43 protein-coding genes and 1 pseudogene (1 of these 44 running past the window's edge) are annotated in these 57,671 nt (G+C 66.9%); 19 read left to right on the top strand and 25 right to left on the bottom strand.

Going from position 1 to position 57,671, the window contains the following annotated elements:
- A protein-coding gene (locus IEW15_RS11010; RefSeq protein WP_188577765.1) for an acyltransferase family protein crosses the window boundary here: on the top strand, positions 1 to 1,205 show its 3' portion. The gene continues 808 nt to the left of window position 1, outside the view; the window shows 1,205 of its 2,013 coding nt (coding positions 809-2,013); its start codon lies beyond the left edge, outside the window; the stop codon is at positions 1,203 to 1,205.
- Positions 1,206 to 1,424: 219 nt separating this feature from the next.
- Positions 1,425 to 2,312: a 2OG-Fe dioxygenase family protein gene (locus IEW15_RS11005; RefSeq protein ID WP_188577763.1), complete on the top strand. Its 888-nt coding sequence runs from the start codon at positions 1,425 to 1,427 to the stop codon at positions 2,310 to 2,312.
- Here the strand turns inward: IEW15_RS11005 and IEW15_RS11000 are convergent.
- The 4 genes from IEW15_RS11000 to IEW15_RS10985 all read right to left on the bottom strand — a co-directional run bounded on the left by IEW15_RS11000 (position 2,230) and on the right by IEW15_RS10985 (position 8,607).
- The gene (locus IEW15_RS11000) at positions 2,230 to 3,195 is read right to left on the bottom strand and encodes an alpha/beta hydrolase (protein WP_229708014.1); all 966 of its coding nucleotides are present in this window, start codon (positions 3,193 to 3,195) and stop codon (positions 2,230 to 2,232) included. The two genes, IEW15_RS11005 and IEW15_RS11000, sit on opposite strands and share 83 nt — an antisense overlap.
- 140 nt (positions 3,196 to 3,335) lie before the next feature.
- Positions 3,336 to 4,464 (bottom strand): peptide chain release factor 2 gene (prfB, locus tag IEW15_RS10995; protein WP_188577759.1). Its coding sequence is split into 2 segments (ribosomal slippage): positions 3,336 to 4,394 and positions 4,396 to 4,464, totalling 1,128 coding nucleotides; the frame shifts between segments, so codons are not numbered across the junction.
- A gap of 98 nt (positions 4,465 to 4,562) precedes the next feature.
- Positions 4,563 to 7,094 carry a penicillin-binding protein 1A gene (locus tag IEW15_RS10990; protein WP_188577757.1) on the bottom strand — a complete coding sequence of 844 codons (2,532 nt, stop codon included), beginning with the start codon at positions 7,092 to 7,094 and terminating at the stop codon, positions 4,563 to 4,565.
- Between the two features lie 235 nt (positions 7,095 to 7,329).
- Entirely contained in the window at positions 7,330 to 8,607 is a 1,278-nt protein-coding gene (locus IEW15_RS10985; RefSeq protein WP_229708013.1) for an N-acetylmuramoyl-L-alanine amidase, read from the bottom strand.
- Between the two features lie 1,083 nt (positions 8,608 to 9,690).
- Between IEW15_RS10985 and IEW15_RS10980 the strand changes: the two genes are divergently transcribed.
- Complete coding sequence (locus tag IEW15_RS10980) at positions 9,691 to 13,206, top strand: Rne/Rng family ribonuclease (protein ID WP_229708012.1); 3,516 nt, start codon at positions 9,691 to 9,693, stop codon at positions 13,204 to 13,206.
- A 115-nt stretch (positions 13,207 to 13,321) separates the two neighbouring features.
- Here the strand turns inward: IEW15_RS10980 and IEW15_RS10975 are convergent, their stop codons facing one another.
- Together IEW15_RS10975 and IEW15_RS10970 are read right to left on the bottom strand one after the other, a co-directional pair.
- Complete coding sequence (locus IEW15_RS10975; RefSeq protein ID WP_188577753.1) at positions 13,322 to 14,491, bottom strand: pyridoxal phosphate-dependent aminotransferase; 1,170 nt, start codon at positions 14,489 to 14,491, stop codon at positions 13,322 to 13,324.
- A gap of 179 nt (positions 14,492 to 14,670) precedes the next feature.
- Positions 14,671 to 15,957, bottom strand: a complete 1,287-nt coding sequence (locus tag IEW15_RS10970) for a gamma-glutamyltransferase (protein ID WP_229708011.1) — start codon at positions 15,955 to 15,957, stop codon at positions 14,671 to 14,673.
- 163 nt (positions 15,958 to 16,120) lie between these two features.
- On the opposite strand from IEW15_RS10970, the gene IEW15_RS10965 reads away from it, so the two are divergent.
- Both IEW15_RS10965 and IEW15_RS10960 read left to right on the top strand, forming a co-directional pair.
- On the top strand, positions 16,121 to 17,440 hold the full coding sequence (locus tag IEW15_RS10965; protein ID WP_229708010.1) for a M48 family metalloprotease: 1,320 nt from the start codon (positions 16,121 to 16,123) through the stop codon (positions 17,438 to 17,440).
- Between the two features lie 59 nt (positions 17,441 to 17,499).
- Entirely contained in the window at positions 17,500 to 18,258 is a 759-nt protein-coding gene (locus IEW15_RS10960; protein ID WP_188577745.1) for a DsbA family protein, read from the top strand.
- Positions 18,259 to 18,263: 5 nt separating this feature from the next.
- Here the strand turns inward: IEW15_RS10960 and IEW15_RS10955 are convergent, their stop codons facing one another.
- Both IEW15_RS10955 and IEW15_RS10950 read right to left on the bottom strand, forming a co-directional pair.
- The gene (locus IEW15_RS10955) at positions 18,264 to 18,974 is read right to left on the bottom strand and encodes an HAD hydrolase-like protein (protein ID WP_188577742.1); all 711 of its coding nucleotides are present in this window, start codon (positions 18,972 to 18,974) and stop codon (positions 18,264 to 18,266) included.
- Between the two features lie 103 nt (positions 18,975 to 19,077).
- On the bottom strand, positions 19,078 to 19,914 hold the full coding sequence (locus IEW15_RS10950) for an SDR family oxidoreductase (protein WP_188577740.1): 837 nt from the start codon (positions 19,912 to 19,914) through the stop codon (positions 19,078 to 19,080).
- A 172-nt stretch (positions 19,915 to 20,086) separates the two neighbouring features.
- Here IEW15_RS10950 and IEW15_RS10945 point away from each other — a divergent pair.
- Both IEW15_RS10945 and IEW15_RS10940 read left to right on the top strand, forming a co-directional pair.
- A pseudogene (locus tag IEW15_RS10945) lies at positions 20,087 to 20,951 on the top strand (LysR family transcriptional regulator).
- Positions 20,952 to 21,006: 55 nt separating this feature from the next.
- Positions 21,007 to 21,531, top strand: coding sequence for a DUF2867 domain-containing protein (locus IEW15_RS10940; RefSeq protein ID WP_188577738.1), 525 nt, complete (start codon positions 21,007 to 21,009; stop codon positions 21,529 to 21,531).
- Positions 21,532 to 21,584: 53 nt separating this feature from the next.
- Here the strand turns inward: IEW15_RS10940 and IEW15_RS10935 are convergent, their stop codons facing one another.
- Positions 21,585 to 22,169, bottom strand: a complete 585-nt coding sequence (locus IEW15_RS10935; RefSeq protein ID WP_188577736.1) for a TetR/AcrR family transcriptional regulator — start codon at positions 22,167 to 22,169, stop codon at positions 21,585 to 21,587.
- A gap of 98 nt (positions 22,170 to 22,267) precedes the next feature.
- Between IEW15_RS10935 and IEW15_RS10930 the strand changes: the two genes are divergently transcribed.
- Positions 22,268 to 23,068 (top strand): MipA/OmpV family protein, encoded by an 801-nt coding sequence (locus IEW15_RS10930; protein ID WP_229708009.1) that lies wholly within the window; start codon positions 22,268 to 22,270, stop codon positions 23,066 to 23,068.
- Positions 23,069 to 23,179: 111 nt separating this feature from the next.
- On the opposite strand, the gene IEW15_RS10925 is transcribed toward IEW15_RS10930, so the two are convergent.
- Genes IEW15_RS10925 through hppD form a run of 3 tightly spaced genes read right to left on the bottom strand, consistent with a single transcriptional unit; the run spans position 23,180 to position 26,425 of the window.
- Entirely contained in the window at positions 23,180 to 24,163 is a 984-nt protein-coding gene (locus IEW15_RS10925; protein WP_188577734.1) for a fumarylacetoacetate hydrolase family protein, read from the bottom strand.
- The gene (locus IEW15_RS10920; protein WP_188577731.1) at positions 24,163 to 25,314 is read right to left on the bottom strand and encodes a homogentisate 1,2-dioxygenase; all 1,152 of its coding nucleotides are present in this window, start codon (positions 25,312 to 25,314) and stop codon (positions 24,163 to 24,165) included. Before IEW15_RS10920 ends, IEW15_RS10925 begins: the two co-directional genes overlap by 1 nt.
- Positions 25,307 to 26,425: a 4-hydroxyphenylpyruvate dioxygenase gene (gene hppD / locus IEW15_RS10915; RefSeq protein ID WP_229708008.1), complete on the bottom strand. Its 1,119-nt coding sequence runs from the start codon at positions 26,423 to 26,425 to the stop codon at positions 25,307 to 25,309. The genes IEW15_RS10920 and hppD overlap by 8 nt, the downstream gene beginning before the upstream one ends.
- A gap of 203 nt (positions 26,426 to 26,628) precedes the next feature.
- On the opposite strand from hppD, the gene IEW15_RS10910 reads away from it, so the two are divergent.
- From IEW15_RS10910 to IEW15_RS10900, 3 genes are all read left to right on the top strand, one after another.
- A complete protein-coding gene (locus IEW15_RS10910; protein ID WP_229708007.1) occupies positions 26,629 to 27,225 on the top strand; it encodes a MarR family winged helix-turn-helix transcriptional regulator in 597 nt (198 codons plus the stop codon).
- Between the two features lie 319 nt (positions 27,226 to 27,544).
- Positions 27,545 to 28,612, top strand: coding sequence for a methyl-accepting chemotaxis protein (locus IEW15_RS26340; protein WP_306432607.1), 1,068 nt, complete (start codon positions 27,545 to 27,547; stop codon positions 28,610 to 28,612).
- Positions 28,613 to 28,796: 184 nt separating this feature from the next.
- Entirely contained in the window at positions 28,797 to 30,503 is a 1,707-nt protein-coding gene (locus IEW15_RS10900; RefSeq protein WP_188577730.1) for an adenylate/guanylate cyclase domain-containing protein, read from the top strand.
- 23 nt (positions 30,504 to 30,526) lie between these two features.
- On the opposite strand, the gene IEW15_RS10895 is transcribed toward IEW15_RS10900, so the two are convergent.
- The 10 genes from IEW15_RS10895 to thiS form a co-directional block, all read right to left on the bottom strand.
- Positions 30,527 to 31,831 carry an ATP-grasp domain-containing protein gene (locus tag IEW15_RS10895; protein WP_188577728.1) on the bottom strand — a complete coding sequence of 435 codons (1,305 nt, stop codon included), beginning with the start codon at positions 31,829 to 31,831 and terminating at the stop codon, positions 30,527 to 30,529.
- Positions 31,828 to 32,850 (bottom strand): hypothetical protein, encoded by a 1,023-nt coding sequence (locus tag IEW15_RS10890; RefSeq protein WP_188577726.1) that lies wholly within the window; start codon positions 32,848 to 32,850, stop codon positions 31,828 to 31,830. Before IEW15_RS10890 ends, IEW15_RS10895 begins: the two co-directional genes overlap by 4 nt.
- Before the next feature lie 7 nt (positions 32,851 to 32,857).
- Positions 32,858 to 33,865 (bottom strand): fatty acid desaturase family protein, encoded by a 1,008-nt coding sequence (locus tag IEW15_RS10885; RefSeq protein WP_229708006.1) that lies wholly within the window; start codon positions 33,863 to 33,865, stop codon positions 32,858 to 32,860.
- On the bottom strand, positions 33,862 to 34,734 hold the full coding sequence (locus IEW15_RS10880; RefSeq protein WP_188577724.1) for a HalD/BesD family halogenase: 873 nt from the start codon (positions 34,732 to 34,734) through the stop codon (positions 33,862 to 33,864). Before IEW15_RS10880 ends, IEW15_RS10885 begins: the two co-directional genes overlap by 4 nt.
- 43 nt (positions 34,735 to 34,777) lie before the next feature.
- A complete protein-coding gene (locus IEW15_RS10875) occupies positions 34,778 to 35,761 on the bottom strand; it encodes an aldo/keto reductase (protein ID WP_188577722.1) in 984 nt (327 codons plus the stop codon).
- Between the two features lie 43 nt (positions 35,762 to 35,804).
- Entirely contained in the window at positions 35,805 to 39,557 is a 3,753-nt protein-coding gene (locus tag IEW15_RS10870; RefSeq protein ID WP_229708005.1) for an amino acid adenylation domain-containing protein, read from the bottom strand.
- A 202-nt stretch (positions 39,558 to 39,759) separates the two neighbouring features.
- Positions 39,760 to 40,719 (bottom strand): glutathione synthase, encoded by a 960-nt coding sequence (gene gshB / locus IEW15_RS10865; protein WP_188577720.1) that lies wholly within the window; start codon positions 40,717 to 40,719, stop codon positions 39,760 to 39,762.
- Between the two features lie 158 nt (positions 40,720 to 40,877).
- A complete protein-coding gene (locus IEW15_RS10860; RefSeq protein WP_188577718.1) occupies positions 40,878 to 42,206 on the bottom strand; it encodes an SGNH/GDSL hydrolase family protein in 1,329 nt (442 codons plus the stop codon).
- 113 nt (positions 42,207 to 42,319) lie between these two features.
- Positions 42,320 to 43,054: a glutathione S-transferase gene (locus IEW15_RS10855; RefSeq protein WP_188577716.1), complete on the bottom strand. Its 735-nt coding sequence runs from the start codon at positions 43,052 to 43,054 to the stop codon at positions 42,320 to 42,322.
- Positions 43,055 to 43,131: 77 nt separating this feature from the next.
- Positions 43,132 to 44,133 (bottom strand): sulfur carrier protein ThiS, encoded by a 1,002-nt coding sequence (gene thiS, locus IEW15_RS10850; RefSeq protein ID WP_188577714.1) that lies wholly within the window; start codon positions 44,131 to 44,133, stop codon positions 43,132 to 43,134.
- A 256-nt stretch (positions 44,134 to 44,389) separates the two neighbouring features.
- On the opposite strand from thiS, the gene aroQ reads away from it, so the two are divergent.
- From aroQ to aat, 7 genes are all read left to right on the top strand, one after another.
- Complete coding sequence (gene aroQ / locus IEW15_RS10845; RefSeq protein ID WP_188577712.1) at positions 44,390 to 44,869, top strand: type II 3-dehydroquinate dehydratase; 480 nt, start codon at positions 44,390 to 44,392, stop codon at positions 44,867 to 44,869.
- Positions 44,862 to 45,329, top strand: coding sequence for an acetyl-CoA carboxylase biotin carboxyl carrier protein (gene accB, locus IEW15_RS10840; RefSeq protein WP_188577710.1), 468 nt, complete (start codon positions 44,862 to 44,864; stop codon positions 45,327 to 45,329). Before aroQ ends, accB begins: the two co-directional genes overlap by 8 nt.
- 20 nt (positions 45,330 to 45,349) lie before the next feature.
- Positions 45,350 to 46,693, top strand: coding sequence for an acetyl-CoA carboxylase biotin carboxylase subunit (accC, locus tag IEW15_RS10835; RefSeq protein ID WP_188577708.1), 1,344 nt, complete (start codon positions 45,350 to 45,352; stop codon positions 46,691 to 46,693).
- 95 nt (positions 46,694 to 46,788) lie between these two features.
- Entirely contained in the window at positions 46,789 to 47,922 is a 1,134-nt protein-coding gene (locus IEW15_RS10830; protein ID WP_188577706.1) for an alanine racemase, read from the top strand.
- Positions 47,923 to 48,055: 133 nt separating this feature from the next.
- Entirely contained in the window at positions 48,056 to 49,507 is a 1,452-nt protein-coding gene (locus IEW15_RS10825; RefSeq protein WP_188577704.1) for a YcjX family GTP-binding protein, read from the top strand.
- Positions 49,504 to 50,592, top strand: a complete 1,089-nt coding sequence (locus IEW15_RS10820) for a TIGR01620 family protein (protein WP_188577702.1) — start codon at positions 49,504 to 49,506, stop codon at positions 50,590 to 50,592. Before IEW15_RS10825 ends, IEW15_RS10820 begins: the two co-directional genes overlap by 4 nt.
- A 129-nt stretch (positions 50,593 to 50,721) precedes the next feature.
- Positions 50,722 to 51,441, top strand: a complete 720-nt coding sequence (gene aat, locus IEW15_RS10815) for a leucyl/phenylalanyl-tRNA--protein transferase (protein ID WP_188577700.1) — start codon at positions 50,722 to 50,724, stop codon at positions 51,439 to 51,441.
- Positions 51,442 to 51,456: 15 nt separating this feature from the next.
- On the opposite strand, the gene IEW15_RS10810 is transcribed toward aat, so the two are convergent.
- Genes IEW15_RS10810 through IEW15_RS10800 form a run of 3 tightly spaced genes read right to left on the bottom strand, consistent with a single transcriptional unit; the run spans position 51,457 to position 52,839 of the window.
- Positions 51,457 to 51,909: a DUF2155 domain-containing protein gene (locus IEW15_RS10810; protein ID WP_188577698.1), complete on the bottom strand. Its 453-nt coding sequence runs from the start codon at positions 51,907 to 51,909 to the stop codon at positions 51,457 to 51,459.
- Entirely contained in the window at positions 51,906 to 52,439 is a 534-nt protein-coding gene (gene mlaD / locus IEW15_RS10805) for an outer membrane lipid asymmetry maintenance protein MlaD (RefSeq protein ID WP_188577696.1), read from the bottom strand. The genes IEW15_RS10810 and mlaD overlap by 4 nt, the downstream gene beginning before the upstream one ends.
- Positions 52,440 to 52,491: 52 nt before the next feature.
- Positions 52,492 to 52,839: an NADH:ubiquinone oxidoreductase subunit NDUFA12 gene (locus tag IEW15_RS10800; RefSeq protein WP_188577694.1), complete on the bottom strand. Its 348-nt coding sequence runs from the start codon at positions 52,837 to 52,839 to the stop codon at positions 52,492 to 52,494.
- Between the two features lie 756 nt (positions 52,840 to 53,595).
- On the opposite strand from IEW15_RS10800, the gene IEW15_RS10795 reads away from it, so the two are divergent.
- Positions 53,596 to 57,276, top strand: a complete 3,681-nt coding sequence (locus IEW15_RS10795; RefSeq protein WP_188577692.1) for a vitamin B12-dependent ribonucleotide reductase — start codon at positions 53,596 to 53,598, stop codon at positions 57,274 to 57,276.
- Positions 57,277 to 57,671: the final 395 nt, after the last annotated feature.

Here is a 57,671-nt window from a genome sequence, read left to right as displayed (position 1 = left end):
CGCTCCTGATCGCGGGAACGGCAGAGCGACCGCCATTGGTAAGCCGGCTGCTCTCGCTTCGACCATTTGTGTGGCTAGGCCTCGTATCCTACGGCTTCTATCTCTGGCACTGGCCGCTGCTCGTCCTCCAGAAGCAGTTCACGGCCGATCCCTTCTCCGTGCTGCTGACGGCCGACCTATCGGTTCTTGAGCGTATCGGCGCAGCGCTCGCTGCGCTCGTACTGGCCTGGGGCAGCTATCGCTATGTGGAGCAGCCGATCCGCCGGCAGATCCTGCTGCCCCGCCCCCACGCACTGGTCGCGATGTTTGTGATTGCGGCCACCGGCATCTTCGGCTATGGGCTTGCGGCGGAAGCGGGCCTCCTGCGTCGGTTCCCAAAGGCAGAGGATGCCTTTCTGGCCCAGGAAGCCGTATCGGCCCATCGCTGCGGACACTGGCTCAATGGGATGATACCGGGCGACTTCTGTCGGGTCGCAGATGGCCGCCCCGGTCGCGGCGGGGTGCTGTTGCTGGGCGACAGCCACGCCGGCGTCTTGTCATTGCCGCTAGCCGACTCAGTCCGCCGATTCGGGCTGTCGCTTGACGTCAACCGAGTCAAATGCCCAATCGTCAGCGTGCCGATTCCGGCGTCCTGCGCACCCGATGATCACGTGCTGACCAAAGAGATCAGACGGCACGATATCCGCCTGGTGGTTCTAGCTGAACGGTGGGATCGGATGGTGGAGGGGCTTGAGCCCAATGGGGTCGATGCGGTCTGGGGAAGATTGCCCTTTACCGAAGAGGAGCGCCAAAGGCGGGGCGACCTGCTCGAAGCTGCGCTTGTCGAGGCGTTCGACCGATTACGGCGGATGGGTATCCAGGTCGCAGTGATGAAACAGGTACCGCAGATGCCCTTCCTACCAACCCGCCATCTGGCCCAGCGCATCAGGCTGGGGTTGCCGGTCAGAGAGACGGGCAAGATGCTCAGCGATCATCGTGCCTTCAACCGCCACGTGGAGGCTGCCATCAACCGCGCAGCCACAGGACGTGCGATCATCCTTGATCCGAGTCCCCTGCTCTGTGATTCGGATGGTCTCTGCCGGCCTGCCACCCCCTCGGGCACCAGTCGGTATATTGACGAAGATCATCTCTCTCCCATTGGAAGCGCCATGTTGACGCCGATGTTCGATGCGCTGTTGGCGGGACTGCTGGAGGAGAACAGGTGAATGCGGCGCCAGGCTGGATCTGCTCACCATGCGGCGAGTGCTGACTGACCAGCCAGTCTACACCACCGGCCAGACGCAAGAGAGGCCGACGCAAGGCGGACCCGATGGAAGATTAACCCGACAAAAGGCCAGCGGACTGCATAGGGTATTCGATTTACCATAACATTCATGGTTGTTTTTTATATAATAATCATCGTCATTGGTGGATGCCTTACCCCGATGGAGACAACGCCCCTGAACAGCCCCCACCAAATTGGCTCTGATCCGCCGGCCCACCTGGTTCCGCATCCAAGTTCCGACACGATCCTGGCGCCACGCCTGGCATTGTCGCTGCACGATGGCGCCCTTGCCGGGCTTGCCCGCGATTTTCTGGTCAGCGGCAGCCTGAAGCACGCGCTCGACCACCCCCGCTATCTGGAGGGCGAGGCCTGGGCACACTTGCGTGAGAGCTGCGACGACCTGCCGCTCGACGTCTATATGCGCGATGGTGGCCGCTACCGGCGGCGGCGGCTGTCGCGCTTCCAGTTCGACGTGACCGGCAATGTGCTGAGGGCAGCACCGCCCCGCGCCTATAATCAATCCTCGGCGATCAACTACCTGAACGGCGATATCGATCGCCATTACGAGCCCCTGGTGCCGGCGGTCTATCACAACCCACTGCTCGACGCGCTGCTCCGGGCCTTCGGCCGGGCACTGGCGGTCGTCGACGGGGTCGATCGCTGGCAGGTGAACGTCCATCAGGCACGGATCACCGCCACGCCGCACGACATCGGCAAGCCGGTGCCCGAAGGCGTGCATCGCGACGGCACCCGCTATTCACTGCTGCTGATGCTGAACCGGATCAATGTCGATGGCGGCCACAGCATCGTTCACGACAACGACAAGCGGCCGGTTTTTGAGCGCACCATGACCGATCCGGGCGATTTCATCATCCTGCTGGATCCGCTGACCTATCACGACGTCACCCCCATCACCCCGGCTGACGGCGTGAATGCGGCCTTCCGCGATATGCTGGTGGTGGAATTCAACCATTTGGACGGTCCGCAGGATGGCGCGGGCCGGCTGCCGGGGGCACCCCACCAGCCGCACGCGGCACCACCGCGCTGACAAAATCAGCGATCAGCCCAGCCACGCGCGGGTCCGGCCGGACACCCGGCGCGGTATAGGCGGCAATATTGGCCGCACGGTCGACCGGTGCCGGCTTGAAGACGTGGTTGAGCCCGCCCAGGATCTGGACCCGGGTTCCCTGCGGCCGGGCGCCCGCCAGCCGGCGGGCATCGGCCACGGTCACCTGAAGGTCGCGGTCGCCCTGAAGGATCAGCACCGGGCCGCGCAGGCTCTCGATGATCGCCGCCGGGTCGACGCCCAGCCACGAGATCAGATAGGGTTGCACGCTGGCCCGGAACAGCGGCGCCAGATCCAGCGGCACCCCGTCAACCTGCCGCCCGGCGATCAGTTCGGCCAGAATCCGGCGGGCGCGGCTGCGCGTGGCGTCATCCATCGGCGCCTGATCGATCTGCCGCGCCAGCGTGCGCCCGGCAGGCTCTCCGGCCGTCGCCGCCAGGATCACGCCATCGGCTGCCACGCGGCGGGCAGCCAGCAGGGCCAGCAGGCCGCCTTCGCTGTGGCCCATGGTCACGACAGCGGCACCCGCCGCCAGCCTGCGCGCCGCCCGTGTCCAGCGCGCGGCATCGCCCGCCAGCATGTCGAGCGTCATCGCCGCCTCATCCGGGGCGGCGGCAGCGCTGGCGCCCACGCCCCGCTTGTCCACGCGCAAACTGGCGATGCCACGGCCCGCCAGATCCTCGGCCAGCGCGCGCTGCATGTCGGTGCGAAATCCCGGCTGGTTGCCGTCGCGGTCCGTGGGCCCCGACCCGGCCAGCATCAGCACCACGGGCAGGGCGGCGTCGGCACTGGCGGCACAGGGAAATGCAAAGCTGCCAAACAGCTCCGGCGCGTCGGGCGCGGGAGACGCGGTGATCGCAATCACGCGTTCACACATGTCCGCCGCCAGGACGGGGGATGCGTCCTGCGCGCGGCCATGGCCCGAAAACAGCACGGCCGTGGCAGCAAGCGCCGCCACGGCCGTGATGACCGGAAGACCTGCCAGCCTGAGGGGCCGGCACCGCATCAGTCCAGATCACCGACATCGCCGGAACGACCCTCGACGCGGGCGGACAATGCCGCCTGCATGAAGGCATCCAGGTCACCATCCAGCACCGCCTGGGTGTTGCCGGTTTCAACCCCGGTGCGCAGATCCTTCACCATCTGATAGGGATGCAGCACATAGGAGCGGATCTGGTGACCCCAGCCGATATCGCTCTTGGCATCCGCTTCCGCCTGGGCCTTTTCCTCGCGCATGCGGATTTCGCGCTCGTACAGCCGCGCCTTCAGCATGCCCATCGCGGTCGCACGGTTCTTGTGCTGCGACCGGTCCTGCTGGCACTGCACCACGATGCCGGTCGGGACATGGGTGATGCGGATCGCGCTGTCGGTCCGGTTGACGTGCTGGCCACCAGCGCCCGATGCCCGATAGGTATCGATGCGCAGATCCTTGTCGAGGATCTCGATATTGATGGTGTCGTCGATCACCGGATAGACATGCACGGCGGCAAAGCTCGTCTGACGACGGGCCTGGCTGTCGAATGGCGAAATCCGCACCAGACGATGCACGCCGGTCTCGGTCTTCGACCAGCCGAAGGCGTTCTGGCCCTTGATCTGAAGCGTCGCCGACTTGATGCCCGCCTCTTCTCCGTCGGTTTCTTCAACGATCTCGGTCTTGTAGCCATGGCCTTCCGCCCAGCGCGTATACATGCGCAACAGCATCAGGGCCCAATCCTGGCTTTCGGTGCCGCCGGCGCCGGCATGCACCTCCAGATAGGCGTCGTTGCCGTCGACCTCGCCCGAGAGCAGGCTTTCGACCTTCAGGGTCAGAAGATCCTGATGCAGCCGGGCAAGCGAAGCCTGCGCTTCGTCGACCACACTGTCATCTTCTTCCATCTCGCCCAGTTCGGCGAGTTCCAGATCATCGCGGAACGCCTGATCCAGCTTGCGATAGCGCTCCACCGCGCCATCCAGCTGGGTGCGTTCGCGCATCACCTTCTGCGCGCGCGCCGGGTCATCCCAGAGCTTGGGGTCTTCCGAGAGAGCGTTCAGCTCTTCGAGCCGAATAAGCGCGTTCTCCCAGTCAAAGATACCTCCTCAGCAGCCCGAAGGTCTGCTCGATCTCGTCGGCCAGCGACTTGATCTCGGCGCGCATGTGCACGTCCTCCTGTTGATGGGGCAGGCCACGGCCGGAGCCAGGCCGTCAAGATGTTCACGCCATGTCCATGATGCGGTCAGGGCAACCGGCGCCGCTCAGTACAAACCGCCCGGGCCCGGGACGTTGGCACCGCCATAGGGGCTGGGCGGGCGACCGGTCGACGATCCATCGCCGCCAGGTGCCACATCGTTCAGATAGTCATCATAGGCCGCCTCGCCGGCAACCGTGGTCGGCTCGGTGCCGGGTTTGAACGCCTCGGTGATCACCGAGGCGGTGCCGGGACCGGGCAGCAGACCGGTTTTGGCATCGATGCGGACCAGCCTGATACCGCTCGGCGTGCGGAATGGTGTGGCCGGCGCGTTGCTGAGCGCGCCCTTCATGAACTCGATCCAGATCGGCAGTGCCGCAGATGCGCCCTGCTCCTTGTCGCCGAGCGACCGTGGCGTGTCGAAACCGACATAGACGCCCACCACGAGATCGGGGCTGAAGCCCATAAACCAGGCATCGAAGCTGTCATTGGTGGTACCGGTCTTGCCCGCCAGCGGCTTGCCGATCGATGCAGCGCGCCGGCCGGTGCCGCGCTGGATGACGCCTTCCATCACATGCACAAGCTGATAGGCATCGCGCGGGTCCAGCACCTGCTCACGCGCATCGGGCAGGCGCGGTGCCTGCAATCCAGGCTGCCAGGCTGCTACAGAACAAGCCTCGCAAGGACGCTGATCGCGGCGATAGATCGTCTTGCCCTCGCGATCCTGAACCCGTTCGATCAGCGCCGGTTCCACGCGCCTGCCGCCATTCACCACCATGGCATAGGCGGTCGACAGCCGCATCAGCGTGGTCTCGCCGGCGCCGAGCGCCGTCGATAGATAGGCCGGCCAGTCGCCGATGTTCAACCGCCGCGACAGATCGGCGATGGTATCGGCGCCAAGCTCGCGCGCCAGACGCACCGTCATCAGATTGCGCGACTGTTCAACGCCCACCCGCAGGGTCGAGGGTCCATAGAAACGGCCGCTGTAATTCTTCGGCCGCCAGGTCTCTAGCCCTGCCCCCTGCTCCAGCGCCAGGGGCGCGTCCTGCACGATCGATGCCGGCGTCCAGCCATGCTCGAAGGCCGACAGATACACGAACGGCTTGAACGACGATCCCGGCTGGCGCTGCGCCTGGGTCACGCGGTTGAACTCGCTGGCGGCGAAATTGAAGCCGCCGGTCATCGCCAGCACCCGTCCGGTATGCGGGTCCATGGCGACGATCCCGCCTGAGACATCAGGCACCTGGACCAGCTTCAGGGCGGTGGCGGCGGGCTTCGGTGCCGGCGCCTCGCCGTCTTCGGCACGACGTTCGGCTTCGGCCGCGATCTCGGTCGGGTCGTTGGCTGGCGCCACAGCGACGACATCGCCCACCGATACCACCTCGTCGACCGCCCGGACCGCCGGTCCACGCCGGTCGACCGACACGTATTTCCGCGCCCATTTCACCGCGTCGAGATCCAGCGTGCCGGCGGAACCATCGGCGAAAGCCAGCCGCGCGGTGCTTTTCGACGCCTCAACCACCGCCGCATAGCGCCAACCTGGTACCAGCGGGTGGTCGCGGCCCAGATCGGTCAGCTTTTTGGTCATCGCCTCCGCATCGGTGGCATCGACGGTCGACACAGCCCCCCGATAGCCATGACGGCGGTCATAGGACACCAGACCGTCACGCAGCGATTTGTCGGCCAGCGCCTGCATCTTGGGGTCGACCGTGGTCAGAACGCTGAGCCCACCTTCATAGAGCGCATCCGTGCCGAAGCGGTTGGCAAGATCGCGGCGGACCTCTTCGACAAAATAATCGGCGCGTGCCAGATCCTCGCCGCCACGCGGCCGGGTGACCAGCGGCGTGGCCCGGGCAGTCTCGGCATCCTGTGGCGTCAGATAGCCATCCTCGGCCATGCGACCCAGAACCCAGTCCCGCCGGGCCTTGGCGGCGTCGGCGCGGCGGATGGGATGATAATTGTTCGGCGCCTTGGGCAGTGCCGCCAGATAGGCGGCTTCCTCAGGCGTCAACTCGTCCAGCGACTTGTCGAAATATTCCAGCGCAGCAGCGCCCACGCCATAGGCGCCATAGCCCAGATAGATCTCGTTCAGATACAGCTCAAGGATGTGATCCTTACTGAAGGCACGCTCGATCCTGAGCGAGAGCAGCGCCTCCTTGACCTTGCGCTCGATCGAGACCTCGTTGGTCAGCAGGAAATTCTTGGCCACCTGCTGGGTGATCGTCGAGGCGCCGATCGGCCGGCGATCGCTGGCGATGTTATCGATATTGGTGACCGCCGCCCGGAGAATGGCGACCACGTCGATACCGGGGTGCTGATAGAAATTCTGATCCTCGGCGGCGATGAAGGCATTCTTCACCACCTCGGGGATCGCCTCGATCGGCACGAAAACCCGCTTCTCGCGCGCATATTCATCCAGCAACCGGCCATCACCGGCATAGACCCGGGTCACGGTCGCGGGCTGGTAATCGGCCAGTTGGTCGAAATTCGGCAGGTCGCCATCATACATCGTCACGCCGTAATACAGCGCAGCGCCGCCCGCGACCAGAAGCAGGATAAAAGCGGTCAGAAGAACACCGAACAGGCGGATCAGGCTCATGAGCTGCGCATGTCCGCAGGCTTCAGCCGGCGGCTCCCAGATGATTGACGGTCACTGCCGACCGATGATGAACGGCCGGCATGACGATTGGCCGGGAGTGTGGCGACGATGCGCGCCCGCGTCAATCGCAGGCCTGTGTGCCGTGCATTGCAAGGATCGCAGGCATGGCGTCGTCCAGCCGATGCGTGGGTCGCCCTCCGGCCATCTGGCCCCTGACCGCCGCGGGCGCCGCAGATCAGAGCCGGCTCCAGGTCTGCTCGGCCGCGAAGAACTGATCGACGGCAGACACCATGCCGCGCACCAGTCGCGACCGGTGCGACGGATCCTGAAGCACCTTTTCATCCTGCCGGTTCGACAGGAAGCCGGTTTCGATCAGCACCGACGGCATGTCGGGCGCCTTCAGCACCGCAAACCCGGCCGACCGGACCGGCTTGCGCAGCAATTCCGTATGCGGTTGAACCTGACCGATGATATGGCCGGCAAAGCGGGCGGAGAGGTTCATGGTCTCACGCCGCGCAAGATCGATCAGGATCGATGTCACCTCGGCGCTTTCCGTCGACAGGTCGACGCCGGCGATCAGATCGGCCTTGTTCTCGCTGTCGGCCAGTTCGGCGGCAACGCCGTCCGAGGCGCGTTCGGACAGGGTATAGATCGAGAGCCCCCGGGTGCGGGGATTGCCCACCGAGTCCGCATGGATCGAGATGAACAGCTCGGCATCGGCGGCCCGTGCGATCGACACCCGGTCGCGCAGGCGGATGAAAATATCGCGGTCACGTGTCAGTACCGGCTTGTAGCGGCCGGTCTTTTCCAGTTCCACGGCCAGTGCCTTGGCGAAGGCGAGCGTGATCGACTTTTCCTGAACGCCGGAAATGCCGATCGCACCCGGATCGATGCCGCCATGGCCGGCGTCGATGGCGACCACCCGACGGCCGTCGGCGCGCTGACGCGGCTTCACCGCATCGGGCAGCGCCGGCGCGGCGCTCAAGGTCTGCGACGCGGCCGAGGGTGAGGCCGCGGCAACCTTGGTGCCGTCGAAGCGGTCCTCGGGCTCGCCCTTCAGCGTCGCTTTCGCGAAGGCCTGGGGCGTGGTGCGTGACAGGTCGACCACGAAGCGCGGCGGCATGCCGTCCTGGGCCGGCAATACGAACATGGCGTCGATCTGTGACGGCTGGGTCAGATCCAGCACCATGCGATAGACACCGGGCTCGAACAATCCCACCCGATATCGCGCGATCAGGCCTGCGCCGTCATTCTCGCCGCGGTCCAGGATCTGCCAGTCGAGGCCACGGAAATCGATCACCACCCGGTCGGGACCGGAGAGGGTGAAGGCCCGGAAATCCACCCGCCGGTCCAGATCGATCGCCAGGCGGGTCTTATCCGGGTGCAGGCCGAAGCGCAGGCCCGTCGCTCGTGCCACATCGGCGGCACCGGCCTCGGCCACGCCGGTACCCGGCAGGATGACCCCGCTCAGGCACAGCAGCGACAACAGAACCAGCGACATCAGCCTGCGCACGATCCGGCCCATATCCGCGCCGCCACGGCCGGCACAAGGCGGCCGCGCCGGAGAGGCTGCGGGGCGAAGGAGGTGTGTGCAGACGGCAGGCGACGACATGTGACGGCTCCACGAGGCGTCCGGCGGCATATCACGGACCGGCGCAAAAGCCGCCCGCGGACGGGCGATCCGAATGGGCGGCAGCGCGGGTGACTCATTTGCTTATAGGCGCAACTCGCTCAATCTTTCAATGTGTTTATCTGCGTTGTTGGCACTTGGCATTAAGTATGTGGCTGGCGTGTTACGCAGCATCCGGTCACCGGCCAGGCCGGCTGAACGGGGCCGCCGCATCACATGACCGTCGACATGCGCTTGCCCTGTCGCCTGATTGCAACAGCGCGATTGTGGAAGGGCTGCGACCTGTTCTATAGTGCGCGCGCCTGGAACGGTCTGGTGATCGACGGGCTCCGCGCTTTTGTGTGGAGCCCAGGTTGTGACCCGGGGCGGTGCAGGACGGAATTCCGTATGGCTGGTGGATGAGGACCGGGTCACGTCCAATGGGCGATCCCCAAGGCCTCCCAGGCTCTGGATGAGCGCCCCGGCCGACGGTTGAACCCGCCGCAAGGCCAGGATGACGGCAACCGCTGACGTGCCCGCCCGCAACTTCGGACGGCACAGCCGGCCGGGATCCACGACTTCCTGACGAGGTGGCGGAGGACCGTGGTGAACCGCAATTTGGCGGTGGGCCCGGCCCGACGACTAAGGAACGGTCATGAACGACGCGCGCGATTTCGCGCACAGCGTCGGCCGCGCGGACCACGAGGCGTCCCCCGATGCCACATCTGTCTGAGCGCCCGTCGTCCAGCCCCCGAGGGCTTGCCTGCTGCCGATTTTTCGGCGGTACGGATATCGTCGTCCTGATGCCGTTTCCCATCCTCACGACACCGGTCCTGACCGTGCCGCCTGCCGCCGCTGCCGATACCGGCATCCGGGCCGCAGACGGCCGCTGGCCTGCGCGTCGTTCCTCCACATCCTGCCCGACGGATCGGCGCCGCCTCAGACCGGCCGGCGCCCGTCGTGGTCATATCCGGAGTTCCACGCTCGATGACGAAGCGTATGCTGATCGACGCGAACCACCCCGAAGAGATGCGGGTGGTCGTCACAAACGGCAATCGGCTTGAAGAATTCGATTTCGAAACGTCGACCAAGAAGCAGCTGAAGGGGAATATCTATCTCGCCAAGGTGACCCGCGTCGAACCCTCGCTTCAGGCAGCGTTCGTCGATTATGGCGGAAACCGCAACGGGTTCCTGGCATTCAGCGAAATCCATCCCGATTATTTCCAGATCCCGGTCGCCGACCGCGAGGCGCTGGTGCGCGAGGTTGAAAAGGCTGCGCGCGAGGACGCCGAGCGCGACGCCAAGGCCGATGCCGCCGAGGGGCCCGAGATCGAGGAAGTCGGCGGATCGGATGTCGACGACATCGCCGCCGGCGGCGCGAGCCGCCGCCGCATGCAGCCGCATCGCCAGTACAAGATCCAGGAAGTCATCAAGAAGCGGCAGCTGATCCTGGTCCAGGTAGCCAAGGAAGAGCGCGGCACCAAGGGAGCCGCCCTCACCAGCTATATCTCGCTGGCCGGGCGCTATTGCGTGCTGATGCCGAACACCGCCAATGGCGGCGGCATCTCGCGCAAGATTTCCGACGCCCGCACCCGCAAGAAGCTGCGCGAGACCCTGGCCGAGCTGGGTGCGCCGTCGGGCATGAGCGTGGTGCTGCGCACCGCCGGCGCCGAGCGCACCAAAACCGAGATCAAGCGCGACTATGAATATCTGTCGCGGCTGTGGGATGACATCCGCGAGCGCACTTTGTCGTCGCGCGCGCCGGCCCTGATTTATGAAGAGGCCGACATCATCAAGCGGTCGATCCGCGATATCTATACCAACGACATCGACGAACTGATGGTCGAGGGTACGGAAGGCTATCGCGCCGCCAAGGAATTCATGCGGATGCTGATGCCCAGCCGGGCGCGGCTGGTGAAGCTGTACAGCGACCGGATTCCGCTGTTCCACCGCTTCCAGATCGAAACCCAGCTGGCATCGATGCACAGCGCGATCGTCCGGCTGCCGGCAGGCGGCTACGTGGTGATCAACCAGACGGAAGCGCTGGTCGCGATCGACGTCAATTCGGGCCGCTCCACGCGTGAGCGCAACATCGAAGAGACCGCGCTGAAGACCAATCTGGAGGCCGCCGAAGAGGTGGCCCGCCAGTTGCGCCTGCGCGATCTGGCCGGCCTGATCGTCATCGACTTCATCGACATGGACGACCGCAAGAACAACCGTGCGGTCGAACGGCGCCTGAAGGATGCGATGAAGGCCGATCGTGCCCGCATCCAGCTTGGCCGGATCAGCGGCTTCGGTCTGCTGGAACTGTCGCGCCAGCGCCTGCGGCCGTCGCTGATCGAGGCCAGCACCATGCAGTGCCCGCATTGCGGCGGCACCGGCCTGGTCCGCTCGGTCGAAAGCACCGCCCTCGCCGCTCTGCGTGCGGTCGAGGAGGAAGGCATCCGCGAGCGCACCGACGAGCTGGTGCTGCGCGTGCCGACCGAGGTGGCTCTGTACATCTTCAATCATAAGCGCGAGATGCTGGCGGATATCGAGGACCGCTATCTGTTCCGCGTGCTGGTGGAAGCCGCCGACAACCTGACCCCGCCGACGCCGTATGAACTGGAGCGCACGAAACAGCGCAAGGAAGGCGAAATCCCCGAGCGCGCCGAGCGGCCCGACCGGCCGCTGACCGCCCAGTCGTCTGCCGCCGCCGCCGATGCCGCGCGTATCGCCGCCGAGGATGCCGAGGACGAGGCCGCCGCGGCCGCACTGGAAGAGATCGAGGCCGCGGAGGCCGCGGCCGAGGCCGCAGCGGAAGCCGCAGCCGCGGCACCGGCCGAAAGCCGCGCGCCCGTCGAGGCAGAGCCCGAGGCTGAGGCCGATACCAATGGCGACGACGAGCGGGCGCGCCGCAAGCGCCGTCGCCGGTCGCGCCGGCGGAAGCGCCGTGACGACGAGACCGGCAGCAGTGAGTCCGCCGATACCGGCGCCGATGATGACGACGAGGACGAGGACGACGACCGCGCCGACATCGACGTCGACGTCGAGACCGAGACCGCCGAAAGCAGCGGAACCAGTGCTGCCGACGATGAGACCGCCGACGAGCGCGCACAGCGCGGCGAGGACGAGGGTAACCGCCGTCGTCGTCGGCGCCGGCGGCGGCGCCCCACAAATGGTGAGGCCCGTGCGACCGATACCGGCGAGGATGCCGGAGACGACGCCGACGAGGCTGACACCGCCGTGACGCCGGCCGTCGCTGATGCGGAAGCCGAGGTCGCGGTCGCCGAGACCGCCGTGGCCGAGGCGCCGGTCGCCAGCACCGAGGCGATGGATGCCGCCGCGCCGGATGGCCCGGCTGGTGAGCCGGATCGTGCCGCGGAGGAGGCCCACGCTGAGGAGGCCTATGCCGAGGAGGGGCGCGCCGAAGAAGGCCGCAACCGCCGTCGCCGTCGTCGGCGGCGTCCGCTCGGCACCGATGCGGTGACTGATGCGGAAGCCGAGGTGGTGGGTGCCGTGGCCGCCACCGGGCGCCCGACGGGCGTGACGGTGATCGAGGTGCCCATGCCGGAGATGCCGACACCGGAGGCATCGACGCCGGCGGAGGCCGCCGTCGCCGATGAGGCGCCTGCGGTCGAGGCGCCGGCTGCCGAGATACCGGCAACCGAGGCACCTGTCGCCGAGGCGGCGGTCTCCGAGGACGCCGCCGAGGCGGTGAGCGAGGCGCTGGCGCCGGACGTGGTTGACGCCGAAGCGGTTGAAGCCGCGCCGGTTGAAGCCGAAGCGGTTGAAGCGGAGACGGTCGCCGAGGCCGCGCCGGCAAAGCCGCGTCGGCGCCGCAAGGTCGCGGAGCCGGCTGCCGCCGAGGCCACGGAGGCCACGCCGGCACCGCGCCGTCGCCGCAAGGCAACGGAGGCTGCGGAAACCGCCGAGGCTGAAGCGCCTGCCGCCGCCCCGAAGCGGAAGCGGGCCACGAAGGCCGATGCCACCAAGACCGCGGCGAAGGCCACCACCAAACCGGCTGCCACCCGCCGCCGCACCAAGGCCACCGAAACTGCCGAGCTCGTCGCCACCGACGACGCCACGGCAGCCAGGCCGCGCCGTCGGCGCAAGGTCGCCGATGCCGCAGTGGTCGGGGCCCTGCCCGCCGAAATGACGGTGATCAGTGGTCCCGATGCCGCAGTGCCGGCGGTCGAGGCGCCCGAAGGTGCCGCCCCGGTGATCGATGGTCCGCTGGCGCATGCGCCGGCCGACAGCCAGATCACCGAGGCTGCGTCTGGCGATGTGGCGACTGGCGAGGGGGCGTCTGGCGAGGGGGCATCCGCCGAGGTGTCGCCTGATCAGTCCGCCACCGAAGGCGACCGCGATGCCGCCGAAGCTGACGATGCGCAGGCGCCAGCCCCGCATCCGGCCGGCGACGCGCCGGTGGCCGAGGCGGCGGTTGTGCCGCCGGCCGACACCGCGGCCAAGACGGCGGCGCGCCCGCGCCGCGGCTGGTGGGCGGCCCGCGACCGCGGCTGATGCCGCGATCCTGACCGTTGCACGCAACGAACAAGGGGCTGCCGGATCACGCCGGCAGCCCCTTTTCCTATCCTGACGCCGGGGTGCGTGAACGCACCCGGCATAGCCTGATCGGTCAGGCAACCTTGCCGACGCCGAAGCTGCGGCGCATCCAGCCGTCCAGCCGGTCAACCACCTGCACCATGTCGTCAGTGCTGCCGGCAAAGGCCATGCGCAGATAGTGATGGCCCTTGAATGGATCGAAATCGATGCCCGGCGTGGCGGCAATGCCGGCTTCATGCAGCATCCGGCGGCAGAAGGCGGTGCTGTCCATGCTGTAATCCGAAATGTCGGCCCAGACATAGAAGGCGCCGTCGATGGGTGCGATGCGCGTGAAACCCACGCCCGGCAGCCCCTCCAGCAGCACGCGCCGGTTCTCGGCATAGCGCTTCACCGCGATCTCGGCCTCGTCATAGCCATCGAAGGCCGCAGTCGCCGCGATCTGAGAGAGAGCCGAGGGCGACAGGAAGAAATTCTGGGCCAGTTTCTCGGCGGTGCGCGCCATGTCGTCCGGCAACACCATCCAGCCCATGCGCCATCCGGTCATGGCGAAATATTTCGAGAAGCTGTTCACCACGATCGGCGCCTGTGAGTAATTCAGCGCCGAACGGGTGGCCGCGCCATAAGTGAGGCCGTGATAGATTTCATCGGAGATCAGGGTGATACCCTTGGCCTCGCAATAGCGGACCAGAGTTTCCAGTTCCTCGGGCTTCAGGGTGGTGCTGGTCGGGTTGGACGGGCTGGCGACGATCAGGCCGTCGATCGGCTTGTCCAGCGCCTCCAGATGGGCGACCGTCGGCTGAAACCGGCTCTCGGGCCCGGTCTCGATCGACACCACCTCGATATTCAGCGCCTTCAGGACATTGCGGTATGACGTATAGCCCGGCTCCGCCATCGCCACCCGCGCGCCGGCATCGAAGGCCGCAAGGAAGGCGATGGTGAAACAGCCGGAGGCACCATGGGTGATGACGATCCGCTCGATCGGCAGATCGACCCCATACCACGCGCGGTAATGATCGGCGATCCGCCGCCGCAGCGCCGGCTGACCGGCACCTTCGGTATAGCCGAAGGCCGGCCCGTCGAGGGCGCGACGGGCGGCTTCCAGGGCCGGGCGCGGCGCACCGGTCGATGGTTGCCCCACCTCCATATGGATGATGTGGCGACCCTGGGCTTCCAGCGCATTTGCCTCCGCCAGAACTTCGAGGGCGTGGAATGGCGGGATCTGCGACCGGCGCGAGACGGGCATTTGTCGGTTGTCCTTGGACTGCGGCACGACATCCGGCCCGCCTGCCGGGCATCGATGGCAGGCTGACCGGGCGGATGCATCGGGATGGTGTCCGCGATGATAGGAAACAGGTGCTCCCGCATCAAACAAAACCACAGGTTATATCTGATGCGGGAAACATGGCCCCTCAGGGCAGGCGATCAGCGGATGGCGAGGCCCGGCGAGGCCGGCGACACCAGCGCATTGCAGCGCTGATCGCTCGACGGGATGCCGTTGGCGCAGGCCGCGGCGCTGACATCGGCACCCGCGCTGCCAGCGGCGGCAACTGCCTGATCCAGCGCCTCGCCGCCATAGAAGTTACCGACCAGCTTTGACATCGCCGGCACGGCACCTGTACCGGTAGTGGCCGCCGCCATATAGGGTTTGCGGATGTTCTCGTTGATCGCCAGCACCGCGGCACCCGATGCCAATGCACCGGCATCGGCGGGCCGGGCGGCGATGATGCCGGTGTCGTCGCCCATCCGGCCGATGCCGAAGGCGGCCCCTTGCGTGAAGGTGCAGGCAACGGCGACACCGACGCGATCCACCACGACGACCCCGGATTGAACGGCATCACCGCCCCCGGCGACCGGCGTCACACCGGTGCGCACCCCGGCCACCCCGTCCAGTGCCGCGGCACCACCGGTCCCCGCAATGGTCACCAGATCGAAATTGCCATAGGGCCGCGACGGCGCATCGGCTGCAACCGGCTGGTACAGCCGCAGGTCATCGGCCCGCAGGGTCACACCCGCCTTGGCGAAATCGTCGATCATCCGGCGCCCGAGCGGCCCGCTATAGAGGGCGCCGGGGCCTTCGGTGCGGATCGAGCCAAGCGACGCCGCCAGATCCGGCCGATGCATCTGGTTGCCCTGCGCCAGACTGCCGAAGGTGCGGGCCAGCGCCGGCGAGGCGCCGATGATCTCGCGATAGGCGGCAAGATCGGCGGCGAAAGCCGTCGACACCGGCGCACCGAACCGCGCCAGTTGCTCGCCGGGCGATACCAGCTGCGGCCAGCGGAGCGTGCCGTACTGTGCCTGCATGGCATACAGTCCACGAGCGAAACCGGGCACGGCGACGGTCTCGCCCGCCACCGCCGCCCGCGGCATGAAGTCGAAGGACTGCGCCGTCTGTGGCTGTTTGGTCCGCGGCGGCTGCGCCTTATAAACCACGCAGGCACCGCCGCCGCCAAGACCGACCCGGCTTGGCAGGGTCACCGTCTGGGCGATGGCGATGGCCACGGCCGCATCGACGGCGCTGCCACCGGCCGACAGAATGTCGCGTCCGACCAGCGCCGATCGCGGTTCGTCGGTCGCGACCAGACCAATGAAACCGGTGACCGCGTCCACCCGGCCGACTTCGACACGCGGACTGCAGCCGGCCGCCAGCGCCGCGGCGCCGATCGCCACCAATGCCGAGGACCGGGTAATCGTGAAGGGCCGGGCAACCACGAAGAACCGGTCCGGGCCGGCTGCGTCGCGGAATTGCCACCGATGCCGAGATTGACGGGCCTGGATTGCACCCCTACGTTCGAGGGAATCATCCGGGGTCCGCATCGTGCGCTCAAGCTTCCTCCGCATCGCCGTCCTTATCTGCTTCCTGATCGTGTCGGGGATGAGTGCCGTAGGACCGGCCTCGGCGCAACGGGCGGGGCTGTCGTTCATCCGTGACGCCGAGGTGGAACATACCATCCGGCAGATAGCGACTCCACTGTTCAAGGCCGCCGATCTCGACCCGGCATCGGTCGACATCCATCTGATCCGCGACAATGCGATCAACGCCTTCGTCGGCGGCGGCATGCATCTGTTCATCTTCACCGGCCTGCTGATGGCCAGCGACAACCCGAACCAGCTTGCCGGCGTCATCGCCCATGAAACCGGCCACATCGCCGGCGGCCATCTGTCGCGCATCGGCGGTGCCGTGGAAATGGCGACCGCACAGGCCATTGCCTCGGCACTGCTGGGTCTGGCGATCGGGGTCGCCGGCGGCAGCGCCGATGCCGGCATGGCGATCGCCATGGGTGGCCAGCAGATGGCCCAGCGCGGCATGTTGAGCTTCAGCCGTGCGCAGGAGAATTCAGCCGATCAGGCCGGCATCCGCTTCCTGCACCGAGCGGGGGAATCGGCGCAGGGCATGCTGGAATTCTTCCAGAAGCTCGACAATCAGAGCCTGCTGATCGGCAGCCGCCAGAGCCCGTATCTGTCCACCCATCCCATGGCCGCCGACCGGGTGCGGGTGGTCGAGAATGTGGTGGCGCAGGAAAGCGGCGTGCGGGCGGCGGCCACGCCCGAAGAACAGATGGCCTATGACCGGATGATCGCCAAACTGAAAGGCTTTCTGGACCCGCCGGGCCGCACGCTGGCGACCTATAAGGCCGACGACCGGTCGGTGCCGGCCCGCTATGCCCGGGCCATCGCCTATTATCGTCAGGCCGATCTGGACAACGCCCTGCCCCTGATCCGCGGCCTGATCGCCGAACAGCCCGATGACCCGTATTTCCACGAGTTGGAAGGCCAGATCCTGTTCGAGAATGGCCGGGTCAGCGATGCGATCGCGCCCTATCGGCTGGCGGTCGAGACGTCGAACCATGCGCCGCTGATCTCGGTCGGGCTGGCGCAGGCGCTGATCGAGACCGGCCAGGACGCCGCCTATACGGAAGCCCAGTCGCTGCTGGAGGCGGCAACCGCCGCCGACCGCGACAACGCCACCGCCTGGCGCCTGCTGGGGATCGCCTATGGCCGCGCCGGGCGCATGCCGCAGGCGTCGCTGGCGCTGGCGGAATATAATGCCCAGGTCAATCGCTGGGAGGAAGCGGTGGTCCAGGCGACACGGGCACGCGACAACCTGCCGGTCGGCTCGCCCGGCCAGTTGCGCGCGGATGACCTGGTTGAATATGCCAAACGCCAGCGCGAAGAAGCCCGTGCCCAGCGCTGACGACGATAACAGTCCGGGCCGCCATGCCGGCCCCTCAGACGTGAAAGATGCGTAATTCCATGTCGAAATTCATCGTACCGGTCGTGGCCCTGGTCATGGGCGCCATCGGCGGTGCCGCCACGACGTTGGTGATGGACCGCGTGCTGGCGGTCGATCCGGCGGCCCAGGCCCGCGCGGGCGAGGATATGGTCCGGGATGTCCTGATCCGCGAACCCGAACTGGTCGTCGACAGCATCCGTCGCTGGCAGGCCGATCAGAAATCCGCCGAGGCCCAGGCGCAGAACACAGCAATCGCCGAAAGCCGCGATCAACTCGTGTCTGACAACCGCGATCCGGTGGTCGGCCCGGGCGATGCGCCGGTCACCGTGGTGCAGTTCTTCGACTATCGCTGCCCCTATTGCCGGCGGGCGATGGTGACGGTGGACCAGTTGATCAGCAAACGCGACGATATCCGCGTGGTCTATAAGGAATTCCCGATTCTGGGCCCGGATTCCCTGGTCGCCGCCCGCGCGGCACTGGCAGTGCAGGCGATCGCGCCGGCGCAGTACCCTGAGATCCACCAGGCGCTGATGACCGCGCAGGGCAGTCTGACCGAAGACCGGGTGCTGGCCCTGGTCAGCGATCGCGGGGTCGATGCCGACGCCGTGAAGGCTCGCATGCAGTCGCCCGAGATCGAGACCCATCTGCGCGAGACCATGGCCCTGGCCCAGCGCCTGGGCATCGGCGGCACCCCGGCCTTCGTGATCGGCGACACGCTTCTGCCCGGCGCGGTCGAACTGGACGCGCTGGAACAGGCGGTCGACAGCGCCAAAGGCTGAGCCGGTCAGTTTTGGCCTGTGACGCCATCAATGCCCTGCGGGGCGGAAACCGTGAGGCCCCGTGCCGCCAGCACCTGCGGGGCCAGACGGACAAGGTCGGTGAAGCGGGCTGCCACCAGATCGGCCCCCTCGGCCATGCGGGCGGGGCCATGGCCCCAGCCGGCGAAGATGCAGGGCAGCCCGGCGCCGCGGGCGGCGGCGACGTCGTTTGCGTGGTCGCCGACCATCACGGCGGGCGCATGGTCCAGCCCGGCGGCGGCAAGCGTCATCGTCAGATGGCGCGGGTCGGGCTTCGAGACGGCGAAGCTGTCGCCGGCGCCGATGCCGTCGAAACGATCAAGCAGGCTGAGGCCCGCCAGCATGGCGCGGGTGGCGGCCTCAGGCTTCTTGGTGCAGACCAGAACCGCCCAGCCGGCGGCGCGGAACGCGTCGAGGGTTTCGGCGACGCCGGCGAAGGCCGTGGTCAATTCGGCCGCATGGGCGGTGTAGTCGGCCAGAAACCGGTCGTGGGCCGCCTCGATCATCGGCAGCCCACGCGCGGCCAGCACCCGCTCGACCAGTTTGCGCGGTCCGTCGCCCAGATAGCCGGCGATTTCGGGGCCCGTCACCGACCGCAGGCGCAGTTCCGCCATCAGCCGGTTCATGGCTGCGGCGAAATCGGGAACGGCATCAACGACTGTGCCATCCAGATCGAGAATAAGGGCGGGGCGGGTCATCGGTCGGGCTCCGGAAAGGGCGGGGCCGCAGCATAGCAGCCCCGCCCTGCCCCGGCGAGCCGGCCACCGTCAACACGCGGCCACCGCCGACACGCCGCCGCCGTCAGCCGGCGCCAAGATCGGTCGACCGCGCCACCGCTTCCTGGGCATCCAGCGCCGCCAGCCGCCCCAGAAGCGCCGCCCGGATCTGCTCATAAGCATCGCTGCCAAGGGTAAGACGCCGTGGCGCCTCAACCGTCTCGGCCACCTCGACCATCCGCGCGACCATCCGGCCCGAATCGCCCGGCACCGGGAACGCGCCCTCGGTAAAGGCGCGACGGATGGCGCCGGCGGGCGTATCGGCATAGACCGCCGACGGCGCTGCAAGGTCGGCACCGGTGCTGCCGAAGCCGGTCGATGCGGCCCCCGGCTCGATCAGGGTCACGCCGATGCCGAAGGGCGCCACTTCCGGTGCCGCCGCCTCGAAGAAGCCCTCCATCGCCCATTTGCTGGCGTGATAGAGGCTGAGGCCGGGAAACGCCATCTGTCCGCCCATGGACGAAAGCTGCAGGAAGCGGCCGCCGCCCTGTCGGCGCAGATGCGGCACCACAGCCCGGAACAATTGCATCGAGCCCAGGACATTGGTCTCGATCTGACGGCGGATCGCCGCATCGTCGAGTTCCTCAGCCGCGCCCAGCAGGCCATAGCCGGCATTCGAGACCACCACCTCGATCCGCCCGAAATGCGCAAAGGCCGCGTCGGTCACCGCGCGCAGCCGGGCCGTGTCGGTGACGTCGAGGTCGGCCAGCCACAACCGGTCGCCATAGGCATCCGCCAGACCGGCAAGCCGCTCGGGGCGACGGAGGGTCGCGGCGACGCGGTCACCGCGCGCCAGCAGGGTTTCGGTCATGATCCGGCCGAAGCCCGAGGATGTACCGGTGATGAACCAGGTCTTGGTCATGAGAGATATCCTTCGTCGTGACCGGCCGGCGGCGGGACAAGGCGACGCCGGCCGTTGACGAGAGAATGGGGCGTGACCATTGATTGATTAATCCGGTCAATCCGGCATGCCGTGATGGAGTTTCCGCAGCAATGAGCGACCGCGCCTCGACGACCTCACCGCCTTCGTCACTGTGGCGCAGCGGCGGAGCTTCCGGCAGGCGGCGGACGATCTGGGCCTGCCACCATCGACGCTCAGCCATATCATCCGGGCTCTGGAAGACCGCATGGGCGTGCGGCTGTTCAACCGCACCACCCACCACCGAGGCGGGCGAACGGCTGCTGAACCGTCTTGAGCCGCTGCTGGGCGACCTCGATCGCGCGCTCGACACGGTCAACGCGTATCGCGCCTCGCCCGGCGGGCTGCTGCGGATCAACGCCAATGAAGCCGCCGCCCGACTGCTTCTGGAACATACCGTGCCGATCGTCCTGGACCGCCACCCTGACATGCATCTCGATCTGGTGGTCGAGGGCCGGCTGATCGACATCGTGGCCGAGGGGTTCGATGCCGGGGTCCGGCTGGGCGAGGCAGTGCCGCAGGATGCGATCGCAGTGCCGTTCGGCGGCCCGGCCCGGTTCCTGGCCGCGGCCTCGCCCGCCTATCTCGCCCGCCATGGCCGCCCGCGGACACCGGACGATCTGGCCCGCCACGACTGCATCCGCTTCCGCCTGCCCGGCGGCCGGCTGTATCGGTGGGAGTTCGAGCGCCATGGTCAGGAGATGGCGGTCGATGTGCCCGGGCGGCTGGCCCTGAACACGCCGGCCGCGATGATCGAGGCCGCCTGTGCCGGTCTGGGCATCGCCTTCGTCTCCGACAGCGTCGCCCAGCCGCATCTGGGCGCCGGCCGGCTCGACATCGTGCTTGGCGACTGGTGTCCGCCATTTGACGGCGCGGTGCTCTATTATCCCGGCCACCGCCATGTTCCCGCCGGCCTCAGAGCCTTCATCGACGTGCTGAAGGAAACCGACCCGGCCCGCAAAAGCTCTGCGGCCGGCTGACGCAGCGCCCCCTTCCCTCTGTCGGCATCAGCCCGACGCGCGCATACTGAGCGACATGGCCATCGACCAGCCATCCGCCGTGCCGCGGCCGCACGCCTCGCGTCTCCGCCCGCTCTTCGCCGGCGCGGATCTGGCGGACAGTTATGCCATCGCCCTGCCCGGCGGGCTGGGCGGTGATCCGGAGGCCATCGCCCGCGCCCTGTTCAGCCATCAGGCTGCCTGGGTCGCCTGGCTGTTGAGGCTGCGCGATCTGCTGGTCTCGCCCTTCGGCCTCAAGACCGCCCCGATGCTCGCGACACCCGACGGCCCCGACGACCGGCGGATCGGCATCTTCAAGATCTATGAAATCCATGCCGACGAGATCCTGATGGGCGAGGATGATCGCCATCTCGATTTCCGCCTGTCGGTCCGCATCACCGACGCGCAGCCCGGGGCGCAAATGGTGACACTGACCGCCCTGGTCCATTGCCACAACCTGCTGGGCCGCAGCGACATCACCATCATCGCCCCGTTGCACCGGGCGGTGGTGCGCTCGTCGCTTGCCCGGGCGGCACGCGCCGGATGGCACAGCCCGGCCTGACGCCGCCACGCCCGGAGCTGCGCGCGGCAGCCGCATGGACGCGACGCCCGCGGTCACGGCGTTGGTCGCGCCCTGACCAGCGGCAGAAAGATGCGGTCGACCCAGGCCATGCGCAGATCCGGTGGCGGCGGCGAAAACGTCATGATGGCATGATAACGGAACAGATCGGTCAACAGCGTCCTGACCGGTGGCGTGAGCTTTTCGGCGTCGATATCGCCGCGCGACACCGCCCGGTCCAGGATGCCCCCCAGCGTGTCGGGGCCGCCGGATGTCAGGGCCGCCCGCAGATCCGTCGGTGTCGATGACGTGTCGTGGAAATATTCGCTCGTAAACAGGCTGAAGGCCGCGGCGATGGCCAGGGCGCGACGCGAGGCATGCTCCAGATAGTCGAGCAGTTCGGCGCGCACCTCGCCGCGATCCTCCACATGCAGAGGCGCCTTCGCCATCTGCTGCCGGATCGCGGCGATCGCCAGCGGCGCCTTGCCATCCCAGCGGCGGGCAAGCACCGGGCGGCTGGTTCCCGCACGTGCCGCAACCGCTTCCATGGTCATCCCGGCATAGCCACGCTCGGTCAGCTCGCTCCAGGCAGCATCCAGAAGCGCCTCATCGAGATCTGCGCCGCGCCGACGTCCCTTCATGTGATGACCGTCCCATTAAGATACACGTTTGCATCTTGACGATCACGCGTCGCGGATTTTATAGATGCATTACCGCATCTTATTAACGGGGTGATGACGTGACAAGAGCTTTTGCGCTGATGCGGCCGGTCGCCGCCGGCCTGTGGCTGACGCTTGGCGGACTGGCCATGGCCGCGTCAACGCCTGCACAGGCGGCGTCGGCCCCGACTCCGGCAAAGCCCGCGGAGAATCACTGGACATTGGGCGCCGGCGTCGCCGCCGTTCCGGTGTTTCAGGGATCTGAAGAATACAAGGCCCAGCCCCTGCCGCTGGTTGACGTCCAGTACGGGCGGTTCTTTGCGAAGGTCGACGACGGAATCGGCGTCCATGTCATCAGGACGCCCCGCTTCACGGCCGGAATTGCTGTCAACTGGATGCAGGGCTACGACCAGGATGACGTTCCAGCCGGGCTGAACGGCGTGGATGATGCCCTGGGGGCACGGCTGTTCGTGTCGGGGCGATATCGGGGCGCGGTTGCGACGCTTGCGGTGACACAGGCGGTCACCGATACCGACCGGGGCATGCTGGCCAGCGTCGGCCTGGGCTATCCGGTCCAGGCGACCGACCGGTTGACGATCACGCCCAGTCTTGGCGTCACCTGGGCAAATGCCCGCTACATGACCAGCTATTTCGGGGTGGATGCGTCAGAGGCCGCAGCCTCGGGTTTCGACCGCTATACGCCCACAGGCGGCTTCAAGGACATCTCGCTGCGCGTCAGTGCCAGCTATCGCATAACCGACAGTATCCGCGCGGTCGGGTCGGTCGGTGCCACGCAGCTTCTGGGCGACGCCGCCGACAGCCCGTTCGTGGAACAGAAGACCCAGCCAATCGCACTGGTGGGCCTGACCTATACGTTCTGACCGACGGCACACCAACGGCGCCCCAGTTCGACTGGGGCGCCGTTGGTGGAATGACGGGACCGGACGCCTTGCCGACGCTCAATCCGCCGGTCGCTCAATCCGCCGGGGGCATCAGCCCCATTTCCCGATCGTCTGGTCGATCGCGCCGAAGATCGAATGGCCCGCGCGGTCGGTCATCTCGATGCGCACCCGGTCGCCGAACGACATGAACGGGGTTTCGGGTCGGCCGGCATCGATGGACTCGAGCATGCGCCGCTCGGCGATGCAGCAGGAACCACGGCTGCGGTCGAGATTCGAGACCGTGCCCGAGCCGATGATGGTGCCGGCGCCCAGATGCCGGGTGCGGGCGGCATGGGCAATCAGGCGCGGGAAATCGAAGGTCATGTCCTCGCCGGCTTCCGGCGCGCCGAACACCGTGTCGTTCAGCCAGACCCGAAGCGGCAGATTGACCTTGGCCCCATCCCAGGCGTCGCCAAGTTCGTCGGGGGTGACCGCGACGGGCGAGAAGCTCGATGCCGGCTTGGCCTGGAAGAAACCGAACCCCTTGCCGAGTTCACCCGGGATCAGGTTGCGCAGACTGACATCGTTGACCAGCATCACCAGCACGATATGACCGCCGGCCTGATCGGGGGCGGTGCTCATCGCGACATCGTCGGTGACCACCGCCACCTCGGCCTCGAAATCGATGCCGAACGCCTCGTCGGGGCATTCCACATCGTCCATCGGGCCGATGAACCGGTCGGACACGCCCTGATACATCAGCGGGTCGTGCCAGATATTCTCCGGCATCTCAGCGCCGCGCGCCTTGCGGACCAGCTCGACATGGTTCACATAGGCCGAGCCATCGGCCCATTGATAGGCGCGCGGCAACGGCGCCATGGCGGCCACCGGGTCGAAGCCGAGCGCGCCCTCGACCTCGCCCGCATTCAGCCGCTCGGACAGGGCCTGAAGCTTCGGCGCGGTTTCGGCCCAGCGGTCGAGTGCTGCCTGCAGCGTCGCGGCAATGCCATCGGCGGGCACGCACTGCGTCAGGTCACGAGACACCACCACCAGCCGTCCGTCGCGGCTGCCGTCCTTCAGCGTCGCCAGCTTCATTATTCGGCCGCCTCGTTGGTTGCAGCAGGCGCGGTCCGCCAGCTATCGACATAGCCTGTCCATTCCACCGACGCCGCCCCGGCCTGAACCTCCAGCGGATCGCGGGTGTCGATCATCACCGCCACCTCGTCGGTCTCCTTGCGGGCCGCCTTCTGCCCCGTGGCAAAGGCCTTGGGATGCGGGCCATGAGCGAAACCGGCCGGGTGCAGGCTGATCATGCCGGGATGGATGTTGTCCCGGCTGAAGAACGAGCCCCGGTGATAGAAGATGAACTCGTCATAATCGACATTCGAATGGAAGAACGGCACCTTCAGCGCGCCCGGATCGGTCTCGATCGGCCGGGGCACGAAGGTGCAGACCACGAAGCGCTCACCGACGAAGGTGGTGTGCGCCGATGGCGGCAGATGATAGCGATGGCTCATCAGCGGCCGGATATCGCGCCAGTTCACCTTCACGGGTGCCAGATCGCCATGCCAGCCCACCGCGTCCAGCGGGTTGTACGGGAACACCATGGTCGAAACCTGACCGACGCGCTTCACCGCCACCCGGGTTTCCGTCTCGGACCGCTGATCGTCGAAGGCCGCATCGATCTCAGGCACCGCCAGGATCGCCGGATCGAAGATCGCATGCGGCCCGACGATGCCCTTGTCCGGCAGCTTATAGGTGCTGTCGGTGGCCTCGATCATCAGGATGCGGGTCGGCGCCGAGGGTACCAGCCGCCACATGGTGCCGCGTGGCAGCAGCAGATAATCGCCCTCGGTATAGCTCATATGACCGAAGTCGCAGAACAGGTCGCCGGCGCCGTCATGGACGAACAGCAACTCGTCGCCATCGGCATTGCGCGCCAGATGGTCCATCGGCGCCTCGATCCGCCAGAAGCGGACCGCGCAGCGGCGGTTTCCGGCCAGCGGCTCGGCGGCCCAGGCGCTGTCGGGCACGGCGTCGAACTTCGTGGTGTCGAAGGCACGGGGCCGGATCGGCCCCTCGAACCGCACCCAGCCGGTGGGGGCATGGGCATGGTGGATATGGGCCGCGGGACCGAAGAAGCCCTCGCGACCGATCTCGTGCTCGAAGGTGCCGTCCGGCAGGTCCGCATGGGCCTGACGCGAGGCGCGGCCTTCGACGCGCGGAATGTTGATCCAGTTACGCATCGGCGGTCAGAACCCCACGCTTGATCTGGTCCAGTTCCATGGCCTCGAACAGTGCCTTGAAATTGCCCTCGCCGAAGCCGTCATTGCCCTTGCGCTGGATGATCTCGAAGAAGATCGGGCCGATGACGTTTTCAGTGAAGATCTGCAACAGCATGCCGACATGATTGTCGGGCAGGCCGTCGATCAGGATATGCTCGCGGCGCATCCGGTCCAGGTCTTCACCATGGCCGGGCACGCGCGTATCGACCATATCGTAATAGCTGTCGGGGGTTTCCAGGAAGGCGACACCACGGCCGCGCATACCCTCGACCGAGGCGAAGATCTCGGTCGAGCCCAGCGCGATGTGCTGGATGCCCTCGCCGTTATAGGCCTTCAGATATTCCTCGATCTGCGACTTGTCATCGGCCGACTCGTTGATCGGAATCCGGATCTGGCCGCAGGGGCTGGTCATGGCGCGCGAATGCAGCCCGGTCAGCTTGCCTTCGATGTCGAAATAGCGGATCTCGCGGAAATTGAACAGCTTGGTATAGAATTCCGCCCAATGATCCATCCGGCCGCGATGGACGTTATGGGTCAGGTGGTCGATATAGGACAGGCCCTGATCGGCCGCCTTCGGGTCGGCGCCGGCGATCGGCTCGAAATCGATATCGTAGATCGTGCCCTTCGGACCATAGCGGTCGACCAGATAGATCACACTGCCGCCGATGCCCTGGATCGCCGGAATGTTCAGCTCCATCGGCCCGACCTGGCCCTGATGGGGCTTGGCACCCAGTTCGATCGCGCGCTTATAGGCGAAACGCGCATCCTTCACCCGGAACGCCATCGCGCAAGCCCCCGACCCATGCACGCGGGCGAATGACTGCGCGAAGCTCTCGGGCTCGGCATTGACGATGAAGTTGATATCGCCCTGGCGATAGAGGGTGACGTTCTTGCTGCGGTGGCGGGCGACGGCGGCAAAGCCCATCCGTTCGAACAGCGCGCCCATCCCGGCCGGGTCGGTGCTGGCGAATTCGACGAATTCGAAGCCATCGGTCCCCATCGGGTTCTCGAACCCGAGCGGCGTATCGCCACCGGTCTTGCTGTCGACACTCATCGTGGTTTCGGTGCTCATCGCTTTCCCCCTCGACACGCCGCGGCTAGGATCGGCCAAGAGCACCCTGGACGGGACATGGCGGCCACGCCGGCACAAGGCGGCGGCGGGCAAGCGGACCGGACCGTTCCAGAGGCTCGACGCTGCCGCCGGCTTCTGATAGTTTCATTTGTAACTAAGTTGCCGTCACACCCACGGCTTGTCAAGTGGAGCACGCTGTCCTCGTGACACCCGACGACACCGCCCGCGCATCATCGGAACCCGCAGCGATCCCGGATCGTTCCGCGGCGGCCGACGCCTCGCCATCAGTGCCCGCCGCCCCCCGTCTGCCCAACCCGGCCAGGGCTGAGGATGGCCGCAGTCTGCGGCTGGAACGGTTTCTGCCCTATCGGCTGTCGGTGCTGGCCAACCGGATTTCCTCCACCCTGGCACGCGCCTATGCCGACAGGTTCGACCTGACCATTCCCGAATGGCGGGTGGTGGCCGTGCTGGGCCGGTTCGCACCGCTCACCGCCAACGCGATCTGCGATGCGACCGAGATGGACAAGGTGACGGTCAGTCGCGCCGTGCAGCGGCTGGAGCGCGCGGGACGTATCGAACGGACGGTCGACGACGCAGACCGCCGGCGGGTGCTGCTGCGGCTGTCGCCGGCCGGGCTCGACATCCTGGCCCGGATCGCGCCCTTGGCGCTGGATTATGAAGACCGGCTGATCGCGGAGCTGACCCCCGCCGAGCGCGAGGCGCTGGTGCTGCTGATCGACCGGCTGACCGATATGGCATCCCGCACCGTCGCGGGCACGAAAGATGATCCGGCACGATAATGCGCCGCACAATCCTGGGCATTCATGGTGAATATCCATCAAGAGCGAAGTATACGACCGTTCCACACAAGCCATGCGCGTAAAGGCACTTCGCACCCGGGCGGTTCGCGAACCCTGGCGTTTATTCGCTGCCGCAGTGCATATCCGCTCTTGTTGCAGCGCCACATTTTCGCCTACAGTTAAACAAAGGTGAACATACGGACGTCGAACCGGCACACGGCAGGATGGTATGCAGCCCCCGCATCCCTCGCCGGAACCGATGGTCTGATGCAAGCAATACGCGGCTTTACCGCGACCAGGAACGACAGGGGGTTTTACCATGACCAACCAGATGCCCATCGCCGTCCAGCGCGCCACCAATGGCGTCGGCACGGGTACCGTTTCTGCCCAGAAAGTCCGCGGACTGATGCAGGGGTTGAGCGACGACGTGCGCCGCTTTTCCACCGGCAATCAGGAAATCGCCGCCCGCACACGACTGCTGGCCCTGAACGCCGCCATCGAGGCCGCGCGCGCCGGAACCGCCGGCCGCGGCTTTTCGGTGGTCGCGGGCGAGGTTAAAAGCCTGGCCGAACAGGCCGATGGCGCCGCCAAGCGGTTTCAGCAGGAAATCATCGGCCGGATCGCCGATTGCGAGGCGGTAACCCAGCGTCTGGTGGCCCAGCGCGGCCAGGAACTGGCCAAGGCCCTGGTGCAGCTGATCGTGCGCAACCTGTATGAACGCACCTGCGACGTGCGCTGGTGGGCCACCGACAGTGCCTTCTGGCAGACCTTGGAGCAGCCGTCGAAAGAGGCGCTCGACCACGCGGCCCGCCGGCTCTCGGTCATCCATCGCTATTACACGGTCTATACCAATCTGGTCCTCACCGACGCCAATGGCCGGGTGGTGGCCATGGCCGATGAGCGGTTCCAGCGGCTGCGCGGCGCCGATCTGTCGCGGGAAGCCTGGGTGCGTGACGCCCTGGCCACGCGCAGCGGCGACGATTACATCGTCGACGACGTCCGCACCGACACGCTGCACGACAACAGCTCGGTTCTGGTCTATGCGACCGCGGTACGCGAGGGCGGCCGCACCGACGGCCGGGTGATCGGCACGCTCGGCATCTATTTCGACTGGGAACGCCAGGGCCGGTCGATCGTGGTCGACGAGCCGTCGCTGTCGGCGGATGAATGGACCCATTCGCGGGTGCTGCTGCTCGACCGCGCCCGGCGGGTGATCGCCGCCTCCGACGGTCAGGGCCTCTACCAGACCTTCCATCTGTCGACCGACGGCGCCAAACAGGGCACATACATGACCGGCGACACGATCGTCGGATTCTCGGAAACCATCGGCTATCAGGAATATGACGGCCTGGGCTGGATGGGCGTCGTGGTTCAGCGCATGCGCTGATCCGGCGACATCAGGCGACGGATCTGCCGACACAGGTCGCGCATCGCCCGGATTTGACACGTCCGGTCTCCCGTTTGGCCGGCCACTCCCGTAAGATGGGTGGCCGGCCCAACCGATCCTCGGTGCCGGCACGGCCGTGATGGCCGATCCGGAAGCCTGGCACCCTGATGATCGCGCGCGCCTGATGACCACACTCCACGGACACCCGACCATCCCGGCAGCGCGGCTGCGACACAGCCGGCTGCTGCGGCGGCTGCGCGGTCTCAGCGGCGCGGTATTGCTGGTCTTCGTGACCGGCCATCTGATCGCCCATGCCAGCGGGTTGTTCGGCATCGGTGCCGCTCAGATGATGCTCGATATCACCATGGCGCCGTGGATACGCGCGCCCGGCGCGCAGCTGCTCACCACCGCCTTTCTGGTCCATGCGGCGTTGGGGCTTTACGCGCTCTACAGCCGCCGCAGCCTGCGGATGCCGTGGACCGAGATGCTGCAACTGGTGCTGGGTCTGGCCATGCCACTGCTGCTAGCGGCCCATGTGGTGGGGGTGGAGGCGGCGCTGGATGAACAGACCGGCATCGACAGCTATACCCGGATCATGGCGATCCTGTGGACGCCGACCGGCGCCTTGCGCCAGATCATCCTGATGGGCATCGTCTGGGCCCATGGCATGATCGGGCTGGGATTCTGGATGAAGGCGCGCAGCGCGGGGCCGCTGTGGATCAATGCCTGGCGGTTGCTGTCATGGCTGTTGCCGCTGACCGCGCTTCTGGGCTTCATCGATACTGGCCGCAGCGTCGCATCGCTGATCCAGGTCGGCGTGCTGCCGGCCAGCCTGACCGGCCTCAGCCCCGACGCATTTGCCCGCGCTCACGAAACCGAGGCCTGGATGGTCAATGGCTGGGTGGCCCTGGTGGCGCTGACCTTCGCCCTGCGGGGTGCCGTTTATCTGGCATCCCTGCGCCATGACCGGGTGACGGTCTCGTATCCGGGCGGGCGTAGCGTGCGGGTGCGGCCCGGCACGTCGGTTCTGGAAGCCAGCCGCCTCGGCGGGATCTCGCATGCCGCGGTCTGTGGCGGCCGCGGGCGTTGTTCCACCTGCCGGGTCGAGGTCACCCGCGGCGGCGAGTATCTGAAGCCGGCCGATGCCGATGAAGCCGCCCTGCTGAAGAAGATCCGGGCCCCCGACGGCGTGCGCCTGGCCTGCCGGCTGCGACCCGATCATGCCCTGACGGTGCAGCCGCTGCTGCGCGCCCATACCCCCAGCCACCGCCTGACCACCGATCCGATGGTCCATGGCGGGCGGGAGCAGAAGGTGGTGATCCTGTTCACCGACATCCGCGGATCGACGGCGATCGCCGAACAGCGGCCCCCTTATGACATCATGTTCCTGCTGGAACGCTATTTCGAAACCATCGGCGGCGCGGTGGAAGCCGCGGGGGGCACGCCCAACGCCTTTGTCGGCGACGAGGTGATGGCGATCTTCGGCGCCGATGAGAGCTTCGAAGAGGCAGCAGCCCATGCGCTTCGGGCCGCCGGCGAAATCGCCCACCGGCTGGACGTGCTGAACCAGAGCCTGACCCGCGATCTGGGCCAGCCGCTGCGGATCGGCATCGGCATCCATGGCGGCGCCGCGGTCGTGGGGCGGCTTGGCTATGGCGAAACCCGGATGCTGACGGCGGTTGGCGACACTGTCCATGTCGCCCGGCGGCTGGAAGAGCTGACCAAGGCCCATGCCTGTCTGCTGGTGGTGTCGGATGACGTGCTGACCGCGGCCGGAAAATCACCCCAGGCACTGAACGCCACCCGCCATGAAATCACTGTGCGCGGCCGGACCGAGCCCTTGTCGGTGCATGCCGTACCGGCCGATGCGGTGCGCCGGCTGAACGACTGATCCGGTCATCCGGCCCGATCCGGTCATCCAGCCGGCACCGGCACCACGTCGAACAACAGACCGTCACGCTCCCAGGCGCGGATGCAGGCATAGTCCGCCGCCAGAACCGCCTGATCCTCGTGCAGCAGATAGACCACGCCGGGGCTGCTGAAGAAATCCACCGTCGGCGCAAGCATGCTGCCGATCGGGGCGATGTTGATCCGCGAGACATAGGATGCAAGCCGCTCCAGCCGCGACAGGCCCTGATGGCTGGTGATCCGGCCGGCTTGCCCGGATATCAGCGCCACGCACCACAGATGGCCCTGCATGCGATAGGGCAGATCCGCCGCCGCCCGGTCCAGCCGGGCCATGAAGCCGTCGGGATCGGCGCAGGCATCGACGGTCAGCGTCACCTGGGTCTCGCCCAGTGCCGCCATCACCGCGCGCTGTTCAACCGTGCCCATCAGCCGGGCGGCGGTCTCGATCAGCACCGGCCCCGCATCGGTCAGCATCACCTCGGTATGCGCCGGCCCGTGGCTGATGCCCAGGGCATCGAGGACCGCCATGGTGTAATCGGCCAGCAGCGCCTGTACCGGCCCATCGGCCGGCAGCAGCATTTCCAGATCGTTGATGAAGGCGGCCTCGGCGACCTGACGCTTGCTCTCAACCCAGATCTCGGCGACCAGATGGCGGCCGGCCAGGCTGATGGTGTTGATGAAATACTGGCGGCCCTGCAGAAACCCCTGGATCAGCACGTCGTCATTGATCAGCCCCAGCCGGTTGCGCTTGCCATGGATGCGGGCGAAGGCCTGATCCAACTGGTCCAGGGTCTGGCAGATGGTGACGCCATCGGTGCCGGCGCTGTTCAGCGGTTTCACCACCACCGGCCACCGGCCCTGATCGCGTGCCCAGTCGCGCGCGGCCACGGCATCGCCGGCCCGAAACTGCGGCGCGGTGGCAAGCCCCGCCCGCGCCACCGCCCGCGCCATCAGGAACTTGTCACGGCGCGCGGCGCTGAGTGCCGTACCATTGCCGGCAAACCCCAGGCCTTCCGCCAGCGCGTCGGCCAGTTCCACCCCGATTTCCGCCCCCGGCAGCACCGCGCGCGGATGGAACGACGCCAGCACCGTCAGCGTCTCGGCCAGATCGCCGCGATGGGTGATGCCGGCGCGATAGGTCTCCGGTCGATGCACCGCCTGATAGACCGGATCGATATCGGGCCGGCTCGACACATGGATGCAGGCCCAGCCCCGGCGGGCGAATTCCGGCGCCAGTGCAGCACCGGTGGAATAGCCATCCACGATCACCGCCACCGGTCTGTCGTCACCGATCACGCCGCCATCTGTCATGGCTCCACCCCCGCCGCCGCCACGCGCGACGGGCGCCTGATCCGGAACAGGCCCACATAGCCGGACACCACCAGCATCACCACTCCCAGCACTGTCAGCCCCGACCAGTGCACCCAGGCGCTGAACGCCTGAAAGCCCAGTGTGAACAGCGGGCACAGGCCGATGATGATGTTCACATGGAAGATCCGGCAGTATTTGATCCCCACCTGCAAGGCATAAAGTGGTGCCGCAACGCCGAACAGGCCGATGATCACCACCCCGCCCAAATCGGGCAGCGGCAGGGCGAAGCGGCCCAGCACCAGGGCCAGCACCGCCGCCAGGGCGACCAGCACATAGAAGCGATGCGCCATGATGCCGACCGGCGACATGCCGGCCCCCGACAGCTTCTTGGCCCAGACGCTGGCCAGCGTGGCGGAAATGCCGCCCGCGGTTGCCGAGGCGAGGCCGGCAAGGGTCTGGGCGGGTGTGGCATCGATCACCAGCCCCTGTCCGGCCGTGGCGCTCCAGGCCAGCAGCAGGCAGGCGGCCAGGATGCCAAGCCCGCTCAACAACTCGTCCCCACCGATCGGGCGGCCAGTCCAGCGGCGCCACAACAGCACTGCCAGCGGCCCGACGCCGCCGCTCAACCCTCCCGCCACCGCCGGTTCCAGATAGCGCAGGGCGAAATACAGCCCCAGCCAGGCGCCGGTCGTGGTCAGGTTCATCACGATGAACAGCCGCAGCACGGATGCGGCCGGCACCCTGCCGGTCCGTGCCCGGCTGCCGCCCCGCTCCAGACGGTGCAGGATCTGGAACACCACCACCACCAGCCCGAAACACAGCGTGATCAACACGAAAGGGTCGGCGGTCTGTAGCACATGGCCGGCATATACCTCCTTGGCGGCGCTGGTGACGTTATAGGCCAGGATCGCGCCGATCCCCAGCATCACCAGCGGCCGCGCATGCCGGTAGCTGTCGGCATCAGGCGTCATTGCGATATCGGAGGGCGAGCCGTCGGCGGCGGCACGATCTTGGCTCATGGACGCATCATTTCTGTCTGATGTTGCGCAGCACGTCGCGATAATACCGGCCGAAGAAGGCGCGATAGGATGGCTCGCTATAGATCACATCGGCCTGGATGATCCGGTCGATCGCCGCCAGCCGCGCGATCGGGGCATTGGCCAGCCAGTGATGCGAACTGTGGAAGTTGTTGCCATTGACGAACCAGCTGACCACCGGGTGGGTGACGATGCGGCGGCTGTTCAGAAGCGCGCTGCCGTTGTCCATGATACAGCCGAAATGCTCCGGCAGTTGAATATGAAAGTTCAAAATCGCCGCCGGGATCAGCGGAATGAACCACAGCCACAGGAAGAACGGCCGGCCGATCGCCATATCGACCACGATCGCCGCCACCAGGCAGCCGCTCATGATCCGGAAGCTGTCGCGGATGCGGCGTTCCGACCGGCTGCGCGCGGGCATGCCGCCACGCACCGCCCGCCAGCATTTGCCCAGCGCCGCACGGAAATGGTCGATCGACAGCAGGTTGCGCCACAGGATCAGCCAGCTGTGGATCGCCTCGGGCTTATAGGCGAAAGCCTCGTCGCGGACATCGACATGGTGGCGGGCATGGCTGACCCGCCATTCCTCGAAGCTGGTCAGCATCGGGATCGCCAGCGCGGTGCCGACCAACCGGTTCAGCACCCGGCTGCGGAAGGCGATGAAATGCATGCATTCATGGGCGAATTCCAGATTGCGGGCATAGACGATGCCGATCAGGACGGCGCCCAGAACCTGTACCGCCAGATGGCCACTGCCCAGAACCGCCCAGGCGCCGATCCCCCAGATCAGCCCCTGTTCCAGCATGCGCAGGACGAATCGTCCGCTGTCGATATGCATGAAACCGGCATCGGCCGCAATCCGCAGCCGCTCGGGCGCCAGCCGCCGTTCCGCCAGCGCGGCCCCGGTCTCGATTCCGGCCTCGGCCCCGGCCGGTTCCCCGACGGCGCGGCCATGAGGCGCCGCCATGCCGCCAGATGGTATCGCCGCATCGGTCATGGCTGCCTCTCCGGTCCGGCCGCCTCATCGGATGTCAGGTCATTGGCCGGGCCATCATGGGTGGGCGCATCCAGATCGGTATAGACCATCTCGGTGGTCTCGTGGTCGATCTCGCGGCTCCAGTCGGCGACGCTTGCCCAGGCCAGGTTGACGATGGTCCGCTGGGTCGGGTTCTGCAGCGGATAGACGCTGTGCAGGGTGGTGTCGGAGCGCAGGAAATAGATGTCACCCGATGTCAGGCCATAGGACCGGATCGGGTGCCGGCACAGGGTTTCGAACAGCCGCGGGTCGTTCTTGTCCCAGTTGGTTCCCGGCACGCACTGGATGAAGCCGCCATCCTGAACCGCTGGAGCCTCCAGCACCCAGACCATGCCATAGGCATAATCGTCCCAATGCCAGCCATGGGTGTCGCCCGGCTGGTTCATCCGCGAGATGACGAACTGTTCCTCATCATAGGGGCACAGCACCACCTCTTCGCCGGCGATCCGGCTGGCCAGTGCCAGCAGGGGGGCCGCACGGTACAGGGTCGGGATCAACAGGCTGTGCTCAGCGATATAGCCGCGCTTCACCGACCTCAGCCGTCGCGGCGTGTTGGACGTCGTCGGCAGCCGGATGTGCCGGCGCACCGCATAGCCGTCGATCAGCGCCTCGACATCGGCGCGCAAGGCGGCCATCACCTCAGGGGGGCAGATCTCGGACACCACCACCAGCCCTTCCGCCAGGAAGCGTCGCCGCCACCCGGCCAGAACCTCGTCGGTCACCACCTTGGCGATGCGATCGGCGATCAGCCGGTCGATATCGGCCGGATCGATCATCATCCGGTCGGTCGGATGCCCTTCGGTCGGATAATCGGCTGCGGCACTGCTCATGCGCTCCCTCCTTTCTGCGACACGCTCTTGAACGACATCGTCGTCACTGCGACCACGCCGTCGGTTCCCGGTCCCAGCGATGGTCGCGCAGGGCGGCCACAAGATCGGGCGGCAGCGCCCGGCCGTCACTGGTGGCGGTGTTGCTGCGGACATGATGGCTGGACCGCATGCCCGGAATGATCGTGTGCACATCCGGGTTGGCCAGAATGAAGCGCAAGGCCAGTTCGGCCATGGTCATGCCCTCGGGCACCAGCGGCCGCAGGCGTTCGGCATGCGCGACGCTCGCCTCAAGGTTTTCGGGCACGAAATAGGAATTGCGCCAATCGCCCTCGGGCCAGGTGGTGTCGCGCGAGAGCGTGCCGGTCAGCGTGCCCTCGTCGAACGGCACCCGCGCGATCACGCCCAGATCCAGCGACCGGCACAGCGGCAGCAACGCATCCTCCGGCGCCTGATCGAAGATGTTGTAGATCACCTGCACCGCATCGATCAGCCCGGTCGGCAGCACCTTCAGGGCGTTCCACGGCTCCCAGCGGTTGATGCTGATGCCAAGCCCGTGGATATGCCCGAGCGCCTTCAGATCGGCCATGGTGTCCTGCCATGATGGATCGTCGGTCCAACTGTCCTCCCAGACGTGGAACTGCATCAGATCGATGCAGTCGACGCCCAGATTGCGGCGGCTGCGCTCGGTATAGTCACGGATGTGATCGGGCGGATAGACATCCGCCAGCCGCGACTGGCGGGTCGACGGCCAGTTGCGGTCCTTGGGCGGGATCTTGGTCGCCACATAAACGCGCTGCCCGCCCAGTTCGCGCAGCAGCCGGCCCAGCAGCACCTCGCTATGGCCACGGCCATAGATCCAGGCGGTGTCGAAAAAATTCGCCCCCCGCTCCACCGCTTCGTGCAGTGCCGCCAGACTGGCGTCGTCGTCATTGCCGGTCCAGCCGCCCTCGCCGCCGCCGATCCCCCAGGTGCCATAGCCGATCTCGCCGACCATCCAGCCCAGCCGGCCCAGTTTCCGATACTCCATGTCGCTCCCCTTGCAAGATCGATGGGCCAACGGGTGGCGGTTGTCAGGGCACGCCCACCGACGCCGCATCTGCCGCCGCCACCCGGTCGCGCTGCCGGTCGAGCCAGGGTGCCAGCAGCGCCCGATCCACCGGCGGCCAGACCAGACCGGCATCGGCCATGGCGGCGCGGGTCGCCGTGCAGCCGAACATCAGATCCTTGTCGACGATCAGCCCGGCCACCGCGTCGTCATCGATCGCACCGCCACCCGGCGCCGGCTGCGGCAGCACCGCCAGCGCCGCCCCCAACACCGTGTCGCGTCTGGTTTCAAACGCATCGGTCAATCGGGCATGAAAGACCGGATAGCTCACCCGCGACAGGCGGAAGCCCTGGGCCTCGGCCTCGTCCAGCACGGCCGCGAACGGTGTCGACAGGCCGTGCAGGTGAAAGCGCGCCGTGTCATCGGCCATGGCGGCTGTGCCGCCCACCCGGCCGGCGATGAACCGGCAGGCGATATCGACCGGGCTGTAATCGAAGCGCAGCGCGGTCGGGAAACGCAGCCCCAGCCGCAGGCAGGCCGCCATCAGCAGATCGGGCACCGCGCGCGGATTGCCATGGCCGCTGGTGCCATGGGGCAGCATCTCGCCCAGGCGATAGAGGTTGACGGCGAACCCGCGCCTGCAGGCCTGGTCGATCAGGTGCTCGGCCGCCCATTTCGACTGGCTGTAGCCGTCGCGCGGCAACACCCGGCGATCGGCGGTCATGGCCTCGGTGACCGGTCCGGGGCCGGGTTCACGGGCAAAGACGCTCAAGGTGGACAGGTGATGCAGCACCTTCGGTCCCCCCTGCCCCGCCAGACGCAGCAGCGTTTCGACCCCGCCCACATTCGCCGCCGCATGGGCGCCATAGTCATGCAGCATGTTGACCAGCGCGCCCGCATGGACGATCTCGTCGATCTCGCCGGCCAACATCTGATAGGACGCGGCTGAAAGCCCCAGGCCAGGGGACGCCAGATCCCCAGCCAGGATCCGTGCCCGCCCGGATGCGAGCGGCGGGGCATAACCGGCGGCACGGCAGGCCTCCTCCAGCCGCGCCGCCGCCCCAGCCGCATCGCCGGCACGGATCAGGCAGACGACATCCACCGCCGGTCGCGCCAGCAGTGCCTGTAGAAGATGCACACCCACGAAACCGGTGGCGCCGGTCAACAACACGCGCACCCGCCCGTCTGTCCGCAGTGTCCCCGGCCGCGCCGGCCGGATATCCGGCGCCAGGACGATCTCGGGCACGTGATCGAGGTCTGCCGCCTTGGTGGCACCCCCGCGACCAGAGCCACCATCCGGCCGCAGGCGGCGGTGATCGATCAGCGCCGCCATGGCGCCCAGCGTCTGATGCCGGAAGATGTCCTCGGCGGTGATCCGCAGGCTGAAATGGCGGCTGAGGTCCAGGGCCAGAACCAGTGCCGTCAGGCTGGTGCCACCCAGGTCGAAGAAGCCGTCATCCGGTGCCTTGGGTGCCAGATGCAGCGCCGACCGCCAGCGCCCCGCCACGGCGGCTAGCGTGTCATCGCCAAGCGGCGCCGACGCACCGGCCGCATCCTGCACCCGGTCCGCGGCGATCCGCGCCAGAGCTTTGCGATCGACCTTGCCGTTCGGGTTCAACGGCAGCGCGTCCAGGAACAGGATGCGCTGCGGCACGCAATAACGCGGCAGCCGGCCGGCCAGGAAGCGGCGCAATGCGATGGCATCCTGGTCGCGGCCCGCGGCATCGCCCCGCAGCACCACACAGGCGACCAGTTCCCGGGTGGCGCCCTGATCGAACACCACCACACGGGTGGCGCGGATATCGGGATGCCCGGCCAGAACCAGCTCGATTTCGGCGAGTTCGATGCGCACGCCGCCGATCTTGACCTGATTGTCCAGGCGTCCGACATAGCCCAGCCGGCCATCGCGGCGCCAGAAGCCCAGATCGCCGGTGCGATAGAGCTGGTGGCCGGGAATTTCCGCGAACGGGTTGTCGATGAATGCCGCGGCGGTCTTATCCGGCTCCCCCAGATAGCCGGCACCCAGACAATCGCCACCGATCTGTATCTCGCCGATCGCCCCCGGCGGCGCCAGCAGGCCGCGCTCGTCGCGGACCACCGCGATGGTATTGTCGATCGGCGTGCCGATCGGGATCACCCGGTCATCCTCATCGGTGACATGATGGAAGATCGATCCGATCGAGGCTTCGGTCGGGCCATAGGTGTTGACGATACCCACACCCGGCAGCATCCGGCGGAAGCGGCGCACCGCGCGCGGGTCGATTTCCTCGCCACCGATCAGAAGATGGCGCAGCGATGCCAGACGCGGTGCCTGATCGGGCTCGGCGGCCAGCAGATCGACCATGGCGTTGAAGATCGACGGCACGAAATCGGTCATCTCGATCCGATGGGCGTGGATGGTGGCGATGGTCGATGCCAGATCGAGCACGCCGCCGGTCTTCGGGATCACCACATGGCCGCCGATGGTCAGCGGCCACAGCAGCTGCCAGATCGAGCTGTCAAAGACATGGCGGCTGTTCTGAAGCACCACCGGCGCCGCGCCATTGGCCGCGAAGCGCCGGGTCATCACCCCGAAGCGGTTCAGCAGGCCGTGATGCAGGTTGAGCGCGCATTTCGGCAGGCCGGTCGAGCCCGAGGTATAGAAACCATAGATCAGATCGCCGGCCACCACCCCCTGATCGGGCAGCCGGGCCGCGTGCAGATCGGGCGATGCCAGCAAACTGGCCAAATCCACCCGCACAGCCGGAAACGCCTCCGGCACCAGCGCCGGATCGCGGCACAGCACCAGCGGCGGCGACAGCGCCACCAGCAGGTCGTGCACCCGTGGGCCCTGCCAGCCGTCATCCATCGGCACGAAGGCGGCGCCAAGCTTCATCAGCGCGATCATCGCCAGGGGCAGGTCCAGGCCGTTGGGCATCAACATCGCCACCAGATCGCCCTTGGCGACACCGGCGGTCTGCAACTGCCGGGCCAGCAGATCGGCTGCGTCATCCAGCGCGCCATAGCTGACCGTCACACCGTCATGGGTCAGGGCCGGCCGCTTAGGGTGCCGGACGGCCTGATCCTGAAACAGATGCAGGGCGGTGGTATCGATGGCATAGGGCACGCGCGGGCCGTTGGTCTCGACCAGCAGGCGATGCCGCAAGGCCGGCCCGACCAGATCGACCTGCTCCATCGGACAGTCCGGATCGTCGAGCGCCGCCGTCAACAGGCGCAGGGCGGCATCGGCCATGTCCTCGACATCTGCCTCGTCGAGCGGCGTCCGGCAGCGGCCGCGATCGATCATGATCGACAATCCCGCCCCTTCGCCATTCCAGTACAGGGGGTCGATGCGGCAGGCGATCGGCGCCGCGATCCGGCGCTTAGGGCCGCCGCCCAGATCGAGCATGACATCGGCCATGTCCGGCCCGTGCCCGTCGCCCCGCCCGTGCCCGTCGCCCCGCCCGTGATCGTCGCCACGCCCGTGATCGTCGCCACGCCCGTGATCGTCGCCCCGCCCGCCTGCCGCCAGCACCGCCGCATCGGCAAGCCGGACAAGCGTCTGACCAGGTGCCACATCCAGCGTCACACGTCGCGGTGGCGCGCCGGCTTCGGCGACATCGATCACGACCCCCGGCGTGCCGCCCCGCCAACGGAAGACCAATGCGGCCAGAGTGGCGGTCAGGATGGCCGCGAGCGGCCGGTTCAGCGGCGCCAGCGCCGGCAGGGGGTGGCAGACACTGCGGTCACGGCCCGACATGGGTGCGGGCACGCGGCTCTTCGCGGCATGTTGCTCCATCGTCAACAGCTCCAGATACAACACCACATCGTCATGTCTGGGCGCGTTCAGGCACAGGTCGACCGTCGGGGGCCGGACGCGATCGTCCCCCGTCGGCCGGGCCCTGGCCCGCCCCGATCATGTCGGATTGTCTGATTGTTCTTCTTGGCCGCCCCTTATCGGGCACGTGCTGGTCGGTGGAAGGTCGGTAACAGCGGCAGCGTCAGCCTGTGGCGCGCAGGGCCCCAAGCCGCGTTTCGATGGCATCCCAGACATCCCGTTCCAGGGTGACATCGTCGAGGCGATTGATTTCCTGGATGCCGGTTGGACAGGTCACGTTGATCTCGGTCAGGTGGTCGCCGATCATGTCGATTCCGACCAGTGTCAGGCCACGCGCGCGCAGTTCCGGCCCGATCGCCTCGCAGACCAGATGATCACGCGCGGTCAGGCTGGTCTTCACCGGCTGGCCGCCGACATGCATGTTGGCGCGGGCCTCGCCCGATTGCGGCACGCGCAGCACGGCGCCGCGCGGCTCGCCATCGATCAGGATGATGCGCTTGTCGCCATCGCGTACCGCCGGCAGATATTTCTGCACCACCAGTGGCTCGCGGCCGCGTTCGGCATAAAGCTCCAGCAGCGCCGACAGGTTCTCGTCATCCGGCTTCAGATGGAACACGCCAAGACCGCCATGGCCATAGAGCGGCTTCAGGATGATGTCGCGATGTTCGGCGCGGAACGCCGCGATCTCGTCCTTCGACGACGAAATCAGGGTCGGCGGCATCAGGTCGGGGAAACGGGTGATGAACAGCTTTTCGGGCGCATTGCGCACCTCGGCCGGATTGTTGGTCACCAGCGTGTGCGGCCGCACATGCTCCAGCAGATGGGTGCTGGTGATATAGGCCAGATCGAAGGGCGGATCCTGGCGTAACAGCACCACGTCGATATCCGACAGCCGCACCCGCTCACGCGGGCCGCGCCGGAAGTAATCGGATTTCACGCGCTGAAGGCCCAGCGGCCAGGCCTCGGCAACGACGCCATCCGGCGCCAGGCTCATGCCCGATGGCAGGTAGTAATACAGCTCATGCCCGCGTCGCAGGGCTTCCAGCCCCAGCATCAGCGTGGTGTCACCGTCGAAATTGATGCTTTCGATCGGGTCCATCTGCAAGGCGACGGTCAGGGCCATGGTTCCTCGGCGGCAAAGCAGGCGAACCAGCGGCACACCGCCGTGATCCGTCAATCGTCATGTTCTCGCGGACCATATCATTCTATCTAAGGTTGGTCTATCTTCGTGGTCATTGTCTCTTCACGATACTGGACCGCCGGTGCCATGGCCTGGCCATGCTATGCCCGGGCGGGCGGGCGGCCCAGCCCAACCATGCTCATCACCAGCGCACCGATCAGACTCAGCAGATCGAGACTGCCGGGCCGGTTGCGCAGAAGGCTGTCGGACCGCCAGACAGCCACCGGATCGACCGGGGTGAAGGCAACGCCCTCGGTGGCCGCGATCTCGGCGCCGACATGATTGGCCATCAAGGCATAGCCGACACTGCTGGGATGCAGGTTGTCCATGCTGAACAGGCCGCCGCGCGCCACGAAGGCGGTCATCGGCAGATTGCTCAGGCGGATGCCGTAAGGGCCATCGGGCATCACCAGGGCGCGACCGTCGCCCCAATGCTTGGCATCGAACCCGTCCGAGAACGCATACATGTCGATGAACACCGCTCGACTACCCAGCACATCCGCCAGAGCGGCGCGCATCCGGTCGTTGATGGCGTGAATGTGATTGTCGAATCTAACCATCTCCGCCTGTGTCAGTCGACCCAGCCGCCCGAGCCGGCCGCAATAATCCGTCAGATAGCTGCCATCGCCAAGGCCATCGCCTGTATCATTGACATCAGCCGGCGTCAGATTGGCCACCACCCGGGGCCGGATCAGGCCATTGACATAGATCCGCCCGATCGACGGGCAGTGGTCACGCAACCGCTCGGCCAGCGCGCGCAACAGGACGGGGATCAGATCGATCTCGATGATCCGGTTCTGGTTATATGCGGCGGTGAGGCATGTCATGAACAGGCCTTCATTGGCGCCCATATTGACCAGAAGCCGATGCGGCCGGCGCGATGCCACCAGACCGAGCGGTGTGATGTCGGCCAGGTCAGGATGGCATGTGGGGTTGAGCAGAAAGGCGGCGTTGACCGCATAATACAGCGACGATACCGCGTTCAGGTCCAGGCGATCGCGCAGCCGCGCCACCAGTCGTCGCATCTCGGCGGTGTAGTGGGCGGCGGTATCGGCATAGAGGTTCTCGAAGCAGGCCGACGCGGTCGCGATATTGTCGAAGAACGGCGAACCGTCGACACCGCCGCGATCGATCCCGCCAAGCCAGGCATCGACATTGGCGAGCACCATGCGATGCAGGTCGCCCAGCCCCGCCCCGTCGCGCAGCGCCTGTTCCAGATCGAACAGCACCTCGCGCGGATAGATGGGCAGTTGAAAAGACCTCAGTCCCAGCCCCCGCGCCACCAGTGCCGGCACCGCCCCCTGCGCATGGCGCACGCTGGTGGTCAGCGACTGGGTGCCATTATAGATCGAGTCGCCGATCGCCATCATCTCAGGCCGCGGCATCCCGCTCAGCAATTCATGATCAGACGGCAGGATCTTGAACGCCATGACGCACACACTCCCTCTGGCCCGGAACAACCGCCAACAGAAAATATGCGTCTACTGCAGCACATAAACAATCATTGCGCACATGCTGCTGCAATCAGGATCGCAGCGATGGATCAGGACGCGTCGTCAAGCTCCGGGTAGTGCCGGAACAGTCCATCCTCATTGAAGGCGAGCCGCCGGTCGCTGGCCAGATAGGCGGCGATCCGGGGGCTGGCCGCCACGCGCCCGACCACAGCCGCGACTGCGGGAAACTGCCCGTCCAATGCCGCCATCCGGCGGGGAAAGGCATAGCGCAGACCCGCCACGGTCTGGAACAGGCCCAGATCGGCATAGCTCATCCGCGCGCCCACCAGCCAGTCGGCGCCATGGCGGTTGCGGGTCAGCACCCGTTCATACCAGCCGAGAAACTTCGGAATGCGCTGGCTGCGGAAGCCCGCCGCCCGACGCTGCGCCTCGGGCTTCTGGTCGTCGTAATACGCCCACGCGCCCAGAGGATGGTGGACATCATGCGCCTCGGCCGCCAGATCGGCGGTGGTCAGCGCAATCTGTCGGGCGAACAGCCGCTCGGGCTCTGCGTCCGGCGCCAGATCGAAGGTCTCGCCCAGATAGGCGCAGATCAGTGGCGTCTGGGCGATCAGCAGGTCGCCCACCTTCAACACCGGGCAGGCAAAGGGCGTGAACGGCTCGGTCGGATCGCCCAGAATGGCGGTCAATCCCGCCATCCCGCCGCCCTGGCGTTCCGGCAGCCGGGCCATATCGCGCCAGGGTGCATCCACGGCTTCCAGCACCAGCCGGACATATTCACCGCGGCCGGGCAGGCCCGGCCAGTAATACAGTTCCATGGTCATCGCGCTCGGCGTCCTCGATAGGCGGTGAGCCGGGGTCGCGTCCGCGGATCATGTCTCCGGTCGGATCAGGCGTCCATTCAGATCAGGCCGGCCAATGGCGAGGACGGATCGGCATAGAATTTCCGTGGCATCCGCCCGGCCCGATAGCCGAGACGGCCGGCCTCGATCGCGGCCTTCATCGCCCGCGCCATCAGGATCGGGTCGCGGGCACCGGCGATCGCCGTGTTCATAAGCACGCCGTCGCAGCCAAGTTCCATCGCCACCGCCGCATCCGACGGCGTGCCGACGCCGGCGTCGACCAGCACCGGCACGCTGGACTGTTCGATGATGATCCGGATGTTGACCGGGTTCTGAATGCCGAGACCCGAGCCGATGGGTGCGGCCAGCGGCATGATCGCGCAGCAGCCCAGATCCTCAAGCCGCTTCGCCACGATCGGGTCATCGCTGGTATAGACCATGACGTCGAACCCGTCGCGGATCAGCGCCTCGGCGGCCTTCAGGGTTTCGGTCACGTCGGGATACAGGGTCTTCTGGTCGCCAAGCACTTCCAGCTTCACCAGATTCCAGCCACCGGCCTCACGCGCAAGCCGCAGCGTGCGCACGGCATCGTCGGCGGTGAAACAGCCGGCCGTGTTGGGCAGATAGACGTATCGCTTGGGGTCGACATAATCCATCAGCATCGGCGCGTTGGGATCGGTCACGTTCACCCGGCGCACCGCCACGGTCACGATCTCGGCGCCCGAGGCCTCGATCGCGCGGGCGGTTTCCTCGAAATCCTTGTATTTGCCGGTGCCGACCAGCAGGCGCGAGGTGAAGCGCTGGCCTGCGACCGTGAACGGGTCGTCATCGGCCGGCGCCGCCTGGGGTGCCGCGGCGCCACTGCCGCCGCCGATGAAATGCACGATCTCCAGCCGGTCGCCATCGGCGACCCGGACCTGATCGAATTCGGTGCGGCGCACGATTTCCAGATTGCGTTCGACGGCGATCTTGCGCACATCGAGCCCCAACTGCCCGATCAGCTCCGCCACCGACGGTGTACCGTCGATTTCGCGCGGCTCGCCATTGATCATCAGTCGCATGCCAGCAGTCTCCGCATCCAGATAAGGTCCGCAACGCCAGGCTGGCCGCGGAAGCGGGCCCCGCCGCCGCCTATCCCGGTATGCTCCGGTGGCAGACCTCTGGCGGTCGTTCGCGCCCGCCGGCGCAACCGGCGCGTGCCATGAGGCGGATGGAGCCGTTCGAACGGCGTTGCGCCCCGCGGCACGGGTGCTTTATAACGCAGGGCTGACGTGGCGTCCTCTCCTAATCACCGTCCACGGGGTATAGACAGCCCGCATGGCGCCGACCATCCTGGTCCTCAACGGACCCAATCTGAACCTGCTCGGCAGCCGCGAGCCCGCGATCTACGGGCACACGACGCTGGACGATATCCGTTGCCTGTGCGAAAGCCGCGCGGCCGGCGTCGGCCTTGCCGTGGATTTCCGCCAGACCAACCACGAAGGCGTTCTCGTGGACTGGATCCAGGACGCCCGCATCTCGGCGGCAGGGATCATCATCAATCCCGCCGCGTACACTCATACCTCGGTCGCCCTGCTCGACGCGCTGTCGGCGACGGCGCTTCCGGTGATCGAGGTGCATCTGTCGAATATCCATCGTCGCGAGCCGTTCCGGCATCATTCCTATGTGTCGACGGCGGCGGTCGGCGTGATCTGCGGCCTGGGGGCCACAGGTTATGCGCTGGCGGTCGAGGCGATGGCCGGGCTGCTCCGCCAGGCGGGCACCCTTGCGGCCACGAAGGACCAATCGCATGTCTGACACCAAGGCACATGCCGTCGATACCGCCCTGATCCGCGAACTGGCACTGCTGCTCGACGAAACCGGCCTGACCGAAATCGAGGTCGGCGCCGGCGAAAGCCGCATCCGCATCGCGCGGCAGGCGGCGCAGATGGCGGCGCCCCAGATGATGTACCAGGCACCGGCCGCCGCCGCGGTGGTCGCAGCCGCGGCCCCGGCCGCCGCCGTCAACGACCCCGCATCCCATCCGGGCGCGGTTCCGTCCCCGATGGTCGGCACGGTCTATCTGTCGCCTGAACCGGGTGCCGCCGCCTTCATCGCCGAGGGGCAGACGGTCCGCGAGGGCCAGACCCTGCTGATCATCGAGGCGATGAAGGTCATGAACCACATCCGTGCCCCGCGCGGCGGCGTCGTCGCCCAGGTGCTGGTGAAGAACGGTCAGCCGGTCGAGTTCGGCGAGCCGCTTGCAATCATCGAGTGACGCTGGAGCGATCGACCCCCATGTTCGAGAAGGTGCTGATCGCCAATCGCGGCGAAATTGCCCTGCGCATCCATCGCGCCTGCCGGGAAATGGGCATCCGCACCGTCGCGGTCCATTCCACCGCCGACGCGGATGCCATGCATGTCCGGCTGGCGGATGAGAGCGTGTGCATCGGCCCGCCGGCCGCGCGCAATTCGTATCTCAACATCCCGGCGATCATCGCCGCCGCCGAGATCACCGGCGCCGAAGCGGTTCATCCGGGTTACGGCTTCCTGTCCGAGAACGCTCATTTCGCCGACATCGTCGAGGCCCACGGCCTGACCTTCATCGGCCCCACGCCCGACCATATCCGGCTGATGGGCGACAAGATCGAGGCCAAGCGCGCCGCGAAGGATCTGGGCCTGCCGCTGGTGCCCGGCACCGACGGGCCGGTCACCGATGAAGGCGAGGCGATGAAGATCGCCATCGAGATCGGCTTTCCGGTGCTGGTCAAGGCCGCCGCCGGCGGCGGCGGGCGCGGCATGAAGGTGGCCGAGAACCCCGAAGGCCTGCGCGAAGCCCTGCAGACCGCCCGCGCCGAGGCCAAGGCCGCCTTCGGCTCGGATGCGGTCTATCTGGAAAAATATCTGGCCAATCCGCGCCATATCGAGATCCAGGTGCTGTGCGACACCTTCGGCACGGTGGTGCATCTGGGCGAGCGTGATTGCTCACTTCAGCGCCGCCACCAGAAGGTGCTGGAAGAGGCGCCGTCACCGGCGATCGATGCCGCCGACCGCACCCGCATGGGCGAGGTCGTGGCCGACGCGATGCGCAAGCTGGGCTATCGCGGCGTCGGCACGGTGGAATTCCTGTACGAGAACGGCGAATTCTACTTCATCGAGATGAACACCCGGCTTCAGGTCGAACATCCGATCACCGAGGCGATCACCGGCATCGATCTGGTCCGCGAGCAGATCCGTGTCGCGGCCGGCCAGCCGCTGGGCTTCACGCAGAGCGACGTGCGCATCCAGGGCCATGCGATCGAGTGCCGGATCAATGCCGAGAACTCCGACACCTTCGCGCCCTCGCCCGGCCGGGTCGATACCTATCATGCCCCGGGCGGCCTGGGCGTGCGGGTGGATAGCGGGCTATATCAAGGCTATCGGGTGCCGCCGCATTACGACAGCCTGATCGCCAAGCTGGTGGTCCATGGCCGCAACCGCAATGAATGCATCATGCGGCTGCGCCGGGCGCTGGACGAATATGTGATCGGCGGCATCGACACCACCCTGCCCCTGCATCAGCGCATCGCCCGCCACCCGGATTTCGTCGACGGCGTCTATGACATCCGCTGGCTGGAAGCCCTGGTCGCCAATCGCGGCTGAAACTGATCCATCCATTACCGTGGCAACGGGCGGGCCGGACATGCGTTCAGGCCGCCCGTTGCCGTTTTCCCGCCATCTTCCCACGGAGCCCTCCGATGAACGGTCTCTCCCCAGATCTTCAGACCCCGTGCCTCGTGGTCGACGAGGCCAGGATGGCGGCGAACATCACCCGGATGAACACGCGGATCGCGGAACTCGGCGTCGGGCTGCGCCCGCACCTCAAGACAGCCAAATCCATCGACATTGCCCGACGGATGCTGCCCGATCCCGGTGGCCCCGCCACTGTCTCGACCCTGCGCGAGGCCGAGGTCTTCGCGGCGGCGGGGGTGCGCGACATCCTCTATGCGGTCGGCATCGCGCCGGCAAAGCTCCACCGGGTCCAGTCCCTCAGAGCCGCCGGCTGCGATCTCGCAGTCGTCCTTGATTCCGTAGAGCAGGCCCGGGCGGTGGCCGCGGCCTCCGCGAGCGCGCCGATCCCGGCACTGATCGAGATCGACTGCGACGGCAAGCGCGCCGGCCTCGCCCCCGACGCCCCGCAACTGCCCGAGATCGGCCGGATCCTGCACGAGAGCCGTGCGGAGCTGCGCGGCGTGATGACCCATGCGGGCGGCAGCTACGACGTCTCGGGTACGGACGCCCATGCCGCCTTCGCCGAGCGGGAGCGATTGGCCGTGGTGACGGCGGCGGAGCGGCTGCGCCGGGCCGGCCTGCCCTGCCCTGTGGTCAGCGTCGGCTCGACACCCACTGCCCTCGCCGCCCGCGATCTTACGGGCGTGACCGAAGTCCGCGCCGGGGTCTATGTGTTCTTCGATCTGGTGATGGCCGGCATCGGCGTCTGTGCGGTGGAGGACATAGCACTTTCGGTGGCGACCACGGTGATCGGCCATCACCACGACCAGGGCTGGATCATGGTCGATGCCGGCTGGATGGCGCTCTCCCGCGAACGCGGCACAGCAAGCCATGCCGTCGACCAGGGCCATGGGCTGGTCTGTGATTCCACAGGCAGGGTCATTCCACATCTGATCGTCACCGCCGCCAACCAGGAACATGGTATCCTCGCCCTGCGCGCAGGCGCCACCGGCCCTTTGTCGGACATGCTGGTCGGCACAGTGCTGCGCATCCTGCCCAATCATGCCTGTGCCACCGCTGCGCAGTTCGACGCCTGCCACGTCGTCCCCGCCGAAGCCGGTGCGGCACCCGTCATCTGGCCGCGTTTCGGCGGCTGGTGAGCAATGCGTGCGCGTTCGTCAACCGATGACACGGCGATGATTCGTCGCATCCGGTTGAACCCCACCCGCGGGCTTCCGATCTGAAGGGCAGTCTCAGCCTGTTCGGCGCCCACAGAAACCGGAACCCCACCGCTTGTCCGCATCGTCCTTCGACCGCCTGGGTTCAACGGCACGCCGCCTCGCCCGCCGCTTCTCGCCCGACATGCTGGCGGATGAGGCGGCGTCGCTGCTCGACCGGCCGCTCAGGCTTGGTGTCACCGGCCTTGCGCGGTCGGGCAAGACCGTGTTCACCACCGCCATCGCCCGCGCGCTGCTGTTCCCCGACCGCCTGCCCTTTCTTCAGGCCCGCGCCGATGGCCGGCTGATCGGGGCGGAACTACGGCGGCCCGGCGACCCCGAAATTCCCCGCTTCGCCTATGAAACCCATCTGGCCCGCATCGCCGGCAGCGATGGCGACGCGCCGGGCTGGCCCGCATCCACCCGCACCCTGTCGCAATTGCGCATCGGCCTGCGCTGGAAGCCCGCCGGACTGGTGGATCGCCGCATCCGGCCGGTACGCGACCTCACCCTCGACATCATCGATTACCCTGGCGAATGGCTGCTGGATCTGGCGTTGATCGAGCGCGGCTTCGCCGACTGGTCCGCCGAGGCCCTGTCGCTGTCGCGGCGCGGCCCGCGTGCCGAGCTGGCGCGACCTTTCCTCGACCGGCTCTCAACCCTCGACCCCGCGGCCCCCGCCGATGATGTGGTGCTGGCCGAACTTGGCCGCGCCTGGAGCACGCATCTGATCGCATGCCGCGAGGCCGGGCTTGCGGTCTCGCGGCTGGGCCCCGGCCGCTTCCTGGTGCCCGGCGATCTGGAGGGCGCGCCGGTGCTCGCCTTCTCGCCCCTGCCGGAGCCGGCCGGCCGCGCGCCGTCGGGCAGCCTGTATGCGGTGGCGGAAGAACGCTTCGATCAATATCGCCGGCGCATCGTCGGCCGGTTCTTTCGCGACCATTTCGCCCGGCTGGACCGGCAGGTGGTGCTGGTCGATCTGCCCGGCGCACTGAGTGCCGGGCCGGAGGCGATCGACGATCTGAAACTGGCGCTGACCGAATCGCTCGGCGCCTTCCGCTATGGTCGTGGCAGCGGCATGATCGGCCGGCTGTTGTCGGGTGTGCGGATCGACCGGGTGCTGTTCGCCGCCACCAAGGCCGATCAGGTGCCGGCCAGCCAGCATGCCCGGCTCGACGGCCTGATGCAGGCGATGGTCGCCGATGCCGCCCGCGCAATCCGCTTCGACGGCGCCGAGGCCCGCACCCTTGCGATCGCGGCTGTCAAGGCGGCGGAAAGCGTGTTTGCCGATCATGACGGCCGCAACCTTGCCTGTGTGCGCGGCTGGCTTGCCGGGCGCGCGCAGGCATCGGTGGTCTATCCGGGCGATCTGCCGGCCGATCCGGCCGAGGCGATCGCCCGCGCCGCCGGCCGAGGTTTCGACTATCCCCCCTTCGTGCCGCCGGCCGGTCTGGTGCGCGACGGCCACGGCCTGGCGCATATCCGGCTGGATCAGGCCCTGGACCATCTGATCGGAGACCGTCTGGCATGAGCGATCGCCCGCGCATCTTCGATGAACCGCGCATTGTCGACGTGAAGCCGGCGCAGGCGGCCACATACGATCGCAATGCTGCCACCAGCGGCCCCATGGAACTGCCCGATGATGCCGCCCGCACCGCCCGTCTTGCCGAGGACAGCAGCAACGATCTGCCGGCGGTGGTGGCAGGGCGCGGGCTGATGCCGGCGGCGGGCACCGCCGGTCCGCTGCGCCGGACCGGCCGGCGCCTGCTGCTGGGCGGGATCGCCGGTCTGGTGGTGACGGTGGTCGGGTTCGAGACCTGGGATCTGATCAACCGGGCCTTCATCGAGGCCGACTGGCTGGGCTGGGCCGTGGCAGGGCTCGGCGGGGCGGCACTTGCCGGGCTCGGTACGCTCGGTGCCTTGGAGATCAGCGCATTGCGCCGGTTGTCGAAGGTCGACGGCCTGCGCCACGAGGCGGCCCGCCTTGCCGCCGCCGCCGATGATCCGGCGGCGGCGGCCGATGCGACCGCCCTGGCCGCCCGGATATCCGCGCTCTATGCCGACCGGCCGGGGCTGACCGTGGCCCAGGCCGCGTTCTCCAGCCAGTTGACCGATGCTCATGACGCGCAGGAAGCGCTGGCCCTGACCGAGCGTCTGCTGCTGGCCCCGATCGATGCCGAGGCCCGGCGGCTGGTGCTGCTGGCGGCGCGCGACACCGCCCTTGCCACGGCCGCCAGCCCCGCGGCCCTGCTGGATGCCGCCGTGGTGCTGTGGCGCAATGCCCGGCTGGTCCGCGAGGTCGCGGCACTTTACGGCGTGCGACCGGGACGGATCGCCAGCCTCAGGATCGTGCGCCGCAGCCTGGGCGCCGCGGCCATGGCCGGTGTCGGCGAGGCCGGCCAGGACATGGCGGTCGATGCCCTGGGTGGCGGGATCGCCGCGGCGGTTTCGGCCCGGCTGGGCCAGGGCGTGGTCAACGGTCTGGTGGCGGCACGTATCGGCCTGGGTGCCATCGAGGCCTGCCGCCCGCTGCCCTTCCAGGCCGTGGCACGGCCACGGACCGCCGATCTCAGGCGTGATATGATGCGCATGCTGTCGGGCCAGCGGGCCGGATAGGCGGCCATCCTTCACGCCCGGCGCCGGAACCCGGTTGCGGCGGTCATGGTTGTTAAAGGCGCGGCCTGCGCCCACATTCATGACAGAAAGGCGGGTTCGGTCCTGCGGTCAGGGAGACAGCTTGCCATCATGCACCTCACGCCCGATCTGCTGCTGCGCGCCTATGTCTGCGGCATCTTCCCCATGGCCGAGTCGGGCGAGTCGCCGGACCTGTACTGGATCGACCCCGAACATCGCGGCGTTCTGCCCCTGGATGGCTTTCATCTGCCGCGCAAGCTGCGCAAGACCATCCGCCGCCAGCCTTTCACCATGACCATCGACCGTGATTTCGAAGGCGTGATGCTGGGCTGTGCCGCACCCGGCCCCGGGCGGGCACGGACCTGGATCAATGGCGAGATTCTGGAGCTTTATACCACCTTGCACGCGCTGGGTTATGCCCACAGCATCGAGGCCTGGGAGGGCGACGATCTGGTCGGCGGGCTGTATGGCGTGTCGCTGGGCGGCGCGTTTTTCGGTGAGAGCATGTTCAGCCGCCGCACCGATGCCAGCAAGATCGCGTTGGCCTATCTAGTGGCCCGGCTGAAGCGCGGCGGCTATCGCCTGCTCGACACCCAGTTCGTGACCGAGCATCTGATGCGTTTCGGCGCGGTGGAAATTCCCCGCGGGCTGTATCAGGACCGGCTGCGCGCGGCGCTTGGCATCCGGGCCAGTTTCACGCCCCTGCCCTTCAGCCTGGCGGCGGGCACGCCCGATCAGGTGCTGACGGCCATCGACGGCCCGGTCGCCCTGCCGGTACGACGCCCCCGCAGCCCTTATGACGATGCCGACGCCATCGTGGTGGAGATCTGAAAGCGGGCGGTGTGGTCAGCCTTTGGCCGCGGTGGCCTCTTCCGCCTCGGATTTCGGCGGCTGGTCTGAACAGCTCACCGGCCAGATGTCGTAAATCGCATGATCGAGCGCGTTGATGCCGGGCGAGGACGCAAACATCCAGCCATCGAACACCCGCTCGGTCGGAGCCGTGGCCGTGGTCTGATCGACCTCGACGAAGACCCGGGCCTCGGGCGCCTCTTCCGGGGGGGCGCTTTCGCAATAGCGCACGGTGATGACCAGCGAGCCGAATTCCACCGGCTGGTCGACCGGGGCCACGATCCGGCTGATCCGGGCGGTGACCTTGTTCAAGCCATTGAACACGGCGACCTTGCCGGGGATCGCCGGGATGCCCGACTGCTGCGCCAGCGCGGGTGACGCCGATGGCGCCGCCGCCAGTGCCAGCGAGACAACGGCCGCCAGAGCGGCGATGGCGCGGCGCGGGCTCATTCGGCGAAGGGGTCGCGCTTGGTGGCCGGGGCGGCACCGCCGGCATCGGCGCCGCCAGCCTTCTCACCCTCACCCTCGGCCTCATTGCCACCGGACGAGAACATATACCGCCCGATCAGCGATTCCAGGCTGATCGACGACTGGGTATAGGTGATCGCCTGACCCGGGTTGAGCATGCGGTCGTCACCACCCGGCACCACCGAGACATATTTGTCGCCGAGCAGGCCGGAGCTTGCGATCTCGGCCGAGCTGTCGGCCGGCAGCTTGATCTGGGGGTTGATCGCCAGGGTCAGTTCGGCGCGATAGGTCTCAGGGTTGAGACGCTGATCGGTCACGCTCCCGACCTTGATGCCGCCGATGCGGACTTCAGAACCGGCGACGATGCCATCGACGCTGTCGAAGGCGGCGGTAATGGCATAGCCGCCGCCGCTGCCGCCCCGTCCGGCGCCGGTATAGGCCTGAACGGCGAAGCCGACCGCGATCGCAATCACGGCCGCGCCGAGCAGGGTTTCAACGACACTGCGCTGCAAGCTCTTGATCCTTCTGGCCGGGTGGCCGGGCTGTCGGTTCAGGACGGGCGGTTCAGGACGGGGTCCAGGGCTCGTAATCGCCGGTGGCCTTCGGCCGTTCACCCGTGGCCAGCAGATGGCCCTGGGGCAGATAGGCGTCGGCGCTGCCGGTGTGGTTCGGCTCGAACGGCTTTTCCCAGCTCTGGCGCGGCAGAGGCGCTTCCGAGGGGGTCTTGTCGGTCGTGCCATGCAGCCAGCGGTGCCATTCGGGCGGCACGCTGGTCGGGTCGACCGCCTTGGCATAGGTCACCCAGCGCTTGGACGGCTTGTTCTTGTGCCGGAAGTACCGGTTCCCGAACTCGTCCTCGCCGACGGCGGTGCCGTAGCGCATGGTAAAGAGACGCGTAGCGAAATTGGTCATGGGTCCACTGTCCGGATGGCTGGCCGCGGCCAAGATAGGGGCTGGGGCCGGCGGGCGCAAGCCTTGGCGGACGACGAGCCGCCCGGCCCGGCCCATCATGTCGGGTGCTGCCCTATCATATGGGGTGCCGGGCCGTCACACACGACGCTTTCCGCAATGATCGGCAGATTCTTATCCCCATACCGCCTGTGGATAAGCCAGCGGTCAATTCGGCCCGATCAGCCGGAAACGCAGGCCCTCCGGGCATTTGGGTGCCACGGATGCCTGACGGAAGCGCCCGGAGATTATCCACATGCAACCACACCATATAGATAAAACTGAGGCAAAATACCCCTAGATATTGATCCCCGGCTGTGACGAAAACGCTTGCGACCGATGGAGGCCGGGCTTACGATCCGGCTCAGACACCCAGGATGACAAGCCGGTGGCAAAGAGGCATGCGGCATATGCCGCCAAGCTTTGCCGGGGCTTTTGCGCCAGAGACTGGCTCGTTGCATCGGATATGGCCATTGCGCCGGATATGAACGTGTTGCACCGGATGTGCTGGCAGCACCCTGATCACAAACTTTAACCGACCACTGCGTCACCCGTCCCCCGCACCCCGCCGCCCGGGCATGCCCGATGCAAGAGCCATGCATCGCGCGCCAGGCTTCGGGGTGTTTCCGTGCCGGGTGCATGACCCGTGGCCGCTCATGAGATTTTTCCTCGCAACCGGTTGCCTTTGGTGGCCCGTGTGCATGATGGAGGCAGGATACGATGCGGATCGCCCGCAAGTTCACCGTCGAAGGCAAGTCCCCCTATGCGGGGATCGAGATGCGGACCGCAACCAGCGAGATCCGCAATCCCGACGGCTCGGTCGTCTTCAAGCTCGAAAACATCGAGGTTCCGGCCTCGTGGTCGCAGGTCGCCAGCGACATCATCGCGCAGAAGTACTTCCGCAAGCGCGGCATTCCCGCCATCACCCGGCGCGTGCCTGAGGACGGTGTACCCGATTTCCTGTGGCGGTCCGAGCCCGACGACGAGGCACTGGCCAAGCTGCCCGAAGACAAGCGCTATGGCAGCGAGCTGACCGCCGCCCAGGTCTTCGACCGCATGGCCGGCACCTGGGCCTATTGGGGCTGGAAGGGCGGCTATTTCGACACCGAAGCCGATGCCGCCGCCTATCGCGATGAAATGTGCCGGATGCTGGCCGACCAGATGGCCGCCCCCAATTCGCCGCAGTGGTTCAACACCGGCCTGCATTGGGCCTATGGTGTCGACGGGCCGGCGCAGGGCCATTATTACGTCGATTTCCAGACGGGTGAACTGACCCGGTCGGCGACGGCTTATGAGCATCCCCAGCCCCATGCCTGCTTCATCCAGTCGGTGTCAGATGACCTGGTGAACGAAGGCGGGATCATGGACCTGTGGGTGCGTGAGGCACGGCTGTTCAAGTATGGCTCGGGCACCGGCACCAATTTCTCGTCGGTGCGTGGCGAGGGTGAGCCGCTGTCGGGCGGTGGCCGCTCGTCGGGGCTGATGAGCTTCCTGAAGATCGGCGACCGCGCCGCCGGCGCCATCAAGTCGGGCGGCACCACGCGCCGCGCCGCCAAGATGGTGGTGGTCGATGTCGATCATCCCGATATCGAGGCCTATATCAACTGGAAGGTGATCGAAGAGCAGAAGGTGGCGGCACTGGTCACCGGCTCGAAGCTCGCCAACAAGCACATGAACGCGGTGATCCGGGCCGCCTCCGACCTGACGGTGGCCGAGGACGACCGGTTCGACCCGCGCCGCAACACCCCGCTGCGCACGGCGGTGAAGGCGGCCCGCGCGGCGCTGATCCCGGAAAACTACATCCAGCGGGTCATCCAGTTCGCCCGTCAGGGCTATACCGAGATCCATGTGCCGGTGTTCAACACCGACTGGGATTCGGAAGCCTATCTGACCGTGTCGGGCCAGAATTCGAACAATTCGGTGCGCGTCACCGATGCCTTCCTGAATGCCGTGCTGGCCGACGGCAACTGGGAACTGACCCGGCGCACCGATGGCGTCGTGGTCAAGCGGATCAAGGCGCGCGAGCTGTGGGAGCAGATCGGCAACGCCGCCTGGGCGAGCGCCGATCCCGGCATCCAGTTCGACACCACGATCAATGACTGGCACACCTGCCCCGCCCATGGCCGGATCAACGCATCCAATCCGTGCTCGGAATACATGTTCCTCGACGACACCGCCTGTAATCTGGCGTCGCTGAACCTGATGACCTTCCGCACCGCCGACGGCATGTTCGACATCGAGGCTTACGAGCACGCGGTCCGGCTGTGGACCATCACGCTCGAAATCTCGGTGCTGATGGCGCAGTACCCCTCGGCCACGATCGCGCAGCTTTCTTACGATTTCCGCACCCTTGGCCTCGGCTATGCCAATCTGGGCGGCCTGCTGATGGCCTCGGGGCTCGGCTATGACAGCCATGAAGGCCGGGCGCTGTCGGGCGCCCTGACCGCGATCATGACCGGCGTGTCCTATGCCACCTCGGCCGAGATGGCGTCTGAGCTTGGCACCTTCCCGAAATTCGCCCCCAACCGGGATGCGATGCTGCGGGTGATCCGCAATCATCGCCGCGCGGCCCATGGCCTCGCCGATGGCTATGAGGGCCTGTCGACCACACCGGTGGCACTCGACCATGCCAATATCCCTGATCCGCGCCTGGGCGATGCCGCCCGCCGCGCCTGGGATGCCGCGCTGGAACTGGGCGAGGCCCATGGTTTCCGCAACGCGCAGTCGACCGTGATCGCCCCCACCGGCACCATCGGCCTGGTGATGGATTGCGACACCACCGGCATCGAGCCCGATTTCGCGCTGGTGAAGTTCAAGAAGCTGGCCGGCGGCGGCTATTTCAAGATCATCAACCGCACCGTCACCGAGGCGCTGACCAAGCTTGGCTATGGCCCGGCCGATATCCGCCAGATCGTCGATTATGCGGTCGGTCGCGGCACGCTGAAGGGCTCGCCCACCATCGGTCATGCGGCACTGAAGACCCGTGGCTTCGACGACGAGGCGATCGCGCGGCTTGAGAAGTCGCTGGGGCAGGCCTTCGAGCTGAAATTCGCCTTCAACAAGTGGACGCTGGGCGCCGAGTTCTGCCGCGACGGGCTGGGCTTCACCGATGCGCAGCTCGACGATCCCAGCTTCGACATGCTCCAGGGGCTGGGCTTCTCCAAGGACGAGATCGACGCCGCCAATATCTGGGTGTGTGGCGCGATGACGCTGGAAGGCGCGCCGGGCCTGGATGACGAGCATCTGCCGGTGTTCGACTGCGCCAACCCCTGCGGCCGCACCGGCACCCGTTATCTGTCGGCCGAAGCCCATATCCGGATGATGGCGGCGGCCCAGCCCTTCATCTCGGGCGCCATCTCCAAAACCATCAACATGCCGAACGGCGCCACGGTCGAGGAATGCAAGGCGGCCTATATGCTGTCGTGGCGTCTGGCGCTGAAGGCCAACGCGCTGTATCGCGATGGCTCGAAGCTGTCCCAGCCACTGAACGCCATGATCCTGGGCGATGACGACGTGTCGGATGTCGAGGAAGCCGTGGCCGAGCTGGTGGCCAAGCCCGCGGCCGAACAGGCCCGGGTGGTCGCCGAGCGGATCGTGACCCAGTATCTGAGCGAACGTCGTCGCCTGCCCCATCGCCGCAAGGGCTATACCCAGAAGGCGGTGGTCGGTGGCCACAAGCTGTATCTGCGCACCGGCGAGTATGAAGATGGCAAGATCGGCGAGATCTTCATCGACATGCACAAGGAAGGCGCCGCCTTCCGCAGCCTGATGAACGCCTTCGCCATCGCCATCTCGATCGGCCTGCAATACGGCGTGCCGCTTGAGGAATATGTCGACGCCTATGTGTTCAGCCGCTTCGAGCCCTCGGGCATCGTCGAGGGCAATGACGCGATCAAGATGGCGACGTCGATCCTCGACTATGTCTTCCGCGAACTGGCGATCTCGTATCTGGGACGCACCGATCTGGCCCATGTCCAGCCGGTGCAGCCGGCGGATCTGCTGCCCGACAGTGTCGGGCGCGGGGTGCGTGAAGGCAGCCGCGAGGATGGCGGCCTGGAAAAGACCGGCCCCACCCCGGCGGTCGCCGCCGCCATGGGCCTCGCCAGCGCCGGCTTCGTGCGCAGCAATCTGTATGTGCTGCGCGGCGGCGCCGGTGGCAACACCGCCACCGCCTATGCCGAACCGCACCACCATGCCTATGAGGACAACTCCCCGACCACCCTGGGCCAGCCCCGGACGGCCGAGGCCAATCCTTACGACGAGCAGATGGAGGCCATCCGCGTCGCCCGCATGAAGGGCTTCGAGGGCGACCCCTGCGGCGAATGCGGCAACATGACCCTGGTGCGCAACGGCACCTGCCTGAAATGCGTCACCTGCGGCTCGACCAGCGGCTGCTCGTGATCGGTTGCCCGAAGAAGGGGAAGGGGATACTCATCCCCTTCTCTTCATTCGACTGACGGCTGGAGGATTTTTGGCGAGGCTGATTCAAATTTTATTTTACAGATATTTCGCTAAAATGCTCCCCACACCATTGTAACGGCATGGAATTTTGGATAAAATTGAAGTCATAAAACTTGAGGCCGGGACTTGCCCGGCCTCAAGATCCCGTGAAGCACCAGCCAAGGTACTTACGGGCGACGAACGCAACATATGCGCTCTATGCTGACACGTGGAGATTCGCAGATTGGAGCGGCAATGTCGAGCGGGGCCTTGGCCAGGGCAATCGGGTGAAACTGTGCGTGACAGGGCGGAAAAAGTCTGAATCTCTCGTTGTCGACCTTTTTGGCTTGGGAGGG

The sequence above is a fragment of the Tistrella bauzanensis genome, from assembly GCF_014636235.1.
In the GTDB taxonomy this organism is placed as follows: domain Bacteria; phylum Pseudomonadota; class Alphaproteobacteria; order Tistrellales; family Tistrellaceae; genus Tistrella; species Tistrella bauzanensis.
This window is presented reverse-complemented; position numbering and strand designations above follow the sequence as displayed.

Excerpts from the sequence above, each read along its gene's own strand:
- IEW15_RS10875 (WP_188577722.1), bottom strand. The coding sequence starts at position 35,761 with ATGGAGTATCGGAAACTGGGCCGGCTGGGCTGGATGGTCGGCGAGATC.
- IEW15_RS10960 (WP_188577745.1), top strand. The coding sequence starts at position 17,500 with ATGTCGAAATTCATCGTACCGGTCGTGGCCCTGGTCATGGGCGCCATC.
- IEW15_RS10890 (WP_188577726.1), bottom strand. The coding sequence starts at position 32,850 with ATGAGCCAAGATCGTGCCGCCGCCGACGGCTCGCCCTCCGATATCGCA.
- IEW15_RS10885 (WP_229708006.1), bottom strand. The coding sequence starts at position 33,865 with ATGACCGATGCGGCGATACCATCTGGCGGCATGGCGGCGCCTCATGGC.
- IEW15_RS10980 (WP_229708012.1), top strand. The coding sequence starts at position 9,691 with ATGACGAAGCGTATGCTGATCGACGCGAACCACCCCGAAGAGATGCGG.
- IEW15_RS10965 (WP_229708010.1), top strand. The coding sequence starts at position 16,121 with ATGAGTGCCGTAGGACCGGCCTCGGCGCAACGGGCGGGGCTGTCGTTC.
- IEW15_RS26340 (WP_306432607.1), top strand. The coding sequence starts at position 27,545 with ATGACCAACCAGATGCCCATCGCCGTCCAGCGCGCCACCAATGGCGTC.
- IEW15_RS10990 (WP_188577757.1), bottom strand. The coding sequence starts at position 7,094 with ATGAGCCTGATCCGCCTGTTCGGTGTTCTTCTGACCGCTTTTATCCTG.
- aroQ (WP_188577712.1), top strand. The coding sequence starts at position 44,390 with ATGGCGCCGACCATCCTGGTCCTCAACGGACCCAATCTGAACCTGCTC.
- IEW15_RS10795 (WP_188577692.1), top strand. The coding sequence starts at position 53,596 with ATGCGGATCGCCCGCAAGTTCACCGTCGAAGGCAAGTCCCCCTATGCG.
- IEW15_RS11005 (WP_188577763.1), top strand. The coding sequence starts at position 1,425 with ATGGAGACAACGCCCCTGAACAGCCCCCACCAAATTGGCTCTGATCCG.
- IEW15_RS10830 (WP_188577706.1), top strand. The coding sequence starts at position 46,789 with ATGAACGGTCTCTCCCCAGATCTTCAGACCCCGTGCCTCGTGGTCGAC.
- IEW15_RS10900 (WP_188577730.1), top strand. The coding sequence starts at position 28,797 with ATGACCACACTCCACGGACACCCGACCATCCCGGCAGCGCGGCTGCGA.
- IEW15_RS10870 (WP_229708005.1), bottom strand. The coding sequence starts at position 39,557 with ATGGAGCAACATGCCGCGAAGAGCCGCGTGCCCGCACCCATGTCGGGC.
- IEW15_RS10810 (WP_188577698.1), bottom strand. The coding sequence starts at position 51,909 with ATGAGCCCGCGCCGCGCCATCGCCGCTCTGGCGGCCGTTGTCTCGCTG.
- hppD (WP_229708008.1), bottom strand. The coding sequence starts at position 26,425 with ATGAGCACCGAAACCACGATGAGTGTCGACAGCAAGACCGGTGGCGAT.
- IEW15_RS10935 (WP_188577736.1), bottom strand. The coding sequence starts at position 22,169 with ATGAAGGGACGTCGGCGCGGCGCAGATCTCGATGAGGCGCTTCTGGAT.
- accC (WP_188577708.1), top strand. The coding sequence starts at position 45,350 with ATGTTCGAGAAGGTGCTGATCGCCAATCGCGGCGAAATTGCCCTGCGC.
- IEW15_RS10800 (WP_188577694.1), bottom strand. The coding sequence starts at position 52,839 with ATGACCAATTTCGCTACGCGTCTCTTTACCATGCGCTACGGCACCGCC.
- accB (WP_188577710.1), top strand. The coding sequence starts at position 44,862 with ATGTCTGACACCAAGGCACATGCCGTCGATACCGCCCTGATCCGCGAA.
- IEW15_RS10855 (WP_188577716.1), bottom strand. The coding sequence starts at position 43,054 with ATGACCATGGAACTGTATTACTGGCCGGGCCTGCCCGGCCGCGGTGAA.
- IEW15_RS10940 (WP_188577738.1), top strand. The coding sequence starts at position 21,007 with ATGGCCATCGACCAGCCATCCGCCGTGCCGCGGCCGCACGCCTCGCGT.
- aat (WP_188577700.1), top strand. The coding sequence starts at position 50,722 with ATGCACCTCACGCCCGATCTGCTGCTGCGCGCCTATGTCTGCGGCATC.
- IEW15_RS10860 (WP_188577718.1), bottom strand. The coding sequence starts at position 42,206 with ATGGCGTTCAAGATCCTGCCGTCTGATCATGAATTGCTGAGCGGGATG.
- IEW15_RS10920 (WP_188577731.1), bottom strand. The coding sequence starts at position 25,314 with ATGCGTAACTGGATCAACATTCCGCGCGTCGAAGGCCGCGCCTCGCGT.
- thiS (WP_188577714.1), bottom strand. The coding sequence starts at position 44,133 with ATGCGACTGATGATCAATGGCGAGCCGCGCGAAATCGACGGTACACCG.
- IEW15_RS10975 (WP_188577753.1), bottom strand. The coding sequence starts at position 14,491 with ATGCCCGTCTCGCGCCGGTCGCAGATCCCGCCATTCCACGCCCTCGAA.
- IEW15_RS10880 (WP_188577724.1), bottom strand. The coding sequence starts at position 34,734 with ATGAGCAGTGCCGCAGCCGATTATCCGACCGAAGGGCATCCGACCGAC.
- gshB (WP_188577720.1), bottom strand. The coding sequence starts at position 40,719 with ATGGCCCTGACCGTCGCCTTGCAGATGGACCCGATCGAAAGCATCAAT.
- IEW15_RS10925 (WP_188577734.1), bottom strand. The coding sequence starts at position 24,163 with ATGAAGCTGGCGACGCTGAAGGACGGCAGCCGCGACGGACGGCTGGTG.
- IEW15_RS10820 (WP_188577702.1), top strand. The coding sequence starts at position 49,504 with ATGAGCGATCGCCCGCGCATCTTCGATGAACCGCGCATTGTCGACGTG.
- IEW15_RS10955 (WP_188577742.1), bottom strand. The coding sequence starts at position 18,974 with ATGACCCGCCCCGCCCTTATTCTCGATCTGGATGGCACAGTCGTTGAT.
- IEW15_RS10895 (WP_188577728.1), bottom strand. The coding sequence starts at position 31,831 with ATGACAGATGGCGGCGTGATCGGTGACGACAGACCGGTGGCGGTGATC.
- IEW15_RS10950 (WP_188577740.1), bottom strand. The coding sequence starts at position 19,914 with ATGACCAAGACCTGGTTCATCACCGGTACATCCTCGGGCTTCGGCCGG.